59 protein-coding genes, 1 other RNA gene and 2 pseudogenes (2 of these 62 only partly in view) are annotated in these 56,122 nt (G+C 54.6%); 33 read left to right on the top strand and 29 right to left on the bottom strand.

Going from position 1 to position 56,122, the window contains the following annotated elements; genetic code table 11:
- The 3 genes in view from AC2FI7_RS04500 to fumC are tightly spaced (each overlapping or abutting the next) and all read right to left on the bottom strand, a layout consistent with a single transcriptional unit that may run on beyond the window.
- A protein-coding gene (locus tag AC2FI7_RS04500; RefSeq protein ID WP_010439936.1) for a ribbon-helix-helix domain-containing protein crosses the window boundary here: on the bottom strand, positions 1–137 show its 5' portion. Its footprint begins 85 nt before the window's first position; 137 of the gene's 222 nt are visible here — the first part of the coding sequence; the start codon lies at positions 135–137; the stop codon falls past the left edge of the window.
- Positions 134–310: a DUF4169 family protein gene (locus tag AC2FI7_RS04495; RefSeq protein WP_010439938.1), complete on the bottom strand. Its 177-nt coding sequence runs from the start codon at positions 308–310 to the stop codon at positions 134–136. The genes AC2FI7_RS04500 and AC2FI7_RS04495 overlap by 4 nt, the downstream gene beginning before the upstream one ends.
- A complete protein-coding gene (gene fumC, locus AC2FI7_RS04490) occupies positions 310–1,704 on the bottom strand; it encodes a class II fumarate hydratase (RefSeq protein WP_010439940.1) in 1,395 nt (464 codons plus the stop codon). Before fumC ends, AC2FI7_RS04495 begins: the two co-directional genes overlap by 1 nt.
- 207 nt (positions 1,705–1,911) lie before the next feature.
- Here fumC and AC2FI7_RS04485 point away from each other — a divergent pair, with 207 nt between their 5' ends.
- Positions 1,912–2,475: a hypothetical protein gene (locus AC2FI7_RS04485; protein ID WP_120981137.1), complete on the top strand. Its 564-nt coding sequence runs from the start codon at positions 1,912–1,914 to the stop codon at positions 2,473–2,475.
- A 28-nt stretch (positions 2,476–2,503) separates the two neighbouring features.
- Here the strand turns inward: AC2FI7_RS04485 and AC2FI7_RS04480 are convergent, their stop codons facing one another.
- The 7 genes from AC2FI7_RS04480 to AC2FI7_RS04450 form a co-directional block, all read right to left on the bottom strand.
- The gene (locus AC2FI7_RS04480; RefSeq protein WP_010439943.1) at positions 2,504–2,974 is read right to left on the bottom strand and encodes an SspB family protein; all 471 of its coding nucleotides are present in this window, start codon (positions 2,972–2,974) and stop codon (positions 2,504–2,506) included.
- Between the two features lie 76 nt (positions 2,975–3,050).
- Positions 3,051–4,301, bottom strand: a complete 1,251-nt coding sequence (gene chrA / locus AC2FI7_RS04475; RefSeq protein WP_010439945.1) for a chromate efflux transporter — start codon at positions 4,299–4,301, stop codon at positions 3,051–3,053.
- Positions 4,298–5,113, bottom strand: coding sequence for a chromate resistance protein ChrB domain-containing protein (locus AC2FI7_RS04470; protein WP_496815366.1), 816 nt, complete (start codon positions 5,111–5,113; stop codon positions 4,298–4,300). Before AC2FI7_RS04470 ends, chrA begins: the two co-directional genes overlap by 4 nt.
- 127 nt (positions 5,114–5,240) lie before the next feature.
- On the bottom strand, positions 5,241–5,675 hold the full coding sequence (locus AC2FI7_RS04465; RefSeq protein WP_010439948.1) for an ester cyclase: 435 nt from the start codon (positions 5,673–5,675) through the stop codon (positions 5,241–5,243).
- A gap of 99 nt (positions 5,676–5,774) precedes the next feature.
- Positions 5,775–6,122, bottom strand: a transfer-messenger RNA (tmRNA) gene (gene ssrA, locus AC2FI7_RS04460).
- 36 nt (positions 6,123–6,158) lie between these two features.
- Positions 6,159–6,521, bottom strand: coding sequence for a DUF4345 family protein (locus tag AC2FI7_RS04455; protein WP_010439950.1), 363 nt, complete (start codon positions 6,519–6,521; stop codon positions 6,159–6,161).
- Between the two features lie 48 nt (positions 6,522–6,569).
- Positions 6,570–7,301, bottom strand: a complete 732-nt coding sequence (locus AC2FI7_RS04450; protein WP_010439951.1) for a FadR/GntR family transcriptional regulator — start codon at positions 7,299–7,301, stop codon at positions 6,570–6,572.
- 89 nt (positions 7,302–7,390) lie between these two features.
- Here AC2FI7_RS04450 and AC2FI7_RS04445 point away from each other — a divergent pair, with 89 nt between their 5' ends.
- The 17 genes from AC2FI7_RS04445 to AC2FI7_RS04365 all read left to right on the top strand — a co-directional run bounded on the left by AC2FI7_RS04445 (position 7,391) and on the right by AC2FI7_RS04365 (position 23,501).
- Positions 7,391–8,182, top strand: coding sequence for a DUF2182 domain-containing protein (locus AC2FI7_RS04445; RefSeq protein ID WP_496815362.1), 792 nt, complete (start codon positions 7,391–7,393; stop codon positions 8,180–8,182).
- Positions 8,183–8,186: 4 nt separating this feature from the next.
- Entirely contained in the window at positions 8,187–8,891 is a 705-nt protein-coding gene (locus AC2FI7_RS04440) for a DUF1326 domain-containing protein (RefSeq protein ID WP_010439955.1), read from the top strand.
- Positions 8,891–9,397, top strand: coding sequence for a DinB family protein (locus AC2FI7_RS04435; protein WP_010439957.1), 507 nt, complete (start codon positions 8,891–8,893; stop codon positions 9,395–9,397). Before AC2FI7_RS04440 ends, AC2FI7_RS04435 begins: the two co-directional genes overlap by 1 nt.
- A 1-nt stretch (position 9,398) precedes the next feature.
- Positions 9,399–10,493 (top strand): dimethylsulfoniopropionate demethylase, encoded by a 1,095-nt coding sequence (locus AC2FI7_RS04430; protein ID WP_010439960.1) that lies wholly within the window; start codon positions 9,399–9,401, stop codon positions 10,491–10,493.
- A 49-nt stretch (positions 10,494–10,542) separates the two neighbouring features.
- Positions 10,543–11,538, top strand: coding sequence for an acryloyl-CoA reductase (gene acuI, locus AC2FI7_RS04425; protein WP_010439961.1), 996 nt, complete (start codon positions 10,543–10,545; stop codon positions 11,536–11,538).
- 186 nt (positions 11,539–11,724) lie between these two features.
- Positions 11,725–12,288, top strand: coding sequence for a ribosome recycling factor (frr, locus tag AC2FI7_RS04420; protein WP_170470041.1), 564 nt, complete (start codon positions 11,725–11,727; stop codon positions 12,286–12,288).
- Positions 12,289–12,297: 9 nt separating this feature from the next.
- Positions 12,298–13,029, top strand: a complete 732-nt coding sequence (uppS, locus tag AC2FI7_RS04415; RefSeq protein WP_010439966.1) for an undecaprenyl pyrophosphate synthase — start codon at positions 12,298–12,300, stop codon at positions 13,027–13,029.
- Positions 13,026–13,808 carry a phosphatidate cytidylyltransferase gene (locus tag AC2FI7_RS04410; RefSeq protein ID WP_010439968.1) on the top strand — a complete coding sequence of 261 codons (783 nt, stop codon included), beginning with the start codon at positions 13,026–13,028 and terminating at the stop codon, positions 13,806–13,808. The genes uppS and AC2FI7_RS04410 overlap by 4 nt, the downstream gene beginning before the upstream one ends.
- Complete coding sequence (gene dxr, locus AC2FI7_RS04405; RefSeq protein ID WP_010439971.1) at positions 13,808–14,980, top strand: 1-deoxy-D-xylulose-5-phosphate reductoisomerase; 1,173 nt, start codon at positions 13,808–13,810, stop codon at positions 14,978–14,980. The genes AC2FI7_RS04410 and dxr overlap by 1 nt, the downstream gene beginning before the upstream one ends.
- A 5-nt stretch (positions 14,981–14,985) precedes the next feature.
- On the top strand, positions 14,986–16,338 hold the full coding sequence (gene rseP / locus AC2FI7_RS04400) for an RIP metalloprotease RseP (RefSeq protein ID WP_010439973.1): 1,353 nt from the start codon (positions 14,986–14,988) through the stop codon (positions 16,336–16,338).
- A gap of 347 nt (positions 16,339–16,685) precedes the next feature.
- A complete protein-coding gene (gene bamA / locus AC2FI7_RS04395) occupies positions 16,686–19,046 on the top strand; it encodes an outer membrane protein assembly factor BamA (RefSeq protein ID WP_029621794.1) in 2,361 nt (786 codons plus the stop codon).
- Between the two features lie 6 nt (positions 19,047–19,052).
- Positions 19,053–19,637: an OmpH/Skp family outer membrane protein gene (locus tag AC2FI7_RS04390; protein ID WP_496833258.1), complete on the top strand. Its 585-nt coding sequence runs from the start codon at positions 19,053–19,055 to the stop codon at positions 19,635–19,637.
- Between the two features lie 72 nt (positions 19,638–19,709).
- The gene (fabZ, locus tag AC2FI7_RS04385) at positions 19,710–20,183 is read left to right on the top strand and encodes a 3-hydroxyacyl-ACP dehydratase FabZ (RefSeq protein ID WP_010439978.1); all 474 of its coding nucleotides are present in this window, start codon (positions 19,710–19,712) and stop codon (positions 20,181–20,183) included.
- A complete protein-coding gene (gene lpxA / locus AC2FI7_RS04380; RefSeq protein WP_010439980.1) occupies positions 20,180–20,965 on the top strand; it encodes an acyl-ACP--UDP-N-acetylglucosamine O-acyltransferase in 786 nt (261 codons plus the stop codon). Before fabZ ends, lpxA begins: the two co-directional genes overlap by 4 nt.
- Before the next feature lie 3 nt (positions 20,966–20,968).
- Positions 20,969–21,763, top strand: a complete 795-nt coding sequence (locus AC2FI7_RS04375) for an LpxI family protein (protein ID WP_010439982.1) — start codon at positions 20,969–20,971, stop codon at positions 21,761–21,763.
- The gene (lpxB, locus tag AC2FI7_RS04370; protein ID WP_010439985.1) at positions 21,763–22,920 is read left to right on the top strand and encodes a lipid-A-disaccharide synthase; all 1,158 of its coding nucleotides are present in this window, start codon (positions 21,763–21,765) and stop codon (positions 22,918–22,920) included. The genes AC2FI7_RS04375 and lpxB overlap by 1 nt, the downstream gene beginning before the upstream one ends.
- Positions 22,920–23,501, top strand: coding sequence for a cadmium resistance transporter (locus tag AC2FI7_RS04365; RefSeq protein WP_010439987.1), 582 nt, complete (start codon positions 22,920–22,922; stop codon positions 23,499–23,501). Before lpxB ends, AC2FI7_RS04365 begins: the two co-directional genes overlap by 1 nt.
- Here the strand turns inward: AC2FI7_RS04365 and mnmA are convergent.
- The gene (gene mnmA / locus AC2FI7_RS04360; RefSeq protein WP_010439994.1) at positions 23,498–24,643 is read right to left on the bottom strand and encodes a tRNA 2-thiouridine(34) synthase MnmA; all 1,146 of its coding nucleotides are present in this window, start codon (positions 24,641–24,643) and stop codon (positions 23,498–23,500) included. The genes AC2FI7_RS04365 and mnmA overlap by 4 nt on opposite strands.
- Positions 24,644–24,773: 130 nt before the next feature.
- On the opposite strand from mnmA, the gene sciP reads away from it, so the two are divergent.
- From sciP to AC2FI7_RS04335, 5 genes are all read left to right on the top strand, one after another.
- Positions 24,774–25,067 carry a CtrA inhibitor SciP gene (sciP, locus tag AC2FI7_RS04355; RefSeq protein ID WP_010439996.1) on the top strand — a complete coding sequence of 98 codons (294 nt, stop codon included), beginning with the start codon at positions 24,774–24,776 and terminating at the stop codon, positions 25,065–25,067.
- Positions 25,068–25,151: 84 nt separating this feature from the next.
- On the top strand, positions 25,152–25,868 hold the full coding sequence (gene ctrA / locus AC2FI7_RS04350) for a response regulator transcription factor CtrA (protein ID WP_010439997.1): 717 nt from the start codon (positions 25,152–25,154) through the stop codon (positions 25,866–25,868).
- A 125-nt stretch (positions 25,869–25,993) separates the two neighbouring features.
- Positions 25,994–28,246: an NAD-dependent DNA ligase LigA gene (ligA, locus tag AC2FI7_RS04345; protein ID WP_010439998.1), complete on the top strand. Its 2,253-nt coding sequence runs from the start codon at positions 25,994–25,996 to the stop codon at positions 28,244–28,246.
- Positions 28,243–30,333, top strand: coding sequence for an ATP-dependent DNA helicase RecG (gene recG, locus AC2FI7_RS04340; RefSeq protein ID WP_010439999.1), 2,091 nt, complete (start codon positions 28,243–28,245; stop codon positions 30,331–30,333). The genes ligA and recG overlap by 4 nt, the downstream gene beginning before the upstream one ends.
- Before the next feature lie 110 nt (positions 30,334–30,443).
- Entirely contained in the window at positions 30,444–30,566 is a 123-nt protein-coding gene (locus tag AC2FI7_RS04335) for a hypothetical protein (protein ID WP_010440002.1), read from the top strand.
- Between the two features lie 187 nt (positions 30,567–30,753).
- Here the strand turns inward: AC2FI7_RS04335 and AC2FI7_RS04330 are convergent, their stop codons facing one another.
- The gene (locus AC2FI7_RS04330; protein WP_010440003.1) at positions 30,754–31,392 is read right to left on the bottom strand and encodes a MarC family protein; all 639 of its coding nucleotides are present in this window, start codon (positions 31,390–31,392) and stop codon (positions 30,754–30,756) included.
- Between the two features lie 57 nt (positions 31,393–31,449).
- Positions 31,450–31,902 (bottom strand): iron-sulfur cluster assembly scaffold protein, encoded by a 453-nt coding sequence (locus AC2FI7_RS04325; protein WP_010440004.1) that lies wholly within the window; start codon positions 31,900–31,902, stop codon positions 31,450–31,452.
- A gap of 48 nt (positions 31,903–31,950) precedes the next feature.
- Between AC2FI7_RS04325 and hisI the strand changes: the two genes are divergently transcribed.
- Positions 31,951–32,340, top strand: coding sequence for a phosphoribosyl-AMP cyclohydrolase (hisI, locus tag AC2FI7_RS04320; protein WP_010440005.1), 390 nt, complete (start codon positions 31,951–31,953; stop codon positions 32,338–32,340).
- A 29-nt stretch (positions 32,341–32,369) separates the two neighbouring features.
- Here the strand turns inward: hisI and gluQRS are convergent, their stop codons facing one another.
- The 4 genes and pseudogenes from gluQRS to AC2FI7_RS04300 all read right to left on the bottom strand — a co-directional run.
- A complete protein-coding gene (gluQRS, locus tag AC2FI7_RS04315; RefSeq protein WP_010440007.1) occupies positions 32,370–33,215 on the bottom strand; it encodes a tRNA glutamyl-Q(34) synthetase GluQRS in 846 nt (281 codons plus the stop codon).
- Entirely contained in the window at positions 33,212–33,826 is a 615-nt protein-coding gene (locus AC2FI7_RS04310; RefSeq protein WP_010440009.1) for a class I SAM-dependent DNA methyltransferase, read from the bottom strand. The genes gluQRS and AC2FI7_RS04310 overlap by 4 nt, the downstream gene beginning before the upstream one ends.
- Before the next feature lie 38 nt (positions 33,827–33,864).
- Complete coding sequence (trmFO, locus tag AC2FI7_RS04305; protein WP_010440011.1) at positions 33,865–35,205, bottom strand: methylenetetrahydrofolate--tRNA-(uracil(54)-C(5))-methyltransferase (FADH(2)-oxidizing) TrmFO; 1,341 nt, start codon at positions 35,203–35,205, stop codon at positions 33,865–33,867.
- 251 nt (positions 35,206–35,456) lie between these two features.
- Positions 35,457–36,251: pseudogene (locus AC2FI7_RS04300) on the bottom strand (enoyl-CoA hydratase); the annotation flags it as partial.
- A 49-nt stretch (positions 36,252–36,300) separates the two neighbouring features.
- Here AC2FI7_RS04300 and AC2FI7_RS04295 point away from each other — a divergent pair.
- On the top strand, positions 36,301–36,744 hold the full coding sequence (locus AC2FI7_RS04295) for a PaaI family thioesterase (protein WP_010440015.1): 444 nt from the start codon (positions 36,301–36,303) through the stop codon (positions 36,742–36,744).
- A 59-nt stretch (positions 36,745–36,803) separates the two neighbouring features.
- Here the strand turns inward: AC2FI7_RS04295 and AC2FI7_RS04290 are convergent, their stop codons facing one another.
- On the bottom strand, positions 36,804–37,031 hold the full coding sequence (locus AC2FI7_RS04290) for a DUF1127 domain-containing protein (protein WP_010440019.1): 228 nt from the start codon (positions 37,029–37,031) through the stop codon (positions 36,804–36,806).
- A gap of 99 nt (positions 37,032–37,130) precedes the next feature.
- Here AC2FI7_RS04290 and AC2FI7_RS04285 point away from each other — a divergent pair, with 99 nt between their 5' ends.
- Positions 37,131–38,534: an aminotransferase-like domain-containing protein gene (locus tag AC2FI7_RS04285; RefSeq protein ID WP_010440021.1), complete on the top strand. Its 1,404-nt coding sequence runs from the start codon at positions 37,131–37,133 to the stop codon at positions 38,532–38,534.
- A 3-nt stretch (positions 38,535–38,537) separates the two neighbouring features.
- Here the strand turns inward: AC2FI7_RS04285 and AC2FI7_RS04280 are convergent, their stop codons facing one another.
- On the bottom strand, positions 38,538–38,903 hold the full coding sequence (locus tag AC2FI7_RS04280; RefSeq protein WP_010440025.1) for a nuclear transport factor 2 family protein: 366 nt from the start codon (positions 38,901–38,903) through the stop codon (positions 38,538–38,540).
- Positions 38,904–39,148: 245 nt separating this feature from the next.
- Here AC2FI7_RS04280 and rplM point away from each other — a divergent pair, with 245 nt between their 5' ends.
- Entirely contained in the window at positions 39,149–39,607 is a 459-nt protein-coding gene (gene rplM, locus AC2FI7_RS04275; protein WP_010440027.1) for a 50S ribosomal protein L13, read from the top strand.
- A 6-nt stretch (positions 39,608–39,613) separates the two neighbouring features.
- Complete coding sequence (rpsI, locus tag AC2FI7_RS04270; protein ID WP_010440030.1) at positions 39,614–40,099, top strand: 30S ribosomal protein S9; 486 nt, start codon at positions 39,614–39,616, stop codon at positions 40,097–40,099.
- A gap of 60 nt (positions 40,100–40,159) precedes the next feature.
- Here the strand turns inward: rpsI and AC2FI7_RS04265 are convergent, their stop codons facing one another.
- The 10 genes and pseudogenes from AC2FI7_RS04265 to AC2FI7_RS04220 all read right to left on the bottom strand — a co-directional run bounded on the left by AC2FI7_RS04265 (position 40,160) and on the right by AC2FI7_RS04220 (position 50,668).
- Positions 40,160–41,320: an ABC transporter substrate-binding protein gene (locus AC2FI7_RS04265; RefSeq protein ID WP_010440033.1), complete on the bottom strand. Its 1,161-nt coding sequence runs from the start codon at positions 41,318–41,320 to the stop codon at positions 40,160–40,162.
- 30 nt (positions 41,321–41,350) lie between these two features.
- Positions 41,351–43,237 carry an AMP-dependent synthetase/ligase gene (locus tag AC2FI7_RS04260; protein WP_496815346.1) on the bottom strand — a complete coding sequence of 629 codons (1,887 nt, stop codon included), beginning with the start codon at positions 43,235–43,237 and terminating at the stop codon, positions 41,351–41,353.
- 5 nt (positions 43,238–43,242) lie between these two features.
- Positions 43,243–44,016 (bottom strand): ABC transporter ATP-binding protein, encoded by a 774-nt coding sequence (locus AC2FI7_RS04255; protein ID WP_496815344.1) that lies wholly within the window; start codon positions 44,014–44,016, stop codon positions 43,243–43,245.
- Positions 44,013–44,777: an ABC transporter ATP-binding protein gene (locus AC2FI7_RS04250; RefSeq protein ID WP_010440040.1), complete on the bottom strand. Its 765-nt coding sequence runs from the start codon at positions 44,775–44,777 to the stop codon at positions 44,013–44,015. Before AC2FI7_RS04250 ends, AC2FI7_RS04255 begins: the two co-directional genes overlap by 4 nt.
- Positions 44,774–45,871 carry a branched-chain amino acid ABC transporter permease gene (locus tag AC2FI7_RS04245; RefSeq protein ID WP_010440042.1) on the bottom strand — a complete coding sequence of 366 codons (1,098 nt, stop codon included), beginning with the start codon at positions 45,869–45,871 and terminating at the stop codon, positions 44,774–44,776. The genes AC2FI7_RS04250 and AC2FI7_RS04245 overlap by 4 nt, the downstream gene beginning before the upstream one ends.
- Positions 45,872–45,876: 5 nt before the next feature.
- Positions 45,877–46,752: a branched-chain amino acid ABC transporter permease gene (locus AC2FI7_RS04240; RefSeq protein ID WP_010440044.1), complete on the bottom strand. Its 876-nt coding sequence runs from the start codon at positions 46,750–46,752 to the stop codon at positions 45,877–45,879.
- Positions 46,753–46,794: 42 nt separating this feature from the next.
- Entirely contained in the window at positions 46,795–47,823 is a 1,029-nt protein-coding gene (locus AC2FI7_RS04235; RefSeq protein WP_010440045.1) for an alcohol dehydrogenase catalytic domain-containing protein, read from the bottom strand.
- A gap of 211 nt (positions 47,824–48,034) precedes the next feature.
- A complete protein-coding gene (locus AC2FI7_RS04230; RefSeq protein WP_010440046.1) occupies positions 48,035–48,553 on the bottom strand; it encodes a hypothetical protein in 519 nt (172 codons plus the stop codon).
- Between the two features lie 231 nt (positions 48,554–48,784).
- Positions 48,785–49,540: pseudogene (locus AC2FI7_RS04225) on the bottom strand (IS5 family transposase).
- A 96-nt stretch (positions 49,541–49,636) separates the two neighbouring features.
- The gene (locus AC2FI7_RS04220) at positions 49,637–50,668 is read right to left on the bottom strand and encodes a LacI family DNA-binding transcriptional regulator (RefSeq protein WP_010440054.1); all 1,032 of its coding nucleotides are present in this window, start codon (positions 50,666–50,668) and stop codon (positions 49,637–49,639) included.
- Between the two features lie 113 nt (positions 50,669–50,781).
- On the opposite strand from AC2FI7_RS04220, the gene AC2FI7_RS04215 reads away from it, so the two are divergent.
- The 5 genes in view from AC2FI7_RS04215 to AC2FI7_RS04195 are tightly spaced (at most 59 nt apart) and all read left to right on the top strand, a layout consistent with a single transcriptional unit that may run on beyond the window.
- A complete protein-coding gene (locus AC2FI7_RS04215; protein WP_496815341.1) occupies positions 50,782–52,293 on the top strand; it encodes a tripartite tricarboxylate transporter permease in 1,512 nt (503 codons plus the stop codon).
- Positions 52,290–52,745, top strand: a complete 456-nt coding sequence (locus tag AC2FI7_RS04210; RefSeq protein WP_496815339.1) for a tripartite tricarboxylate transporter TctB family protein — start codon at positions 52,290–52,292, stop codon at positions 52,743–52,745. The genes AC2FI7_RS04215 and AC2FI7_RS04210 overlap by 4 nt, the downstream gene beginning before the upstream one ends.
- Before the next feature lie 41 nt (positions 52,746–52,786).
- Entirely contained in the window at positions 52,787–53,746 is a 960-nt protein-coding gene (locus AC2FI7_RS04205; protein ID WP_010440064.1) for a Bug family tripartite tricarboxylate transporter substrate binding protein, read from the top strand.
- 59 nt (positions 53,747–53,805) lie between these two features.
- Positions 53,806–55,227 (top strand): acylating sulfoacetaldehyde dehydrogenase, encoded by a 1,422-nt coding sequence (gene sauS / locus AC2FI7_RS04200; protein WP_010440065.1) that lies wholly within the window; start codon positions 53,806–53,808, stop codon positions 55,225–55,227.
- A protein-coding gene (locus tag AC2FI7_RS04195; RefSeq protein WP_496815337.1) for a class I adenylate-forming enzyme family protein crosses the window boundary here: on the top strand, positions 55,224–56,122 show its 5' portion. It continues 613 nt past the right edge of the window; only the first 899 of its 1,512 coding nucleotides appear in the window; it begins with the start codon at positions 55,224–55,226; its stop codon lies off the right edge, out of view. The genes sauS and AC2FI7_RS04195 overlap by 4 nt, the downstream gene beginning before the upstream one ends.

Raw genomic sequence — 56,122 nt, 5'->3', positions numbered from 1 at the left:
TTTGCCGCCAGGACATTGATTGGTATATCTTTTTTCCGCGCAATGTCACGGAATGCCTGCCAGAATTCATCCTCAAGCGAAACGGATGTTCGATGACCTTGCAAGGTCAGGGAGCGTTTGACAGGCCGCCCGCTCATTCGTCGACCTTGTGACCGTCGAGGTCGCGGCGCTGGCGCATTTGCTCCAGCTTTACCACAGCTTTCTCGGATTTGGTCTGTCCGTGTTTCGCAGCGTTTGCATCTGCACGGGCCTTCTTTTCGGCCCGCGCTTTCTCTTTTCGATACCGGTTCAGGTTGACCGGCTTGCCCATCAGTTCTTGGGCCCGATCATCTTCTCTGGGCGGACAACAGCATCGAAGGTTTCTTCGTCGACAAAGCCCAGCGCAATTGCTTCTTCCTTGAGAGTTGTGCCATTCTTGTGGGCCGTCTTTGCGACGGTTGTGGCGTTGTCATACCCAATGGTGGGGGCCAGAGCTGTCACCAGCATTAACGACTCTTTCATCAGTTTATCGATGCGCGGTTCATTGGCTTTGATGCCTATTAGCATCCGTTCGGTAAAGCTGTCGGTCGCATCACCCAACAGTTGGATGGATTGCAACAGGTTATACGACATCATCGGGTTATAGACATTCAGTTGGAAATGTCCTTGCGAGCCAGCAAACTTCATTGCTGCGTCATTGCCCATCACGTGCGCGGCCACTTGTGTCAACGCTTCGGCCTGGGTCGGATTGACTTTGCCAGGCATGATAGACGAGCCGGGTTCGTTCTCGGGCAGGATAAGTTCACCTAGGCCCGAGCGGGGTCCCGAACCTAACAGACGAATATCATTTGCGATTTTATAGCAGGATCCGGCGATCGTGGCCAAAGCACCGGACAGGAAGACCATGGCGTCATGAGCGGCCAACGCTTCGAATTTGTTCGGTGCAGTAACGAAGGGAAGGCCGGTGATTTCGGCCATATTCTTGGCGACAGCCTCGTCCCAACCGTCATGAGTATTCAATCCAGTACCAACGGCGGTGCCACCTTGTGCCAGTTCATAAATGCCGGGCATCGAGGCTTCGACCCGCGCAATCCCCTGACGAATCTGATGCGCGTAACCGCCGAATTCCTGTTCCAGTGTCAGTGGGGTGGCGTCCTGTGTGTGGGTGCGACCGATCTTGATGATCCCGGCGAACTCTCTCGCCTTGGCCTCCAGCGCAGACGCAAATTTCTCGAGCCCTGGCATCAGCACATCTCGTACACTCATTGCGGTGGCGATGTGCATAGCAGTAGGAAAGGTATCGTTCGAGGACTGACCCATGTTGCAATGATCGTTCGGATGTACTGGCTCTTTCGAGCCGATCACGCCACCCAAAATCTCGATCGCGCGGTTTGCAATGACCTCGTTCGAGTTCATGTTGGATTGAGTACCCGATCCGGTTTGCCAGACGACCAAGGGGAAGTTGTCATCAAACTTACCCTCGAATACTTCTCCTGCGGCCTGAATAATCGCGTCAGCGATCTTATCATCCAATTTGCCCGTCGCCTTGTTTTCCATTGCGCAGGCCTGCTTGATCACGCCCAGCGCCCGTACGATTGCAACGGGTTGCTTTTCCCAGCCAATTGGGAAGTTCATGATCGAGCGTTGTGTTTGTGCGCCCCAGTATTTGTCGGCGGGCACCTCGAGAGGGCCAAAGCTGTCGGATTCGGTACGGGTTTTAGACATCGGTCGCTCCGGTCTGGTATGCAGTCGTATGCCGTTTAACCGCAGCGGGGCTGAGGCGCAATCGGCCAGTTGAGCGCACCATAAACCTAGGCCGGACAAAGGTATAGACGAAGCGCCGCCCCAATTAATTTCTGTTAGCGAAAACAGTGCCATTGTGCGCAGACGGACTAAAGTTAGAATGTAGTTACATAGAGGACGGAGTCAGCCATGCGAGTATCATTTATGAACAGACCCCTGCATGCGGTTGCGTTGGCGTTTGCCGCATGTATCTGGCTGGCCGCATCTTTACAGCAAGCCAACGCGACCAACATTGAGCCTTTTGTCGGCGATTATACTGGATCTGCCGAAGTTGTTGACGCCGATGGTACTTCGACGCCTCGGGATATGAGTGTTTCAATCCATGAGATTAAAGGTGGTTTCAACGTAAGTTGGACCACCACGACCTACAAAGCAGATGGGCGCATCAAGGATGAGAAATATTCGGTTGATTTTCAAAGCTCGGATCGTGCGGATGTTTATTCTGCCGCGATGAAACGCAACGTGTTCGGGCACGAGGTGCCGCTTGACCCGATGAAAGGTGAACCATTTGTCTGGGGCAGGATTGAAGGCGACACTCTGACTGTATTTTCGTTGTTCATCGCAGAAAATGGGGGCTACGAGTTGCAACAGTTTGACCGGACCTTGGCAGATGGCGGTCTGGATTTGTCATTTTCGAGGTTCCGGGACGGAGTCAAATCACGCTCGGTCGAGACATTTTTGAAAAAGAAGTAAACCCCGCATAAAGCGGGGCTTTATCTGATCACTTGCGGAAGCTATCCAGCGAAACAACATCCGCATCATGGTGCTGTGGTTCCGGTTCTTCCGCTTCCAGTTCGATTGGGGCTTCATCCGCCACAAAGACTTCGTCGTCCTCATCCTCGGGGCTTTCAAAGCGCAAGCCAAACTCGACCGAAGGGTCAACGAAGGTTTTTATTGCCATATACGGTATGTACAGCGGCTCAGGCGCATCGCCGAAATTCAGGGTAATCGAAAATCCTTCTTCACCGACTTCGAGATTCTCGAACCAATGCTGCATGACGATCGTCATTTCACCGGGATACCGCTCTCTTAGCCAGTCAGCCAGTTCAACGCCTTCATATCGTGTATCAAAGGTGATGAAGAAATGATGTGCTCCGGGCAGGCCAGTCTTGGACACATCCGTCAGGACGGTCTTGATCAGGCCCCGCATGGCCGTGTGCATCAGATTCCCGTAGTCGATGTCTTGCGACATGTTTGATCCTCGAAAGTGGTTATTACCAGCATAGTTCATTCGGACGGAAACGAAAGGCCGTGCTGGGCTGTATTGATCACAAAAACTGCAACCCGATTCCGGCCAGAACCATAATTCCTAATGTGGTCGCTAAACCGGATTTCATACGGAAAATCAACAGGCCAGCTAACACCGTAAGAACAAGCGCCCTGATATCGAGCGTAGCAGGATCGGGCAGGGGGATTGACACAGGTCCCAATGACCAACCGGGGAGAGAGCCAAACAGAACATTCAACCCAAACCACACGGAGAGGTTGAGAATCACTCCGACAACCGCAGCTGTGATGCCGTGCATAGCGGCCCCAAGCCGAGGGCGTGCTGCAATTCTGTCCAGTTGTGGCGCTGCGAGGAAGATCCAGAGGAAGCAGGGGACAAATGTCGCCCATAAAGCGACAACTCCGGCCGCCAACGCAAGTGATGGCCCTCCGGCAACCTGTCCAGTCAGCATCGCTACAAATTGCGTCACAAGGATTAGAGGTCCCGGCGTGGTTTCGGCCAGGCCAAGCGCGTCGATCATCTGATCCGTGCTGATCCATTGGTATGTGTCCACAACGGTCTGGGTCATATAGGCCAGCACCGCATAAGCTCCTCCAAAGGTGACGACGGCAAGACGGGCAAAAAACCAACCCAAGTCGCTGAGCAGTTCCTGCCCTGACAATTGCAGCAAAAACAAAGGTCCCAGCCACAATATGAGCCAGAATACTGCCGTTTGAACGGGTTTGCCTAATGCTGGGCTTGCCTGGACGGCTGTAGGAGCCTGGTCATTGGATATTGCAAAGCCCCAAAGGGCCGCGCAGAAAATGATCAGAGGGAAGGGCAGGTTGAACAGAAATATTCCAAGAAACGCGAGCCCGGCGATCATCTGATGTTCGGTATCGGTCAACGCCTTTTTCGACAGATTACGCAAGGCTTGAAGAACGATGATAATGACGGTGGCCTTGATGCCCAAAAACCCCGCCTGAACCAGTGGCAATGTACCATACGCTGCATACAGCGCTACAAGTATTGCAATGACCAGCGCCCCGGGCAGGACAAACAAGCCACCTGCAATCAAGCCTCCGATCACACCACGCAATCGCCAACCCGCGTATGTTGCCAACTGCATGGCCTCGGGCCCCGGCAATAACATGCACAACGAAAGCGCACGTAGATAGGTTTGCTCGTCCAGCCAGGGGCGTTTCTCGACGAGTTCCTGATGCATCAGTGAAATCTGCGCCGCTGGCCCACCAAAGGACAAAAGCCCGATACGCCCGAAAACGCTGAACAACTCACGGTACGATGGTGTCATTTCCCGTGACCTGCTGGCCAGTCATGTGTTTCACCAGATCCATCCCGCGCCCATCGATAAAGCGCATCGTAGATATGCAGACCAGCCTCCAGTTGTTGCTGATCGTCCCGATATTGGCGCGACAGTCCGACCGATATTGCCAATAATCCAGCAGCTTCAGGGGCTAAATCGTGCTTGTTGGTGTCTGCAGCGCGTATGATGGTGGCCAATCGGTCCATTGGTTCTGAATGCAGGTTGAACAAGTCCAGCATGGTATCGAAAGTGCATTTCTCACCGTGATGGCTCCAGTCGACACCCTCAACGTCAAAGGGGGTGGCGCCGAAATGCACCGCCACTCCCTGTATTTCGGCAGTCGCCACAAAAAGGAAGCGCGCTTGAGCGTCCACAAACCTTCGGATTAACCAAGGGCACGCAATGCGATCAATCTTGGGGCGATGTCGTGTCACCCAAATCGTACCGCCCTGGGCAATCTCAGGCAGGGCCGAAACAGGCACGGAGGGTGCCCCAGGCAGATCGCGCCAGGCAAACATGCCGCCCTCAAGATATTCGGACATTACGCCTTCGGATTGCAGCCAAGAGACGACACCCTGGCTTAGTTTCTTGCCTTTTTGACAAATCACAACAGAAGAGCGCTCTCCGATCCATTCTCTGATTTTGTCAACATCTTTGAAAGAACGACGAATAGCGCTCGGAACAAGCACAGGGTCGTCCGCAAAATCCGCCTCGGTTCGTACGTCGATAAGGACAGGAGCCTTAGGCGTACCGATTAAGCGAAGCAGTTGTCGGGGTGTTATTGCATTGGGGGCAGCCATTGCATGTTTCCTTGTGGCTTTGGATACATGCGAACTTGGGCTGCCGCCTCACGGGGTGTTCGCAAGCTTACCCCTTAAACCTCTGCTATCGCGTGGACGCGGTAGGGGTCAAGCTTGCGGTTGTGGTTTAACCGACCCAGTCCAACCTTTGCCCTGTCATGCAAACCGGAAGCGTATCCTGCGGAAACTGCCCAAGCTGTTCAAAGAGTGAAATGAAATCGAACTGATTATACGCCTCGACCATTTTCTCCCCTTTGAATCGGGCCATGACTTGCCCAGTAACTTCTAATGGTGCGCCGTTGTCAGCCCGAAATGTGCGGACATGAAGAACTCCGGAAACCCAATCACCGTTTTCAATGATTTTGGGGAGGTCGACCTTGATTTCGCCCAGCACATGTCGGAAGGCCATGACCAGATCGCGAAAGTCATCAGCCCCAACCTGCATTTCAGGGATCAACCCCTCGGCCATCGTGTCTGGTGCAAAAAACTGATCGATTGCGTCGGTATTGCCCTGTTCCCAAACCTCAGAATACCACGCCCTAAGCCTGTCAGAATTCGTCATCTTAACCCTCCTGTCGCCTGGACAGAAATATGGGATAAACAAGTGAATAAATCCTGAATCTCTGATGAGCTATGAGCAATAAGCAGACATAACAGGGAAAATGCAGGTTTCTGTTGCCAGGTACCTGCGAACCCCGCCTTACGCGGCTAGGCGCAAGGGCTTAAGTTTCGGTCTTGCTACTGCTTACGCAGCAACTGCAACCGGAGCACGATTGTCGTTTGCAATTGTACTATTTTCGCCGGTAACGGTGGCAGACAGCCGAGACAAAGCTAACCCCTTTAGACGTTCGTCGATCCTGTTTCGGCCCCAAAGTCCCCAAACGAAGGATGATTGGTGGAGCCGCCGGGTACCGCCCCCGGGTCCGATCCGCTTATTACGAGCGCGTTTATGTCCATAGTCCCGAGGGACCTCTCTTATATAGGTGAGGTAACGATGGGATGCAAACTCGGAATGTGGGCTATGGGGTGGTTTTATTTCAATGAGTTAGGATGCTCTGTTCATGTTTGCCAGAATAAGCCAGATGGCGAGAACAAGTTCGATTCCACCAAAAATCAATGCTTTCGCCAAAGGTGGATGATCGAGAGCAACAGAAACGAATCTGCCAAGTGCTGCACCAGAATAGACTATCCCCAGCATCACATAAGCCATCGGATTGTTAAGCCACAGCACTGCAGCGCCGGTGACTACAAACAGCCCACCAACCGAGGCGCGCATTTCACTGAGACCCATGGTGCTTTTGGTCGGGACCAAATCCAATGCGTTAGCAGTATGCGCAGGCGCCAGGAAGCCAAATAACCCGAAAGCAATTGTCAGCAAAGCGGCAGCTACATTGAGGGCATTGATCATTTCCACCTCATGTTTCTATTCTAAACCTCTGATATTAAGCCATTTAGATCAGGCCGGTTTGCGTTTTTTCTGGGCAACATCTTGCGCCAGTTGCCGAGTATAGCTCTCAAGCTGAACCAGCGCCGCATCAACCTTTTCAGCGTCACGCGCCTCTAAGGCATTGGCGATGTTGGCGTGCAACGCGATGATTTCTTCCCGCGAACGAGCGGTGAAGGTGATCATGTTCATTAATGGCTGCATCGCCTCGACAGCGCTAGCCAGCTGGTAGGACAAGACCGGATTGCCAGCGCCATCGACCAGCGCTCGATGGAAGGCAACATCTGAGGCGCAGAATGCTTCGTCAGTCAGACCGGGCTGTGCCTGCCGAAAGATCTCGGCCCGCATTGTCGCAAGCTGATCTGCCGTTCGACGTTGCGCAGACAGGGACGCACAGGCTCGTTCCAACGCGTACCGTGCCTCGCACGCAGTGTCGAAACTGACCGCGTTCATCGACAGTAATAGCGTTGAGGTCGTAACCTGTTGAGAATAAGCACCTTCAAAGCTTAGTCGATTTACAAACGCGCCCCCTGTGGCCCCACGTTGCGTACGGATCAGAGATTGTGCCGCCAAGCGTTTCAAAGCTTCGCGAACAGTCGGGCGCGAGACATTGAATTGCTCGGCAAGTTCAGATTCGGAGGGCAAGCGTTCATCGACGATAAGCTGCCCCGATATGATGGCATCCCGGATCGCTTGGGCAATTTGAGCCGATAGATCGGCAGAGCTTTGGGGGTCAATTTTCATCGTCGCTTGCGTCAAAAGTAAATTTTTATTTGTCTGACATTTAAAAGTCTGACATTTGAAAAGCAAGAGAGTTGAGTCGGGAGAGGCAAGTGAGTCGCTCAGTTTTCCGCAGCGCGCTTTGGTTGGGCTTCTACATCGCGATCCTTTGGGCGTGGTGGATGATGGTCTCGATGAGCCGCGATATGGATTTGGACTGGATCGGGCGGCCCGGCCCGATGGGACAGGCCATGGCGGCGATGGACCCGCGCATGGATATGTATATGCCCATGGCCGAGTTTCGCCCGCTGTTCTCGATGTGGGCAATCATGATGGCGGCAATGATGCTGCCAACACTAGTCCCCACATTGCGCAGTTACGATGATCTGATCCGCAGCGCGAACGGCACGCGGGCAGGGTGGCTGGGCGTTCTATCCGGATACTTCATAGTTTGGGTGGGTTTTGCGGCGCTGATCGCTTGCCTGCAGTTGGCACTGCTATTCGGGGGTGCGGTTGATATGTTGGGCATCGCCAAATCGCCCTACTTGGCTGCAGGCCTGCTTGTCGCGGTGGGCGCTTTCCAATTCACCCGTGCAAAAGAGGTCTGCCATGGCGTTTGTCATGCGCCCATGACGTACTTTCTGGGACATTGGAAAACGGGTTTCTCAGGCGGCCTGCGCATGGGCTTAGGGTTGGGTGCATTTTGCGTTGGCTGTTGCTGGGGCTTCATGGCTCTGGGCTTTGTGGGCGGCGTCATGAGCCTGCTGTGGATGGGGCTGGCGACGCTGTTCATGGTTTTGGAAAAACTACCCCAAATCGGACACGCAATAACCCGGCCTATGGGGTTCATCTTAATAGCAGGCGGTCTGGCACTGCTCGTACATCACATTACTTACGGAGGATAGGTCTATGGCTAAAAACAGAAAACCGGATGCGGATAAGCTGCCGGTCAGTCAGAGAATTGACAGCCGGATGCCCAATCCCAAACGCCGCGAGATGAGCCCGACCGACTGGGCAGTCAAGGGTGAACTGATCCTGAACTGCTCCTGCGATGTGTTTTGTCCTTGCGTCGTTTCGCTAGGCGCACACCCTCCGACCGAAGGACATTGCCATGCGTGGATGGGTATCGTGATCGACGAAGGCCATTACGAAGGCGAAGACCTGTCCGGGCTGAATGTTGGGCTGCTGGTCGACATTCCGGGCCGCATGGGTGAAGGCCAATGGAAGGTCGCGGCCTATGTCGACGAACGCGCCAGTGGGAAGGCCTATAACGGGTTGCTGCAAATCTTCAGCGGGCAGGCAGGCGGCACTACCGGTCTATTCACCATGTTGGTTAGTGAAATCATCGGGGCAGAGCGTGCACCGGTTCAAATCGAGCGAGATGGGACAAAACGCCGGATTATGATCGGGCGCAAAATTCAGGGCGAGATCGAGATGCTGGCTGGTAAAGATCCTGAACATCCGGTGATGGTTTCAAACTCGAAATATTGGATGGGCCCGGACATCATCGTGGCCAGAGGAACGAAATCCAAGGTACGTGATTACGGTCGCGTCTGGGACTTTGGCGGGAAATCAGCCGAGATTTGCCCCATCGACTGGCACGGGCCAAAGTAATGATCACCGGTGCCTATGCCCGTGAGATGGCGCGTTATAGTCGATGGGAGAACAGTCAGTTAAAGGGTTTTCTTAAGGCTCTTCCCGACGAAGAACTGACGCGGAATCAGGGTGCCTTTTTTGGTTCAATCATGGGAACAGCCAATCATCTGCTTTGGGGGGACTGGATCTGGATCTCACGGTTCGACAAAGGCCCTGGACCAGGCGGTGGCATCCCAGAGAGCGTGTCAATCTGCGCTGGTTTGTCCGACTGGTTGTCGCTGCGGGATACCATTGACGATCGGATTACTAGGTGGAGCGAAACTCTGGGAGACGACGAACTTACGGGCCCGTTCTCATGGTATTCCGCTGCAAAAGAAGAAGAAGTAACAAAGCCTTATGCGCAATGCATCATTCACATGTTCAATCACCAGACGCATCATCGCGGACAATTGCACCAAATGCTGACCGAGGCAGGCTCTGATGCGCCCGTCAGCGATCTTGTCTTTCTGCCAGAGGATTTCTGACATGGCAGTCATTACACCGAACCGACGCGTGCGCAAAACCCCGTTTACTCCGGGTGTCGAAGCCGAAGGGGTAAAGGGATATACTGTCTATAATCACATGCTTCTGCCTACAGTCTTCGAAAGTGTCGAGGCTGATGCTGCGCATCTGAAAAAGCATGTGCAGGTATGGGATGTCTCGTGTGAGAGACAAGTTCTGATCAAAGGCCCGGATGCGCTGCGACTGATGAAAATGCTCAGCCCGCGCGATATGGACAAGATGCAGGCGGATCAGTGTTATTATGTGCCGATCGTTGACCAAAATGGCGGTATGCTGAATGACCCGGTGGCGATCAAACTGGCAGATGACCATTACTGGCTTTCCGTCGCTGATGGAGATCTTTGGCAATTTGCCCTAGGCATCGTGCTTGCCCTGGGGCTGGATGTCGAAGTTTCCGAACCAGACGTGTCTCCGCTAGCCGTTCAAGGCCCCAGGGCAGATGATTTGATGGCACGGGTATTTGGAGATGATGTCAGGGACATAAAATTCTTCCGATACAAGAGGTTGCCCTTCGAAGATACATCGTTTGTCATCGCCCGATCCGGCTGGTCGAAACAAGGTGGGTTCGAGATCTATGTCGAAGGAGCGGATTACGGAATGCCGCTTTGGGATGCGTTGTTCGCAAATGGGCGCGACCTAAATGTACGTGCGGGTTGCCCCAATGGAATTGAACGGATCGAGAGTGGCCTATTGAGTTTTGGGTCGGATATGCGACGCGAGAACACTCCTTATGAATGCGGTCTTGAGCGCTTTTGCAATTCTCCGCTGGATTACATCGGTAAGGCCGCTTTGGCGGATCAGGCAGAAAACGGGCCGCCCAGACAAATCCGTCCGCTGACTATCGAGGGCGAGATCGGCCCGTGCACCGAATCTTGGCCTTTGATGGCTGAGGGTCGTCAGGTGGGGCAAGTGGCCTCTGCTGCATATTCGCCCGAGTTTGAGGTGAACGTCGCCATAGGGATGGTGGACCGGTCGCATTGGGCACCCGACACGCGGATCGAGTTGATGACTGAACACGGTATGCGATGGGCCGTCGTACAAGAGAAATTCTGGCGCTGAGCCCTGTATCTGAGGACATGCCCATACGGGCTACTAAAGGAGTAAGGTTATGTTTAATTCACTCGTCGTTGAAAAAGATGAAGAAAGTGGCCTCGCAAGCGCCTCGGTAAAACAGATATCTCTGGATGATTTGCCGGATGGAGAAGTGACTGTTGCTGTCGAATATTCAACGGTTAACTACAAAGACGGGTTGTGTATGTCGCCAAAGGGTGGCGGCTTAGTGCGGAGTTATCCGCATATCCCGGGTATCGATTATGCGGGCACCGTCGAGCAATCCTCTGATGATCGCTATAAACCCGGTGACAAAGTCGTTTTGACGGGCTGGCGCGTGGGTGAGGCGCATTGGGGCGGGTATTCTCAGAAGGCCAATGCCCGTGCAGATTGGCTGGTTCCATTGCCGCAGGGTTTGGATACGCGACAGGCGATGGCAGTTGGCACCGCAGGATTTACGGCCATGTTAGCCGTCATGGCGTTGGAAGATCATGGAATGCAGCCGGGCCATGGCCCGGTGCTAGTCACGGGTGCCGCGGGCGGTGTTGGATCGGTCGCGACTGCCATTCTGGCTCATCTGGGATATGAAGTCGCAGCAGTAACCGGTCGCCCGGATACCGCTGACTACCTAAAGTCTTTGGGTGCAACCACAATTGTTCCGCGCGACGATTTGAACGAAACCACCAGGCGCCCGTTGGAAAGTGAAACCTGGTCGGGGTGTGTTGACGCAGTGGGTGGCGCCATGCTCGCCCGCGTATTGGGTCAGATGAAATATGGGGCATCAGTTGCTGCCGTTGGACTTGCCGGAGGTGCAGGTTTGCCTGCGACTGTGATCCCATTCCTACTGCGTGGCGTGAATCTGTTGGGTATCGACAGCGTCATGCAGCCCTATGACAACCGCGTTCGCGCTTGGCAGCGTATCGCTACCGATCTGCCCATGGATAAGCTTGAGGCCATGATTCACCCAGCAACACTGTCTGATCTGCCGCAATTGGGCGCGGATATTCTGCAGGGACAAGTCAAAGGTCGCGTCGTTGTCGATGTGAACACCTGATATTGATTGTACCAAGAAAAATCCGACCGAGTTCAGTGTTCGGTCGGTCCCTTGGTCGCGATTGGGGCCGGAATGCTGGAAACAGTTCTGGTCATTGCCACAATTCATCCGCATGATTGCTATACATCCCAATTGTGATGGCTTAAGACCCATCCAAACATCACCTGAAGACGGGGAGTGAGCAGCATGTCTGATGATTTCGTACTCGACACCGATGATCTGAAACGCCGTATGGACGGCGCAATGGCCAACCTCAGAACCGAATTCGCATCATTGCGGACCGGGCGCGCGTCGGCCTCGATGCTTGAGCCCGTGATGGTTGACGCGTATGGCTCGATGACTCCGATCAATCAGGTCGGCACCGTAAACGTCCCCGAACCACGCATGGTTACCGTAAATGTCTGGGACAAAGGTCTTGTGGGCAAAGTTGAAAAAGCAATTCGTGAAAGCGGGCTTGGCATCAATCCACAGTTGAATGGCACGATCATCATGCTGCCGATTCCCGAGTTGAACGAGGAACGCCGACGTGAATTGGGCAAGGTTGCAGGCCAATACGCCGAAAGCGCGCGTGTTTCGATCCGGAACGTGCGCCGCGACGGTATGGACCAGATCAAGAAAGCCAAAGCCGATGGCATGTCCGAGGATGATCAGAAATTCTGGGAGGTAGAAGTGCAGGAGCTGACCGACACGATGATCAAATCCGTCGATGAGGCACTTGAGACCAAGCAAGCCGAGATTATGCAGGTCTGAGACTCGGTCATGCCAAAGGATCCCGATAACGCTTTGCAAGCCGGTCCGCGCCATGTGGCCATTATCATGGACGGCAATGGTCGATGGGCTCAGGCACGGGGACGGCCTCGGTTGTTTGGCCATCACGCAGGCGCGCGGCGTGTTCGTGAGGTAGTCGAGGCCTGCCCAAGGCTCGGGATCAAATATCTGACGATCTTTGCGTTTTCGACAGAAAACTGGAAGCGTACGCAGGTGGAGGTTGCAGGCCTCATGAGCCTGTTCCGACGCTATATTGTCAAAGAAACCAATACGCTAAAGAACAATGGTATCCGGGTGCGATTTATCGGTGACCGCGTACGTTTGGATGCCAAACTTACCGAGCTGATGGATACGCTTGAACGTGAAACGCAGGATAATGATCTGGTCCATCTGACAGTCGCCTTGAACTATGGCGGTCGAGATGAGGTTGCTCGCGCAACCAAACGTTTGGCGCGTGACGTGGCCGAAGGTGTTTTGCGTCCCGAAGATGTGGACGAGGAAACTCTGCCCAAATATCTGGACACGCGGGTTCTGCCGGACCCTGATCTGGTAATCCGCACCAGTGGTGAAGCCCGAATTTCGAATTTCTTGCTCTGGCAATCTGCCTACTCAGAGTATGAATTCATAGATACATTGTGGCCCGACTTTACTGCTGCCGAGTTGGAACGTTTATGCCTGAACTATGGATCGCGTGAACGGCGATTTGGGGCGGTTCCGGCATGAGTGATGGCCGATGGTCTGATCTGACCGCTCGGGTTTTGTCAGCGTCAGTGTTGGTCGTCATAGCGGCCATCATGGTGTGGCTAGGCGGACTTTGGTTCGAGGCATTTATTGCCATTTCGTGCGGACTCATGACGTGGGAGCTGGTGCGGATTGTCGACCCTCAGCAACAAGGCGTCGCGATTCAGCTTGCGATATTGACCGGTGTCGCCGTTGTTCTGAGTTACCATTTGCCGCCGCTGTATAAAATTCCATTTTTGTTGGCACCTGCTTTGGTTGGCGCGGGTCAAATCAAGTGCGCGCGTGGTACCTATGCGCTTTTTGCGATCTGGATAGCAACTTCGGGGTTGGGCTTTATCTCGATACGCGAAAGCTTGGGGTTTGGATGGATGGTGTGGCTGATCCTTGTTGTCATAGCGACGGATGTTGCCGGGTATTTTGTGGGCAAAACGCTTGGTGGACCTAAGTTTTGGCCAAAGGTCAGCCCCAAGAAAACATGGTCTGGAACGATAGGGGGATGGGTCGCCGCAGGAATAGTTGGTACATTATTTGCGTTCTACGCGGGTTTTGGTTTGGCTTTCGTAGTTGTATCGGTTCTCGCCTCTATGGCGAGCCAGATCGGCGATATCGTCGAAAGCTCAACGAAACGCAGGTTTGGAGTTAAGGACAGTTCGAACTTGTTACCTGGTCATGGTGGCTTTCTGGACCGGTTCGACGGGATGATGGGGGCCTCGGTCTTTGTCCTGTTGGCAGGGTTGCTTTATGCACCCGGAGGCATGTAATGCGAAAGGTATCGATATTCGGCGCGACCGGATCGATCGGGCAGAACACGCTTGATCTGATTTCGAGGAATCCGAATGCCTATGATGTCGTCGCGCTGACCGGTGGCGGCAATATTTCGAAATTGGCGCAAGATGCGGTCCGTCTGGGCGCAGATGTTGCTGTCACCGCGTTTGATGACAGGTTGGATGACCTGCGTTCAGCCTTAGCCGGTAGCGGTATCAAAGCGGCTGCGGGGCAGGCGGCTTTGATCGAGGCAGGTGCGCGACCCGCGGATTGGGTCATGTCAGCGATTGTCGGCGCCGCGGGGCTTGCTCCGGGGATCGAAGCCCTTAGGCAAGGCGCGACGCTTGCGCTGGCGAACAAGGAAACGCTGGTATGTGCAGGACCTTTGGTGCTGGAGACTGCTCGGAACTACGGCGCAAGGCTACTTCCTGTCGATAGTGAACATTCGGCAGTCTTTCAGGCCCTTGTCGGCGAAGATATGACAAGCGTCGAGCGGATTATTATCACGGCAAGCGGTGGCGCATTTCGGGATTGGCCGCTGCGTGATCTGGCGAACGCAACTGTCGAACAAGCGTCAAGCCATCCGAATTGGAACATGGGGCAGCGAATTACAATCGACAGTGCTTCTATGTTCAATAAAGCATTGGAAGTCATAGAAACAAAAGAATACTTCGGCATTCAGCCCTCTGAAATCGAAGTTCTGGTGCACCCCGAATCTATTGTTCACGCGATGGTTGGGTATCGGGATGGTGCCTTGATGGCACACATGGGTGCACCCGATATGCGCCATGCCATCGGATACGCATTGCACTGGCCCGAGCGGCTCGATCTACCTGTCGCAAGGCTTGATCTGGCTCAACTGGGGCAATTGAGCTTTAGCGCTCCGGATGAGGCCCGGTATCCTGCGTTGCGTCTTGCACGCGAAGTGATGCAACGCGGCGGATTGACGGGTGCGATCTTCAATGCTGCTAAAGAGCGCGCGCTGGACCACTTTATCGCCCGTAGAATTCGGTTTCTGGATATGGCTGACGCAGTTTCGTCGGTTTTGGAGCGTTTTGAGGCGACAGATGGCCTTATTGATGCTCCGTTGACTCTTGATAATGTACAGCAAACGGACCATCTCGCACGTCAGTGGGTCGATGAAACCGTATTGGAACGAGCAGGATAATACCTTTGGACATACTCTCTTTGATCCCGCAATTCGGCAATCTTCTCTATACCATAGTAGCCTTTGTTATTGCGCTTTCAGTGATTGTCGCTGTGCATGAATACGGTCATTATATTGTCGGGCGCTGGTCGGGCATTCATGCAGAAGTGTTTTCGATCGGCTTCGGTCCGGTTCTGTGGAGCCGGTTAGATAAGCGTGGCACACGGTGGCAGGTCGCGTTGCTTCCATTTGGCGGATACGTCAAGTTTTTGGGGGATGCCAACGCTGCGTCTGGCAAAGACACGGATGCGATAAACGAGATCGCCGAACAGAGCCCGGAAGAATTGCGTCGAACGATGCATGGGGCTCCGCTGTGGGCGCGTACCGCTACTGTGGCGGCAGGGCCTATATTCAACTTCGCGATGTCGATCCTGGTTTTTGGATTTGTGTACTGGTCGCAAGGCGTATCACGAGAACCTTTGACAGTCGGTTCCTTGCAGCCGCTCCCCGGAGTCGAGCAGGGGTTGCTTGAAGGGGACGAAATTGTTGCGATTGCAGGCGTGCCGACACCGGATTTTGACAATGCAGGCAGTTGGTCGGATTTCGTTGATGCTCTGCCCGTACAGCCTGAACTGGACTATACTGTAATCCGGGACGGTGAGACCATCGATGTTTCTGCCCCGTGGCTGTTTCCAGCGTTGATCCAGCAGGTTACGCCACGCAGCGCTGCAATGGACATACAATTGCAGCAGGGCGATGTAATTACAGCGGTCGATGGCGACCCGATTTTCAATTTCGAACAATTGAAAGAACGTGTCGAAAGCTCGGACGGGCGCGTGTTGCTTCTGGACGTTTGGCGTAATGGAACCGAGCTTGAATTTGCGCTGGCCCCCAGACGTACTGACGAGCCGAAAGCAGATGGTGGTTTTGTGACCCATTGGCGGATCGGGATCGTTCGGGGGATGATGTTCGAACCTCAGACTGTTCCCGCCGGCATCTGGGATTCCGTAAAAACCGGTTTTGCCCAGACCGGACGCATTATCGAAGGGTCATTGTCCGGTATGTGGCACATGATCACGGGGGCAATCAGCACGTGCAATATATCCGGCCCGATCGGGATTGCGGAAACCTCTGGCGCGATGGCCAGTCAAGGTGCACAGAATTTCATCTTCTTTATCGCGGTACTTTCTACGGCGGTTGGGCTGCTGAATCTGTTCCCGATCCCAGCGCTTGATGGCGGACACTTGTTGTTTTACGCCTACGAAGCCGTCTCGGGCAAACCACCCAGTGACAATGCCCTGCGGATTTTGATGGGAATTGGAATAACGCTGATCCTTTCGTTGATGATTTTCTCTGTCAGCAATGACCTGTTCTGCTGAATAAGGCGTGACAGGCGTCATTTGGACGCAATATTGCCGCAATTGAAGCGTATCTTCATTGGTGTAATTCAATGAGCGGGCTTGAGAGCGATGACCGAAGCGTTGCAGAGATCTTACAAAAGCGTCAGCGTCCTTTTTCAGTTGAACTGGGATGTATTACTTAGCTTTGGCGTAACCGCCTTGGCATTGGCTGTAGGTGGATATCTCGTCGGTTTGTGATTCTTCAGACCAAGACTATGAAAATGCAACGGCCCACCGGGCCGTTTTTTTGTATTTGCTCTTTTGACATGGCTTCTCAATCCGGCTACTCAGCAACTACAGGCTGAGATTTCTGGGTAGTGATAAAAATGACTGATTGCAGGGGCACGAGCACATTCTGCGGCGCTCGAGGGCAGAAGACCAATATTTTGTGGCAGGCACTAACGCTCTTTTTTCTATTTGCTACACCGGGTTTGCTGGTATTACCGGATCCTGCTCAGGCGCAATCTTACACGATTAACCGCTTCGAGGTTGAAGGCAATCGACGGATCGAAACCTCGACAATCATCGCACGAACGGGAATCGAGCCGGGGCAAACTGTCAGTGCCGGACAGATAAATGATGCTTTTCAGCGTTTGCTTGACAGTGGTGTTTTTGAAACAGTCGAACTGACTCCTCGCGGAAACACACTGATTATTGCGGTTGAAGAGTACCCGACGATTAATCAGATCAGCATTGAGGGGAACCGTCGCGTCAAGGATGACGTACTGCTCGAGGCGATCTCATCCCAGACCCGCCGTGTCTTTACCCCGCAATTGGCAGAAGCCGACGCAGATTTGATCGCCGAGATCTATTCTGCGCAGGGCCGGGTGTCAGCAACGGTGATCCCACGCATCATCCGCCGAAATGACAATCGTGTGGATTTGGTTTTTGAGGTGGCCGAAGGCACCACCATCGAAGTTGAGCGCGTCAGCTTTGTTGGCAACCGTGCTTACTCGGACCGCCGCCTGCGTCGTGTGCTCGAGACCAAACAAGCAAATATTCTGCGGACTTTCCTACGGGGCGACACATTTATTGCTGATCGTATCGAATTCGATAAGCAGGTCATCCGCGATTTCTACCTTTCGCGCGGTTATATCGATTTCCGAGTAAACAGTGCCAATGTGGAATTCACGCGTGAACGGGATGCGTTTTTCCTGGTCATGAATATCACCGAAGGTCAGAGATTCGCCTTTGGTCAGATTTCAACTGTAAGCGAAATTCCTGGGGTCGATCCGGCACCCTATCAGGCAGCACTAAAGGTCAAGCCTGGTGTTATCTACTCGCCGACTTTGATTGAAAACTCGATTGCTCGACTTGAGCGTCTGGGTCTGAAACAGGGCGTCGATTTCTTGAGGGTTGAACCTCGGGTGACGCGCAACCCGCGTGATCTGACGCTGGATGTTCAGTTTGTCCTAACGCGCGGCCCGCGTATTTTTGTCGAACGCATCGACATCGAAGGCAATACCACAACACTTGACCGGGTGATCCGGCGGCAATTCGATACCGTGGAAGGTGACCCCTTCAATCCGCGAGAAATCCGTCAGAGCGCCGAACGTATTCGTGCGTTAGGCTTCTTCTCGACCGCTGATGTTGAAACCCGCGAGGGTACATCTCCAAGTCAGGTCATCGTTGATGTCGATGTTGAAGAACAACCGACCGGATCGCTTAGCCTGGGTGGTAGCTACTCGGTTTCGGACGGTTTCGGGATCGCCATTGGCCTGAACGAATCCAATTTCCTTGGCCGTGGCCAGAATCTTGGGATCACGCTATCGACGGCTCAAGATTCTGAGCAGTATACAATTAACTTTACCGAACCTTATCTGTTGGGGCGGAAATTACGCTTTGATCTTGGGGTAGGTCTCGCAAGCACCAACTCAAGCTTTGCGAGTTACGACACCAAAACCGTCTTTTTTAATCCTCAGGTCAGCTATGCCATCGGCGAACTTTCAGCGCTGCGTTTGCGTTACGGCTGGAACCAAAGCGAAATGACCCAGCAGAGCAACGAGACCAATGGAGCGGTCATCGCTTCTGAAATTGCTCAGGGCAAAAGAACCAGCAGTTCGATTGGTGTTTCTTATGTGTACGACAGTCGATTGGGTGGCTTGAATCCTAATGCAGGCGTCTTGTTTGAGCTTGGCGTAGATGCAGCTGGATTGGGCGGCGACAACGAGTATATCAAAACCACAGCCCGCGCGATCGCTCAGAAGCGCGTGCTCAACGAGGAGGTCGTGCTTCGGGCATCTCTGGAACTTGGCGCGCTCAACTGGACCGGGGATGATTTTAGCCGGACGATTGATCGATTTGTGCTTGGCCCGAACACGTTCCGTGGTTTCGAACCTGCCGGTCTTGGGCCGCGCGACCTTTCCAACGGTCAGGACGATGCCATCGGTGGTAACTATTATTGGGTTGCCCGGTTCGAGTCTGATTTCCCCTTGGGCTTGCCTGAAGAGCTCGGATTGCGGGGTGGTTTATTCTACGACGTAGGTAACCTTTACAACATCAACAACGTGGATACGTCGGGTGCCGATATCGTCGGAGCCAGCGGATCCATCCGCCATGTGGTAGGTGTCTCGGTTCTGTGGACAACGCCATTTGGTCCTCTGCGCTTCAACTTTTCACAAGCGCTGAAGAAAGAAGAGTTCGACAAGGAACAGAGCTTTGACCTGACCATTCAGGCACAGTTCTGAACTCAGATGTTGACCAAAGTCATGAACATTCTGCAGGGCCCGCTAAGGGCCCTGTGTGTTTGGGCGGTCTTGATGGCGCCAAGTCCATTGTTGGCGCAACAATTGGGCGTTCCGCAATCAGACGTACTTACCATTTCAAGTGAACGGCTGTTTGCTGATTCTCGGTTCGGTCAGCGCGTTTTTCGCGAGATTGAGGCCGAGAGCGCTCTGCTAGCGGATGAAAATGAGTTGATCGTGGCACAGCTCAGCAAAGAAGAGAAAGACCTGACGGACAAGCGCTCTGAAATGTCCGCCAGTGAATTTCGACCTTTGGCCGAGGCTTTCGATGAGAAAGTCCAGTCGCATCGAGATAGCCAACGCGCCAAACTGGATGCTTTGGCGCGGCATGGAGAAGAGGCACGCAATCAGTTCTTAGAGATGGCGCAACCTGTATTGATCGAACTTCTACGCGAATATGGGGCGTCGATCGTCATTGAGCGTTCAAATGTTGTTCTCAGCTCGGATGCGTCGGATATTACCGATACCGCAATTGCCCGGATTGACGCGGCAATTGGCGACGGGTCTGCACTTGAAGACGCTAATGACAAATAGGCTGGCTTGCCCTTAAGTACGCGTATTGCTAACCACGCTTGAAAGAGACATCCAAAACAGGACATCCGCACCATGACCACGGAAACCCAGAGCGCCGACATTCAGCTGATTCAGCGTATATTGCCGCATCGCTATCCGTTTTTGCTGGTCGACAAGGTCGTGGATATTGACGGCTATCAATCTGCAGTTGGCATCAAGAATGTCACTATGAACGAGCCGCATTTTCAGGGTCATTTTCCCGGCACACCGATCATGCCTGGTGTGACTATTGTCGAGGCGATGGCGCAGACTGCAGGTGTCATGCTGGGTGTTGGCATGGACGTGATCGACAGTGAATTACTGATCTATTTCATGAACATCGACAAATGCAAATTCCGTCGCAAAGTTGTGCCCGGTGACGTGCTTGAAATGCATGTAGAGACGGTGCGTGGCAAGAAAGGTGGCAAGATCTTCAAGTTCAGCGGCCGTGCGACCGTTGAAGGTGAGGTCGCCGCTGAAGCCGAATTTTCGGCTTATGTCGACTGGGATATGGAAAAAACAACATGAGCGGCATTCATCCCAGCGCCATTATCGAAGACGGTGCGCAGATCGGGCAGGGCTGTACGATTGGTCCGTTCTGCCATATCGGGCCGTCCGTCCGTCTAGGCGATCGGGTTGAGCTTAAATCCCATGTGGTCGTCACCGGCGATACTTCAATTGGTGACGACACAGTGATCTTCAGCTTTGCCGTTGTCGGCGAAATCCCACAAGACAAAAAGTTTGGCGGTGAAGATACACGGCTTGAAATCGGTGAACGCAATCGCATTCGCGAGCACGTCACCATCAATACCGGCACGGATGGCGGCGGTGGCGTCACGCGGATTGGCGATGACTGCCTGCTGATGGCTGGAGTCCACGTTGCGCATGATGTGCAGATCGGTAACCGGGTCATTTTGGTAAACCACGCAGGCGCAGCAGGTCATTGCATAATCGAGGATGACGTCATCGTTGGCGGTATCTCGGGGCTGCATCAGTTCGTGCGCGTTGGTCGCGGGGCCATCATCGGTGCGCTGACTATGGTTCCGAACGACGTGATTCCATATGGTCTGGTTCAGGCACCACGCGGTGAGCTTGATGGATTGAATCTGGTCGGGTTGAAACGGCGCGGTGTCACGCGCGAGGATATCTCGGCGCTGCGCGCGGCATTCAAAGAGTTGTCGGAAGGTGATGGCACCTTCATGGATCGCGCCAATCGATTGGGCGAGGAGGCCGACAACGAATATGTGCGCCAGATTGTCGAGTTTGTGACGGGGCAAACGGACCGTTCCTTCCTGACGCCGAGGAAATAAGACATGTTGGCGCTGATCGCGGGAACTGGGGCATTGCCGGACGAGGTGGTCGCATGTTTGCCGAACCGACCTTTGATTTGCGCGCTGGAAGGGTTTGAACCTGAAAGGCTGAATGTTGACGTGGTCTTTCCGCTTGAGGAATTGGGCAGTTTTATCGCCGATCTGAAAGCGCGTGGCGTGATCGAGATTTGCATGGCCGGGGCTGTGCGCCGGCCCACCGTAAATCCTGCGCGCATTGATGCTGCGACGATGCCATTGGTCCCGATCTTACAAAAGGCCATTATGGCCGGTGATGACGGTGCCCTGCGCGCAGTTATCGGGATTTTTGAAGATTCTGAATTGACGGTCCGTGCCGCGCACGAGATCGCACCTGAATTGCTACCGCCGCTCGGCGCGCTGACTGAGGCACACCCCTCGGATACCGATCACGCAGATGCTGACCGAGCGGCAGGTATCCTGCGCAGCATGGGGACTGCAGATGTCGGTCAGGCTTGTGTAGTGCTGAAAGGGCAGGCGCTGGCAATTGAGGGCATCTACGGTACTGCTTGGATGTTGCAGTCGCTGACCCAACGCCCTGACGCGGGTGGAGGTATTCTGTACAAAGGCCTCAAACCCGATCAGGACCGGCGCGCGGATATGCCTGCTATCGGACCCGACACCGTATCGGGCGCGGTTGCGGCGGGCTTGTCAGGTATTGTCATCGAAAAGGGCGGTGTCATTGTCCTGCAACGGGACCGAGTGATTGAAGAGTGCAATCGCCTCGGTCTATTTCTTTACGTTCGCGAGCGCACCGTCTGATGCGCGTATTCCTGGTCGCCGGTGAACCGTCGGGCGACCGATTGGGCGCCGCTTTGATGGAGGGACTTATAACCCTTTCGCCGGAGGTGCGGTTTGATGGGGTCGGTGGTCCACTGATGCAGGCGCAGGGACTGAATAGCCGCTTTCCCATGTCCGAACTCAGCGTCATGGGGTTGGTCGAGGTTCTTCCCAAGTTCTTTCACTTGAAGCGCCGGATCGCCGAGACCGCTCAGGCGGTTCTGGACACGCAGCCGGATGTGTTGATCACCATCGACAGTCCGGATTTCTCGCTGCGAGTCGCTAAACTGGTGAAGGCGTCCAGCAGTATTCGAACCGTCCACTACGTTGCACCCAGCGTTTGGGCCTGGAGGCCCGGGCGCGCCGACAAAATGGCGAAGGTGATCGACCATGTTCTGGCGCTGCTGCCGTTTGAACCGCCCTATATGGAGCGGGCAGGGATGGAGTGTGATTTTGTCGGTCACCCCGTCGTCAACGAGCCGATTGCGTCTGAACAAGATATCAAGAAATTCCGTGTGGATCATGACCTGGGCGACGCTCCTATTGTGCTCGCATTACCTGGTTCTCGGCGGGGAGAGGTCGAACGGTTAGCCCCGATATTTGGCGCTGCTCTGCAAGAATTCCTGGCAGATCCACCCAGTACCCGTGTCGTCGTGCCTACTGTCGCGCATATGGTTGATGTGGTTGCCGAACAAGTTTGGGATTGGCCGGGAAATCCGATTGTTGTCGATCCACGAAAGTTGCCGTCGGACGAAGCACAGGCGCAGAAGAGGGCGGCCTTTGCGTCAGCCGATCTGGCATTGGCGGCATCAGGCACCGTGTCATTGGAGCTGGCTGCACAGGCAACGCCGATGGTGATCGCATATAATCTGAATTGGCTGACCACATTGATCGCGAAGCGCATGGTCAAGCTCGATACGGTGACGCTTGTCAATCTGGTCTCGGACACGCGTGCTGTACCTGAATGTCTGTTGGACGACTGCCAGCCGCTAAAGATCGCGGCAGCACTGGAAGAGGTTGCAGCTACGCCGGACGCCCAACATGAGGCTATGGCGATAACGATGGAGCGCCTTGGGCGGGGTGGAGAGGCGCCGGGTCTGCGCGCGGCAAAAGCCGTTTTGGACAGAATGAACACGTGATGCTGGATCACGTGATCTTTGCCGCCTCTGCCTACATGGCACAGGTTCTGACCAACCTCGACAACCTCGCAGCGCTTGTTGCGCTGATGATGGTTTCCGGTCCGCGACGGACCGTTGCGGGGTTCCTGCTTGCGCAGATATTAATCATCGCCGCCGCCTTGTTGCTGGCTTTGGGTGTCGATGACGTGGTGCCACACTGGGCCGGCTATCTGGGTGTGATCCCGCTTGGCCTCGGCGTGATTGGGGTTATCCGGCAGTTTCGGGGATCAGAGATCGAGGAGGCTCCGCAAGTATCCTCAGGTGCCTCAACCGTTGTAACGATGTTGCTGTTCATAAGCCTCTCAATGGATACATTCGCTGTGCTCGCACCGCTTTTGGCAGACTCGGCCCCAAGCTACCGCATCGCAGGTGTTACAGGTGCGGTTGCTGCGGCCCTGACGCTAACCATGCTTGGTCTGCTAGGCGCGCGATCTCCGATCATGACCGGCGGGTTTGCGCGGCGACTTGAGAAACTGGTTCCTTACGTAATGATCTGTGCCGGTATCTATATCCTCAGCAATTCCTGGACCGACGCGATTTAATAACCGCGCCAGATCCAGCCGCCGCCAAAGATGCGGCTTCCACCAGTTTCGTAAAACACACACGCCTGACCCGGAGAGATACCTTCTTCGGGCGTAAACAGCTCAACCTCGGCCGTCGTGTCGGACAGAGGCCGAATGATCGCCTCACGCGGCGGGCGGGTCGAGCGGACCTTGACCGACACATGCCATTCGTCTCGCGACGTAAAGGGTTCGTCTCCAAGCCAATTGATTTCACGCACCGGAACTGTCCGTGTAGCCAACATCTCTTTGGGGCCGACGACAACCTGCTTTTTGTCGACGTCCAGCTTTACCACATACAACGGCTCGCTTAGGCCACCGATGCCAAGCCCGCGGCGCTGACCGATTGTATAGTGAATCACTCCATCATGCTGTGCCAGAACACGGCCATCGGCATGTACGATTTCACCCGGCTCTGCAGCACCTGGGCGCAACTTTTCGATTACGCTGGCGTAGTTGCCGTTCGGTACAAAGCAGATGTCCTGGCTGTCAGGCTTGTCCGCAACAGCCAACCCGTATTGCGCGGCCATCTCGCGTGTGGCGTCCTTGGAGGGCAAATGCCCCAAAGGAAAGCGCAGGAAATCCAACTGCTCGGGCGTTGTCGAGAAAAGGAAATAGGACTGATCGCGGTTGGCATCCTCAGCACTATGCAACTCGGCCCCATTGGTTCCCATCTTGCGCTGGATATAATGACCGGTGGCCATACAGTCGGCCTCTAGGTCCTTGGCGGTTTCCAGCAGGTCCTTGAACTTCACCCGCTCATTGCAGCGGATGCAGGGCACCGGAGTCGCTCCTGCCAGATAGCTGTCAGCGAATTCGTCGATTACAGCATCTTTGAAGATGTTCTCATAATCCAGAACATAATGAGGGAAGCCGCGCTCTTCGGCCACGCGGCGCGCGTCGTGGATATCGATCCCAGCACAACACGCGCCTTTCTTGGCAAGCGCCGCGCCGTGGTCGTAAAGCTGCAGCGTAACCCCTACAACGTCATAGCCCTGATCAGCCAGATAGGCCGCGACAACAGAGCTGTCCACGCCGCCAGACATAGCCACAACCACCCGCGTTTCCGAGGGCGGTTTGGCAAAGCCAAGCGAGTTTAGCGGGGTCTCGGTATCGAGGGCCATTGGCGGTTCCAGTCCGGGTTAAGAAAGACCGGCAGAATATAGGAAAATTCTACACACTCTCAAGGGGCGGTTTCACACCGTTTTAAGTAGGTTGGATGCAGCTTTGTCGCAGCAGAAGAAGGTGGAACAGATGTATTTGCACAAAGTTGAAGGTCCAAGATCGGTCACCTTGCCGGATGGAAGCGTGCTAACACGCGCCGATCTACCCCCGGCAGACACGCGGCGATGGGTGGCTTCGCGCAAAGTAATTGTCGTGCGTGGAGTGCTTTACGGGCTGATTTCCCTGTCTGAAGCAAAGAAACGCTATGGCATCAGCGATGAGGAATTCAATTCCTGGGTGTCAGCCGTAGCTGAGCACGGAATCGATGCGCTGAAGGTGACTGCATTAAAAAAATATCGACAACCTAAGGGTGAAGATGAATAAATGATTCAACGGTAACGTCAGATTAACCATTCTTATTCAGGCTCAGATCAGTTGAAGAATTTGACCTAATTGGAGCAGTGAAAAATGCGCATACTTCTTGTCGAGGATGATCCAACCACGTCCAAGAGCATTGAATTGATGCTGACGCACGCAAATCTCAACGTATATGCGACGGACCTTGGTGAAGAAGGAATCGATCTGGCCAAGCTGTATGATTATGACCTCATTCTGCTTGACCTGAATTTGCCTGATATGAACGGCCACGAAGTGCTGCGACAATTGCGGATCGCACGCGTGGAAACACCGATCCTGATCCTGTCGGGCGCGGACGACACCGAAAGCAAGATCAAAGGCTTCGGGTTTGGTGCAGACGATTACCTGACCAAACCCTTCCATCGCGAAGAACTGGTGGCACGTATTCACGCGATCATCCGGCGTTCCAAGGGGCATTCCCAGTCCGTGATCCACACAGGGCAGGTGGCCGTCAATCTGGATGCCAAGACCGTTGAGGTCGAAGGAAAGACCGTGCACCTGACGGGCAAAGAATATCAGATGCTTGAGCTTCTAAGCCTGCGTAAAGGTACAACTCTGACCAAAGAGATGTTCCTAAATCATCTCTACGGTGGCATGGATGAGCCAGAATTGAAAATTATCGATGTGTTCATCTGCAAGTTACGAAAGAAGCTCAGCAATGCCACTGGTGGTGAGAATTATGTCGAAACAGTCTGGGGTCGCGGTTATGTTCTGCGTGATCCACAATCCAGCAATATGGGTGAAGCCCGCCTTGCCGTTGGCGCCTGATTTGATCTGACCGCTACCGTCGATGGTCCAGGACGGTAATTTCACTCGCGTCTCAGCACAACACTGGACCTGATCATGGCCTCGTCCTATCACTGGATTCTAATATGACGTGACAGGGCGGGGCCATGAGCGATACCACTGCAATCGCAGAATTGACGGAAGACGAAGCACGTGCAGAACTGGCTCGGCTTGCCAAGGAGTTGCAGAGGGCTAACCAGCTTTATCACACTGAAGATGCTCCGGAAATTTCAGACGCCGATTATGATGCCCTCAAACGTCGTAATGCAGATATTGAGGCACGCTTTCCGGAACTAAAACGTTCAGACAGCCCTACGGATCAAGTAGGGGCGCAAGTTTCAGATGGGTTTTCCAAAGTCACGCATGCAGTGCGGATGATGTCACTTGGCAATGCCTTTGACGATGAGGATGTTGCCGATTTTGACCGCTCAATCCGCAAGTATCTCGGGTTAGGGGAAGACGCACCGCTTGAATATACAGCCGAGCCAAAGATCGATGGCCTCTCGTTATCCTTGAGGTATGAACACGGCGAGCTGATTCAGGCGGCGACCCGAGGGGATGGTGAGACCGGGGAAAACGTGACCGCCAATGCGCGCACGGTGTCGGATATACCGCCTCGAATTGAAGGTGCTCCAGATATATTCGAGGTTCGCGGCGAGGTTTACATGTCTCATCATGATTTCGAAGCGCTGAACGCCCGGCAAATTGAAACAGGTGGAAAGACTTTCGCAAATCCGCGTAACGCAGCAGCTGGTTCGCTGCGCCAACTGGACTCGGAAATAACTCGGTCACGTCCACTAAAGTTTTTTGCCTATGCCTGGGGCGAACTGTCGAAACCTCTGGCTGAAACGCAAATGGCGGCAATCGAACGACTCAAAGCATTGGGCTTCCAAATCAACGCGCTTACGCGTCTCTGTTCCACGACAGGTCAGATGCTGGATCATTACCGCGCGATCGAAGAACAACGTGCGATTTTGGGATATGACATCGACGGGGTGGTCTACAAAGTTGATGATCTGAGTCTGCAATCCCGGTTGGGATTCCGCTCGACAACGCCCCGCTGGGCGATCGCGCATAAATTTCCGGCCGAACTGGCCTGGACCCGGCTTGAAGCGATCGACATTCAGGTGGGTCGGACCGGAGCGCTTAGCCCGGTTGCACGTTTGCATCCTGTGACTGTCGGTGGGGTCGTTGTGTCGAACGCGACGCTGCACAATGAGGACTATATCGCGGGGCGGGACGCCAAAGGCGGGGTTATCCGCGATGGCAAAGACATACGCATCGGCGATTGGGTGCAGGTTTATCGGGCAGGGGATGTGATCCCAAAGATTTCGGATGTTGATCTGTCAAAACGGCCGGATGATGCGAAACCTTATTCCTTTCCAACGACATGCCCGGAATGTGACAGTGAGGCGATCCGCGAAGAAGGTGATGCAGTACGCCGATGCACCGGGGGTTTAATTTGCCCCGCGCAGGCGGTGGAGAAACTTAAACATTTCGTGTCGCGCAAAGCCTTCGATATCGAAGGGCTCGGTGCCAAACAGATCGAGATGTTCCACAACGACCCCGTTCTGCCTATCAACACACCTGCCGATATCTTCACCTTGAAAGAACGAGACGCTGAAAATCTTGCCCGTTTGAAAAACCGCGACGGTTGGGGAGAGACCTCGGCCAGCAATCTGTTCGCCGCGATTGATGACAAACGAACCATTCCCTTCGCTCGATTGTTGTTTGCACTCGGAATTCGCCATGTGGGCGAAGTCGGCGCCCGGGATTTGGCCCTGTTCTATCGTGATTGGGATCAAATGACCGCGTCAATCGATACGGCGCGACCCGCAGCACTTGCGCAGCGTGCCGCTGACGAAGCGGAAGATGCAGAGAGGATCACAGCTATAGAAGAAGGTCGGCGCGCTAGAGTCAAAGAGGCGCGGGATGCAATGGTTGCAAGCCTAAATGTACCAGTGGACGCTGCCAGCGCTTGGACGGATTTGATTGCTATTGACGGCATTGGAACCACGCTGGGGCTGTCGTTGTCTGACGCCTTTGCCAACCTGGACGAACGCAAGGCGATTGATGAACTGCGCAATCACTTAACCATTGTTCCGCCGGATGCGCCTGCATCGGACAGCCCGGTTGCAGGAAAAACGGTCGTCTTTACAGGAACGCTTGAAAAGATGACGCGCGCCGAGGCCAAGGCGCGCGCCGAGGCGTTGGGTGCCAAGGTGTCGGGTTCAGTCAGCCAAAAAACCGATTTGTTGGTGGCGGGTCCGGGTGCTGGGTCGAAGGCAAAGAAAGCGGCCGATTTGGGTATCGAAACCTTGGATGAAGACGGCTGGCTTCAACTGATCGGCGATCTATGAGCGGCAGGCCAGAGCAACTCTTTCCGCTGTTCGCAGGGCTTGAAACGCTGGATGGTGTGGGACCGAAAACAGCGCAACTTTTCGGCCAATTAGACATCGAGTCGCCGCGAGATGTCTTGTTTTCATTGCCTTATGCGGTGATCGACCGGCGCCGACGCGATACCATACAAGGGGCCGATCTTCCGACCACATTGACGGTAGAGGTCACGATCGGAACCCACCGGCCTCCGCGTAACAAAGGTGGTGCATACCGCATTCATGTCGAGGACAGCCAAGCGGATTTTCAACTAGTGTTCTTTCACGCGCGCGGGGATTATCTGAAGAAACTGTTGCCGCAGGGTGCGCGCCGCGTGGTTTCGGGAAAGCTGGAACTGTTTGATGGAATGGCCCAGATGGTACACCCCGATCACATGGTTGCGCCAGAAAACGCAGGTGAATTACCAGAGTTTGAACCGGTTTATCATCTGACCCAGGGCGTTACGCAGAAAACAGCGTACAAGGCGGCGCAAAGTGCACTCAAGCGGGTGCCTGCTCTGGCTGAATGGGCAGACCCAGCTCAGGTGGCTCAGCAAAACTGGCCTGACTGGTCGGCTGCAATTCGTGCTGCTCATCATCCGCATGGAGCGGATGACGTAGCCCCTTTTGCACCCGCAAGGGAGCGTCTGGCCTATGATGAATTGCTCGCCCATCAGCTGACTTTGGCTCTGGCACGACAGCGTGAGCGGAAGGCGCGTGGCATCGTCAGCCTTGGGACAGGGGCGCTACAATCCATGGTGCTTGTAAGCTTGCCGTATCGACCAACCGATGCTCAATCCCGTGCGGTCGAAGAAATTTCGGCGGATATGGCCTCGGGTTCCCGCATGAATCGATTGCTGCAAGGCGATGTCGGCGCGGGAAAGACGCTTGTGGCGTTCATGGCGCTTTTGATCGCGGTCGAAGCAGGCGGGCAGGGGGTGATGATGGCTCCCACCGAGATCCTTGCCCGACAACATCTTGAAGGACTGCGACCCTTAGCCGAAGAGGCCGGAGTTGTGCTGGAAATCCTGACCGGGCGCGACAAAGGGGCCGAACGTCGGGCGAAGTTGGCCGCACTGAAACAAGGTGACATTCAAATACTGGTCGGCACCCATGCGGTATTTCAGGACGATGTCGAGTTTAAAGCCCTAAGGCTGGCCATCGTCGATGAACAACACCGTTTTGGTGTCCGCCAGCGGATGGAATTGTCCGAAAAAGGTCAACGCGCGGATGTTCTGGTGATGACCGCTACGCCCATCCCGCGCAGTTTGGCGTTGGCGCAGTATGGTGACATGGATGTCTCGGTTCTTGATGAAAAGCCACCTGGCCGAAAGCCAATCAAGACCGCGATCGTCAGCACGCAGCGAATGGAAGAGGTTGTGGCCCACCTGCGCGGCGCGATTGATGCGGGCAAACAATGCTATTGGGTATGTCCACTAGTCGATGAATCCGAAGTCTCAGACCTGACCGCCGCCGAGGAGCGTTTCAAGCGGCTGCGTGCGATTTTGGGTGAAATAGTTGTCGGCCTCGTGCATGGCCAAATGCCACCCGCTGAAAAAGATGCTGCAATGGCGGCGTTTCAGACTGGCCAAACCAAGGTTCTTGTCGCGACCACGGTGATTGAAGTTGGGGTCAATGTTCCCAATGCCACAATCATGGTGATTGAACGGGCAGAGATTTTCGGATTGGCGCAATTGCACCAGTTGCGGGGGCGGGTTGGACGCGGAGAGGATGCTTCGACCTGTTTGCTGATGTATCAACCGCCACTTAGCGAAGGTGGCCGCAAGCGTCTGGAAGTTCTGCGTGAAACCGAGGACGGGTTCCGCATTGCTGAGACCGATTTGCAGATGCGCGGCGCGGGTGACTTGATCGGTACAGCGCAATCTGGCTTGCCCAAGTTCAGGATTGCCGATCTCGAACGCCAGGCCGGATTGATGGCTGTGGCGCAATCAGATGCGCGCGCGTTGCTCTCTTCAGATCCCAAGTTGACATCAGACCGAGGCCAGGCTGCGCGTGTTCTTCTGTGGCTCATGAAACAGGACAGGGCAATCCGTTTGATATCAGTGGGTTAGATTGTAAATCCCATAAAGTTCACAAATGTTCTCAAAAAGTTCTTTACCGACTCGTCAAAATATGAGAACAAAAGGTCAACAAATGATTAAACCTGACCGGAGGTGAGACCATGCTGAGCCAGATCAAGACTGCCTTTACCCGTTCGCAATCCACGATCTTACAGGATGCGGCAGGCGCGGTTTCTCTGGTTGTGATGCTGGTGGTTGCCCTTCACCTGCCAAGCGGGTTCTAAGCCTTTCTGCCTGCGATCTCGTGCCGATCATACCGCGCTTGTTTCCCCGTCATGATCAAGGGTGACCTGCCTGTCCCATTTCCCTTGAAGGGGCCAGCCTCGGCCCCGTGCGGTAATCCGGACCCTACATGAGAAACGCATGACTTGCCGCCGCCCTTTCCGCCCGGAAGGTGCGGCGGTTCTTTTTTCAAAGCTGACCAGTTTTGATAATCTCAATCGTCGCCGACAGGACAGAATTGACCGCGACTGAGGCCAGTATCATCCCCATTACGCGGCTGATGATGGCTGCACCAGAATGTCCGATTAACCGGATGATCGGTTCTGCCAATAGCATCAGCACAAACGCGATGGCGATCACGGCTAGCATAACCAATGCAGTGATACTTTGATCAGCGACGCTGTATCGGTTGTTGTCGGTTAAAACAACGATAGCGAGCATCGCGCCAGGGGAGGCGAGGGATGGTACGGCCAGCGGGAAAATGGCTGGATTGGTCTTATGCATTTTATCGTCCAGGTCCTCTTCGGCCTGACGTTGTTCAACCTCTTGCTTGCTTTCGCCAAAGATCATGGTCAACGCGAAGAGAAACAGGATTATCCCACCGGCAACCTGAAACGAGTTCAGGCCGATGTCCAATGCCTCGATCACAAGTTGTCCGAAGATGAGAAAGAACATTAGTATTCCCGCGCTCACCAATGCCGCCAATAGGGCGGTCTTGCGACGGGCCCCAGCGGCTATACCGGCAGTGACGGCGATAAAGACGGGGATCGTGCCGATCGGGTCGATTACAACCCAAAGCGTCACGAAATGTTCCAGCAAGTTGTTCACGTTAACCCCCAAATCAATTAGGGGCACACTATACGGCTTTGATTGGAAAAGCCACGATCAGGCGCAGTTGGCTTGTTCTACCTGCTCCATCGCTTCCGCGGTTGCGTCCAGTGCCAACAGGATCGAAGCATGTCGATTCTTATAGTCCCGTGCGGGCATTAAAACCTCGAGCCCGTCAAATGGAGCGTCGGGGGCCGGGCCGTCTTTCTTCAACATTGCCGAAAGCTGATCGCGCGCGGTTTCTACCTGAGCCCGTGTCGCACCGATCACCGCGCTGCCGACAACCGAAGCCGAAGCCTGGCCCAAAGCACAAGCCTTAACATCCTGCCCGAAGTTGGTAATCCGCCCATCCTCGACATTGACGTCAACAGTTACTGTCGAGCCGCATAAAGGTGCACGTTTTTTCACTGTTGCATCGGGATTTTCCAAGCGGTCCAGATGCGGAATATCCGCCGCCAGCGCCAGAATGCGTCCGGAATAGAGCTTGATTAGATCGGTTTCGCCGCTCATGGCTTTCCCTCGTTTTCTATTCCCCATACATAATGGCGAGATTCTGGGATGCAAAAGGTTTTTGCGATGGCTGACACAGTCTTGTTCAACCCGTCGACACTGAAATTCAACGAGGCTGGTTTGATCCCTGCGATTGCGCAGGATGAAGAAACCGGTGAGGTTCTTATGATGGCATGGATGAACGCCCAGTCCATCGAGCGTACGCTGGATACTGGGCGTGTCACCTATTGGTCGCGATCGCGACAGGCGTTCTGGGTCAAAGGCGAAAGTTCGGGCCATGCGCAGGAGTTGGTGGATTTTCGCGTCGATTGTGACCGGGATTGCCTTCTGATCGTAGTGAAACAAACCGGTCCGGCCTGTCACACAAATCGGCGGAGTTGCTTCTATACAGCGGTTCGCGATGGCACCGAAGTCGAGCTTATGTCACCGATGGAATGAAGCGTTTGGCGATCGGGTTGATTCTAAGATTAAAGCCCGACCATCGTTCTGATTTCGGCCGGTGTAATACCTTGATCGCGATATAGAGAAATCGCGCGCGCATCATCGCGTTTTGCAAGCCGTTTGCCCGCTTCATCTCGGATTAGACGGTGGTGGTGATATACCGGCGTTGGCAGCCCAAGCAAGCCCTGTAGCAAGACGTGTATCTGCGTAGCGTCGAACAGATCTTCACCTCGGACCACATGCGTTATGTCCTGATCTGCGTCGTCAACGACTACGGACAAATGATAAGAACTGCCCATATTGCGCCGAACGAGGATGATATCGCCGACTGCGTTGAGAAGCGTATCGGCACAAAGTGAGTGTGTTCCCGCATGTTTCGCTCCGGTTTCACGAAAAGTGCGAAGCTCTGACGCCTCTAGTGCTTTTTCCATATTGAGGCGAAGAACATCCTCGGAGGCCGAATCCTGCAGGAGCCGCTGACGGCATGTACCCGGATAGATGCGCCCATCTGGTCCAAACTGGGGCGCTCCTTCCTGTGGGGCCCCAGCCGCGGCCTCGATATCGGCACGCTTACATTGGCAAGGGTAGACCAACTTCAGATCGATCAAGGTTTCGAGCGCGCGTCGATATTTTTGAATTCGATCTGATTGGCGCATCACCGGCTGAGGCCATGTCAGGCCAAGCCAGTGCAGATCGTCATAGATTTGGTTTTCCCAATGAAGGCGAGAACGCGACTGATCTACATCTTCGATCCGCAAGTGGAATTCTCCACCTGCAGCCTGCGCTTGATCATGGGCCAGAAGTGCAGAATATGCATGGCCCAGATGCAATAGACCTGTCGGAGAAGGCGCAAAGCGCGTTATGAATCTCACGCTTTTTCAACAACGTAGACGTTAGATTTCATGTCCATTCCGGGGAGGTGAGGGCCATATTCACGAAATAACAACCGTGCGTGCCCCATGTCCAGCCAATCGTTGAGACGCGCGGTATAGGCGTGATCGGCCAAGGTATGGTCATTGAAAGAAAAGGCCAGATACCCACCGCGTGGTAACGCATTCATAAGAAGATCAAAGGTTTCAGGCGGAGCCGCGCCGGCTCCAATAACCCCTATAGATGTGATGGCAGAGTAAGCACCCGCCTCAATCGGTTCGGGGTTGGTGACGTCAAAGCCTATCAGATTGCGATAGACACCCTTGGCCGCTGCCCCTTTCAGCATATTCGGCGATGGGTCCATGCCGTCGATCACGTGGAAACCGGCCTTGCTCAGCGCAACACCTGAAAGCCCTGTGCCACAGCCATAGTCCAGAACCGGCACCTCGGCATCTGAGATAAATGACCACAATGCTGCGGCAACACGATCCGGGGTGACGTAGCCATGCTCATCGACTTCATCATCATACGAAGCCGCCCAATTCTGATAGTGTTCCTGCGTTTCCTGGGCAGAGTTCAGATTGTATGTGTTTTTCAAAAACTTGTCGCTCATACCTCACATGTTAGGCGCAGGGTAGGCGTGCCGTCCAGTCAACACTGGTTTAACCAGTCTCTCCAGACAGCTTTTGCCCGGTCTGTATACGCCTTGTAGCGATCTTTACGGCCCCGACGACCACCTTTCAGACCATCGACAGGGCGGAACAATCCGAAATTCACGTTCATGGGCTGGAACGTTTTGGCCTCAGCACCGCCGGTAATATGGTGGATCAACGCGCCCATCGCGCTGTCATGAGGCACTTCGGGCAAGGTCTTGCCCAAAATCTCGGCGGCACCAAGACGACCAGCCAGCAAGCCCATCGCGGCACTTTCAACATAGCCTTCAACCCCGGTGATCTGGCCCGCAAATCGAATATTGGGCCGGGATTTCAGCCGCATCTGCGCATCTAGCAATGTCGGGGAATTGATGAAGGTATTACGATGAATGCCACCCAACCGCGCAAAGCTGGCGTTTTCCAGCCCTGGGATTTTACGAAAAACATCCGTTTGTGCGCCGTATTTCATCTTGGTCTGAAAACCAACGATGTTGAATAAGGTGCCCAATGCATTGTCACGCCGCAATTGAACAACAGCGTGTGGCTTTACATCCGGTTGGTGCGGATTGGTCAGACCAACGGGTTTCATCGGACCGTGACGCAAGGTTTCACGGCCGCGCTCGGCCATTACTTCGATCGGCAGGCAGCCGTCGAAATAACCAGCGGTTTCGCCCTCGTGGAACTCGGTCTTGTCAGCCGCCAGCAGCGCATCAATGAAGGCTTCGTACTGTTCACGATCCATCGGACAATTGAGATAGGCCGTCCGTTCTTCTTCGGTCTCGCCCTTGTCATAACGCGACTGCATCCATGCTTTGCTCATATCAATGCTGTCAGCGTAGACGATAGGCGCTATGGCGTCGAAAAAGGCTAGTGCTTCGGCACCTGTCTCTGACCGTATGGCCTCACTCAAACCGGGTGAGGTCAGCGGGCCTGTGGCGAATATCCAGTGGCCCTCACTGGGCAGGCTGATGACCTCCTCGTCAGTGACTGATACGTGTGAATGTGCCTTCAACTTGGCGGTCACAGATTCAGCAAAAGGATCACGGTCAACCGCCAGGGCACCACCTGCTGGTAGGCGGTGGCTATCAGCCGTGGTCATAATCAACCCGTTTGCTGCGCGCATTTCCCAATGCAGCAATCCGACAGCGTTCTGTTCATCATCATCCGAGCGGAAAGAGTTCGAACATACCATCTCGGCCAGATTGCCGGTCTGGTGCGCAAAGGTGCCTACTTTGGGTCGCATTTCGTGGATCACAACATCCACGCCCATTTCCGCCGCCTGCCAGGCGGCCTCGGACCCGGCCATGCCGCCGCCCACGATGTGCAACTTATCTGTCATGCGCTGCCAAATAGGGCACTGCAACGTCATACGCAATGCGCAGATATCAGCAACTTTAAACGGAGAAGTTTTTGGGGTCGCCGCTGCGGGAATGTCTGCGCCGGTGAGAGAAACCAGCTGGAGGGACCTTCCGCCCACGGCGACCCAAAAGCATATTCAGGCCTTGGCCTTGTCCCAGCATTGCCACAGTGTCGCCCTTTTGAAAAGTGAAAAAATGCGAACAGTGCTGAAAAATGTATGAAATAACAGCGTCACTGATGCCAATTGGGCGGACGTTTCTCTATAAATGCGCTTATGCCTTCCTCGGTATTCCGGTCCATCATATTCTGTGCCATTACTTCGGCAGTATACGCGTAGGCCTGGTCAACGGGCATGTTAACTTGTTGATAAAAAGCTGTTTTACCGATTTTCACCGCACTGCTAAGCTTTGCCGCCAACTTCTCAGCAAGCGTATCAGTTTCTTCCGCCAGCAGGTTTTCAGGGACAACCCGGTTGACCAGACCAAGCTCGGCTGCGCGCTCGGCTGAAATAAAATCACCGGTCGTCAGCATCTCAAACGCCTGTTTACGCGGAATATTCCGGCTGAGTGCCACCATCGGGGTCGAGCAAAACAGGCCGATATTAACGCCATTTACGCCAAACCGTGTACCCTCGGCCGCAATTGCCATGTCACAGGTTGCTACCAACTGACAGCCTGCCGCCGTAGCGATTCCGTGCGTCTGGGCAATAACAGGCTGGGGCAGGGACTGGATAGACAGCATCATCTTTGCGCAGCGGTCGAACAGATCCTGAAAGTAGGAAAGCCCTCGGTCGCTGGCCTGTCGTCCTTGCGTCATCTGTTTCAGATCGTGCCCGGCACAAAACGCTTTTCCCGCCCCTGAAAGAATAACGACACGAATCGAATTATCATTACGCAGTGCATCGAGCTCGGCCTGCAACGCGGCGAGCATTTCGTCACTCAGTGCATTCAAACGCTCAGGCGCATTCATCTTGAGCCGCGCAATAGCTCCTGTGTCGTTACGTTCCAGAATTGCCATCTTGCCCTCCCGCTGGCGTTCGGGCCAACTCTAGGCGGGCAGAGCCATGAGGGGAAGCATGTCGTTAGCACTGAGCAAACAAGATTTGACAGAGTATCTGGAAGAAGTATTTCCACAGGTCCACAGCGATTTTGTTGTGGAAGAACTGACCGAGACGTCAATCACGATGCGACTAAGGGTCGAGGACCGACATCTGCGCCCTGGCGGCACCGTATCCGGGCCGTCCATGTTCGGGCTGGCAGATGTTAGCGTTTATGCGATGGTTTTGGCGCGAAAGGGTCGGCAATCGCTGGCGGTAACTACAAACAGTTCGCTGGATTTCCTTCGCAAGCCGGAAGGTGGCACCGACTTAATTGCCGAATGCAAGTTGCTGAAATTAGGTCGAACATTGGCAGTAGGGGATGTGCTGATGTACTCGGACGGCTCGGACAAACCGGTCGCACGGGCGAGTATGACGTATTCCATTCCTCCAGAAGGTTCAGCCGCCGCCGCGTTTGGATAAAAAAGGGCCGGGGACAAACCCCGGCCAGGAAGAGGTCCCTTAGATGGGACTGGGGATAATTATTTCATCCAGAAGTAGCGGCTTACTTCTTCATCAGCGCGATGGCGGGTCAGTCCTACATCGCGAAGCAGCCTGTCATCCAGCTTGCCTAAATTGACGCGGCTTCGGCGGCGTTGCTCCCACTGTGTGACAATCGCCGCAAACCGCACGGCCAGCGCGGCGATCAGCGGCAGCCGAGGGCTGTCGTTCAGCAGCAAGAGGGCGGGGTTGTGCATTGCGCGTGTCATCTTGGGTATCCTTTCTAATTGTATTGACACAAAGCTAAGATGTTCGGTACAGTGCGTTGATACATTCAACATTGTATCGAAATCAAAGGAAGAATTGTAATGGATACAATTTGGCCAGAGGCGTTACCGAAATCCAAAGGTCCGAAATACACTCTGGTTGCCGACACGATCCGAAAAGCGATAGATAACAAGACACTGGAGGTTGGAAAGAAGCTGCCTCCGGTGCGGGAACTGGCGTATCGATTAAAGATCACACCAGGCACTGTCGCGCGTGCCTATACGATCCTGACCGATGAAGGTTTGCTACAAGCCGAGGTCGGGCGTGGTACATTTGTCGCCCCACCGCGATCGCCCATTTTGGATGATGTCTGGTCGCGGCAGTTGCACCTGAGGGACGATAAATATGAGTCCAACGTTAGCCTGTTCAGCCCACGCCTGCCAGATGTAGGGCAGGTGACCTTAATCCGCGAATGCCTTGAAAAGGTTGCGAAAGGCGATCCGCGGATGTTCATGAACTATCCGACCCGCGATGCTTATCTACCGGTGCGCCAAGTTGTGGCTGACTGGTTATCGGATCTTCCACTTGGCTCATTGAATGCTGATGACATTGTACTGACGCATGGCGGACAAAGTGGTATTTGTGTTGTTTTTCAAACCGTTCTGAGGGATCCCAGACCCGTCGTACTGGTCGAGGATCTATCGTATGCCGGTTTCCGGCGTGCCGGTGAATTGATGCGCGCCGAGATTGTCGGGGTAAAAATGGACAAATGGGGAATAAGCCCCGAAGCGCTGGATCACATCCTCAGGCAAACCAAGGCGCAGGCGATTTGCGTCTCACCCGAGGTGCAGAACCCCACGGGCGGGCATTCTCCGCTGGAGCGACGCAAAGAAGTTGTTGAGATCGCGCGTAAGTATGAATTGCAAATCATCGAAGATGATTGCTATCGCATGGGTGAGGCACGCGCGCCTAGCTATCGTGCGTTGGCACCTGAGCGGGGCTGGCATGTCTCTTCAATTTCCAAAACGCTGACGCCGGCACTGCGCGTTGGATTCGCGATTGCCCCACGGGAGCGAAGCGTAGATTTGCGCCGATCTGCCGAGTACGGGTACTTTGGGTTGGCCCAACCCTTAGCCGAATTGACGCGGCTATTGTTGGGGCACCCAGAGGCGAGGCAACTGGCACGAGATGTTCGCTCCAAGATGGGAGAATATGTGCGGGTCGCAGTAAACGCCTTGGGCGGCTTTGACCTCAATTGGGATTCAGAGATTCCCTTTGTGTGGCTACATCTGCCTTCGGGTTGGCGCTCTGCTGCATTCAGTCGCGCAGCTGAACGTGAAGGTATTCAATTGCGATCCGCCGACGAATTCGCGCTTAGGGACGGCAGGGCACCGAATGCTGTCCGAATTGCAGTGAACGGGCATGTCTCGTTAGCTAAATTTGAAGATGCAATGCTGCGTCTGCGCGCGTTGTTGGATAACCCACCCGAACAAATAAGCGTCTAAGCCTTAGTTCAACGGGGCAGGGTCGCCAAAAAAACCGGCCAGATGCCCGATCTTGCCGTCGGCATCGAGGCGGATGAAATCATGCCCCGCAACCATGATCGAACCATCGGGTGAAACCATATGCCAAGTGAAGTGGACGACGTCATGATGTGAGGTGGGGGCGCTTGTCAGTTCAACGCGGCCTTGCGTATCTTTCAGGACTTCTCCGATATGTGCGGATAACTTATCTCTTCCAGTTACCGCAGCGGTAGGATCGACATAGCGGCCATTGCCAGCAAAACATTGATCAAGCAGTTCCAGTCGTCTATTCGGGTTCGTTTCCTGCCAGGCCGCACCATAAGCGGCAATTACATTGTTTAGTTCTTGCATGGTAGCCTCCGGGGACAGGTTGGTTTTAATGAGTGGGTTACAGTTGCGCGCCTAATAGATTTAGATAGGTTGGCGGATAAATCATTGGGGTAAAATAATACCTATTTTGTAAACATCTGTTATCGCATAATTTATTCTACCTTGCGTGTATTGACCTGCATCACGAGTAGGTCTAAACCCCATCCATCGAATTCGGGCCGCTCCGCCACGGGGCGGTCTTTCACATCAAACAGGACTATCCTGCCATGAAAACCTTTTCTGCAACACCTGCAGACATCGACAAGAAATGGATCCTGATCGACGCAGAAGGCGTTGTTCTGGGCCGTCTTGCCTCGATCGTCGCCATGCGCCTGCGTGGCAAGCACAAAGCGTCGTTCACCCCGAACATGGACATGGGCGACAACGTCATCGTGATCAACGCTGACAAAATCCAGATGACCGGCAAGAAGCGCGAAGAGAACTTCTACTGGCACACTGGCCACCCGGGCGGCATCAAGTCGCGCACCAAGCAGCAGATCCTCGAAGGTGCACACCCCGAGCGCGTCGTGACCCAAGCGGTCAAGCGCATGCTGCCGGGCAACCGTCTGGCACGCCAGCAGATGACCAATCTGCGCGTTTACGCCGGTGCCGAGCATCCTCATGAGGCGCAAGCGCCCGAAGTTCTGGATGTTGCATCCATGAACAAGAAAAACACCCGGAGCTAATGACCGATGGCTGATCAGATCAATACTCTCGAAGAGCTGAGCGCCGTCGCAGGCGTTGAAACCGTGGCCGAAGAAGTCATCGTGCGTGAACCCGTACGTGACGAACTGGGCCGCTCCTATGCCACCGGCAAGCGTAAAGACGCCGTTGCCCGCGTTTGGATCAAGCCGGGTTCCGGCAAGGTCACCGTGAACGGCAAGGATCAGGACAAGTATTTTGCGCGTCCCGTTCTGCAGCTGATCCTGCGCCAGCCGTTCCAGGTTGCTGGTGTTGAAGGTGAGTTCGATGTTGTTGCAACCGTCAAAGGCGGTGGCCTGACGGGGCAGGCCGGTGCGGTCAAGCACGGCATCTCGAAAGCGCTGCAACTGTACGATCCGAACCTGCGTGGCGCTCTGAAAGCTGCTGGCTTCCTGACCCGCGACAGCCGCGTTGTGGAACGTAAGAAATACGGTAAGCGCAAAGCGCGTCGTTCGTTCCAGTTCTCGAAGCGTTAATCGCTACGGATACCGAATTGGAAAGGGCTCGCAACTGCGAGCCCTTTTTCTTTGGTGGGTTTATTCTTCGTAAACCAGTTTCCACGCACCATTTTCGACGACGCTGACAAAGACAGTATCAGCACCCTGATGGTCATCCGGCCCATAGGTGATCTGGTTGCCGACCAGCTCATCCATGTAATCCAGCGATTCCATTGCGGCGATGAAACTTTCGTGGGTCAGATCAGGCCCTGCGGCCTCAAGCGCTTTGACCATCATCTCGGCTGCTGAATAGCCAAGCATTGAGAAACCGACCGGATCCTCGCCTGTTGCCTCTTTGTATTCTGCGATAAACGCTGCCGGGGCAGGTTCTTCCGCGCGCGCCCAGAGGTCCAACCAGGACGCGGCTGCATAGAAACCATCCGTGACGCCTCCGGGTACCTGTGCCACCACGGTCAAGAAGCTGGCCGAGGTGCCGAGGAACTTCATGTCGGTCAGACCCATTTTCTTGGCCGTTCCAACAACGGTGATTGCCTGACGTACGCCGAGGGCCATGGTGACGATATCGCAACCTTCTTCCTTGAGCTTGCTCAAGGACCCCACGAAGTCCGTCTCGTCCGGCTTATGGGTGGTCTCTGCGCCGAAAGTGATGCCAGCTTCTTCAGCCCCAGCTTTGCTGCCTTCCAGGATTTCCTCGCCGAAATCGGTGGGTAGATACATTGTGCAGACGGTTTGCGATCCGAATTCACCGTTTAGATATTTCACTCCAATCCGCGCCTGGTCGTAATAGGTCGAGAACGACGTGAACTTGTTCTTCATCGGCTCTTGCAGCATCTGCCGCGCGGCGGTCAGAGGAGCGACGTTGGGAATACCTTTCGGGTCCAGCAGCTTGAACCCGGCGACGTTCATCGGCGTACCCAGCGATTGCAGCATGGCAAACACCTTATCGCGGTTCAGAAGCTTGTTATAACCCTGCATCGCGCGTGGCATCTGGTAGCCATTATCCTCGACCACAAAGCGAATCTGACGCCCGTGAACGCCGCCCTCAGCGTTGACCCGATCAAAGACCACATTCGCGCCCTTCGTGGCCGGTACTCCCACGGCAGCGAAGATGCCACTGAGGTCGTTAACAGAGCCGATGACGATCTCATCATCGCTCACACCTTGGGTTTGCGCCCAGCCTATTGTGGCGCATGCAGTTAATGCCGTGGCTGCAGCAAACCCTTTAATCAGTTGTTTCATATTTCTCCTCCCTGTTGGGTCGTCCCTTAACTAATTGTACATATCTTCAATGAGATGTGCGTGTTTCTTTTCCACAAGACCACGCTTGAGTTTCATCGTCGCAGTCAGCTCATCATCCTCTGCGGTCAGCAACACATCGATCAAACGAAAATCCTTGATCTGTTCGACCCGTGCAAACTCTTTGTTTACGGCTTTGATCTCTGCACCAATTAGTTCGGTGACTTCCGATGCCGCACAGAGGGATGCAAAATTCGAGAAGGGGATCTTACGCTCTTGCGCGAATTTCTCGACATTCTCCTGATCGATCATGATTAGCGCAGTTAAATACTTACGCCTGTCCCCGATGATTACCGCGTCCGAGATGTACTGGCTGAACTTCAATCCACTCTCGATCTCGGCGGGCGTGATGTTCTTGCCGCCCGCAGTGATGATGATGTCCTTGAGGCGACCTGTGATGGTGACAAAGCCATCCTCGTCGATATGCCCCATATCCCCGGTGCGCAGCCAGCCGTCGCAAGTGAAGCTTTCAGCCGTTTTGGCATTGTTGCGCCAGTAGCCCTGAAAAATGTTCAGACCTTTAACCTGAATTTCCCCATCATCCGAAATACGCATGTCGTTGCCGGGCACTGGCATTCCAATGGTGCCGATCTTGTTGACCCCAAGCGTGTTCAACGCCGCTATGCCGGCAGTCTCGGTCATCCCGAACCCTTCGACAATTGGTACGCCGATGGCCCAATACCATCTAAGCAGATCAGGAGAGATCGGCGCTGCACCAGAACCACCCCGACGAAGCCGGTCTAGGCCCAGCATCCGGCGCAGGTTGCGCAGTACTAGCCGATCCCAGAACCAGAACCGCATTGCGACCAGCGAGGGCACGGGCTTGCCCGTAAGGATGTAATCAGCCCGCGCCGTGCCCGCCTTGAGCGCCTGCACAAAGGCGAAACGCCCGGTCGGCGTGGCTTCTTTTGCCATGAACATGACCTGCGAGTAGATTTTCTCCCACACTCGTGGAACGGCGGTAAAGGTGGCGGGAGAGACTTCTTGCAGGTTGGCGAATACCGTTTCGGGGCTTTCGGCGAAATTCACTGTGCTTTTCATCGCCAGTGGGTAATAGATCGACACATCGCGCTCGAGGATATGACAGAGCGGCAGAAAACACAGTTGTTCGTCGGTCGACTGAGACGGCAGGGAATGGGCGCCAGCTTCGATCGCCGCCATGATGTTTTCATGGCTTAGCATGGCGCCCTTAGGATTGCCGGTGGTGCCCGATGTATAGATGAGCAAGGCAGTGTCTTGTGGCGAGGCCGCAGCGATCTCAGCCTCGAATGCGCCAGGTTCTTCGGCCTCAGCCTGCCGCCCCAGAGAGTACAAGTCCCCAATCATCATGCAACGCGGATGGTCGAGATCGTGCAGGCCTTCGTCTTCAAGGATAATGACCTTGAGCAAATCTGGAAGTTGCTCTTCTACCTCGAGGAACTTGTCCAACTGCTCTTCGTCTTCAACGATCAGAAACCGGCTGCCACTGTCGTTGATCAGATATTTCAGCTGAGCAGCTGAATCCGTGGTGTAGACGCCAGAGGCGATCCCTCCGACGCATTGGATGCCCATATCGAACCATGCCCATTCCTTACGGTCTTCGGACAGGATTGACACAACTTCGCCACGTTGCAGGCCCAACTTGCGCAGGGCCAGCCCGATCCATCTGGCGTGCTGCCAGTAGTCGGCCCATGAATAGGATTTCCAGATGCCGAAATCCTTTTCACGATGCGCTGTGCGTGATCCCGACTCGGCACAACGTTTTTGGAACAGCTCGCAAATCGTCACGCAACCATCGACCCACAGCGGGCGCTGCCCGGGCGTCGCGTTGAACTGCACGCCGTTGATCGTGATCTGAGGGGGCAGGGGGTTCGCGTCCATCCGGCTCACCTCCACGTCTTCTTGCGTTTCCAACGGCGGTTCTCCCGCGCGCCTTCTTCCTGAACGCCCAAATAGAAGTTCTGGATGTCTTCGGATTGCAGCAATACATCGGCGGCACCATCCATGACGATCCGCCCGATCTCCATAACATAGCCATGATGGGCAAGTTCCAAGGCGGCATTGGCGTTCTGTTCAACCAGCATCATCGTCATTTTCTGCTCGTCATTGAGGCGCTTGAGGATGCCAAAAATCTCTTGCACCAACAACGGTGACAGGCCCAGCGAGGGCTCGTCCAGCAGCATGATACGGGGGTTGGCCATCAAACCGCGCCCGATTGCCAGCATCTGCTGTTGCCCGCCAGACAAGGTGCCGGCCTCTTGACCCCGGCGTTCTTTCAGAACGGGAAAGTAGGAAAAGACCAGATCGCGATCGTGATCGATCTGACCTTTGTCTGACAGGGTATACGCGCCAAGGCTCAGGTTCTCATCGACGGTCAGAAGCGGAAAAACCTCACGTCCTTCAGGCACATGTACGATGCCTTTTTGAACAACCTTGTAAGGTTCGGAGCCTTGTATTTGCTGGCCGTCAAATGTGATCGTGCCTTTTTCGGGGTCCATCACGCCCGAGACGGTTTTCATTAGTGTCGTCTTGCCTGCACCATTCGCGCCAAGGATCGAGACGATCTGCCCTGGATGCACGTCCAGCGATACACCGCGAATGGCCATGATCGGGCCATAGAAGCTTTCGATATTGCGGATTCTGAGAATTGGCTCATTCATGAGGCTTTCCCCAGATAAGCCTCGACCACGGCTGGATGCGATTGAACCTCAGCAGGGGTTCCTAGCGCAAGTTTCGCTCCGTCAGCCATCGCCAGCACCCGGTCGGAAACGCCCGAGACCAGTCCCATGTCATGTTCCACCATCAGCACGGTGATCCCCATCTGCCGTCGGATATCATCGATCCACCAGCGCATATCGGAGGTCTCTTCAACCGACAGGCCCGAGGCGGGTTCGTCCAGTAGCAGGAGTTTTGGATCGGTGGCCAGCGCGCGTGCGACCTCGACCACCTTGCGTACACCGTAGGGTAGGCCCGAGATCATCTTGTCGCGGAAAGCCTGAAGGTCGAGGAAGTCGATGATCTCTTCTACCATTTCACGGTTTTCAATCTCTTGCTTGCGCGCAGCGGGCGTAAACAGAATTTCCGAGAACAGATTGGTTTTGCGGTGCCGGTGGCGCCCGACCAGAAGGTTCTGTAGAACGGTCGCGTGTTCGAACAGTTCAATGTTCTGGAATGTACGTGCCACACCATAGGCTGCTACGGCCGAAGGTTTCACGCGCAGCAAGTCGTGCCCATCGAACCGGATCGCCCCCGCATAAGGATCGTAAAATCGTGAGATCAGATTGAAGACTGTAGATTTGCCAGCCCCGTTCGGACCAACGATGGCAAAAACCTCGCCCTCCTGAACACCAAATGACAGATTATCGACTGCGGTCAGACCGCCGAATTTCAGGGTGACGCTTTCAAACTCCAGCAAGCTCATCTCAGACGCTCCGTCTTGAGATACGATTTTTGCCGTTTGAACATGTCCTTGCGGTAGAAGGGGAACAGCTCGAACCAAGTGCGGATTTTCAACCATCGGCCATAGAGGCCCATTGGTTCGAACAGGATGAAGGCGATCAGGATCATGCCGAAGATGCCAAACTCCAAACCCGGAATGGCAACGGTGTTTCCGCCAAATATGGCCGCTGCATATTCCTTCGAGATCGACAGGAACTGCGGCAGGAAACCGATCACGATTGCACCCAGAAACGCGCCATGGATAGAACCCAATCCGCCGATCACGATCATCATCAGCAATTGGATCGAAATAACGACGCTGAAAGTCTCGTTGTTGAACGCTCCCGCAAACATTCCCATCAGTGCGCCTGCCAACCCAGTGACTGCACAGGAGAGGGCAAATGAGATCGTCTTGGTGCGCGCGATATCCACGCCCATCGCCTGCGCTGAGACCTCAGAATCTCGTACGGCGATGAAGCTGCGGCCCAAGGGCGCGCGCAATAGGTTGATATAGCCCAGTGTCACGACAACGGCGACGGCCAGCACCAGCCAGAAGAACGGGGCCGGGGTAGCCCAACGATCGACCAGATGTCCAAAGATCTCGACACCACCCAGATATTTACCCGCGACACCTCCGGTGATGGGTTCGGCCAGAACGATGATGTCGTCCATGAGCACAGACAGGGCCAAAGTAAAAATCGCAAGATAGATGCCGTGCAGGCGCAGGGCAGGGATGGCAACCGTTGCACCAACGATACCGGTCAACAGGCCCGCCACAGGGAAAGCCAGTAGAAAAGGTACGCCCGCTTCTATGAGCACAACATTTGCATAGCATCCGACGGCCAGAAAGGCGGCGTGGCCGAGGCTGGCTTGTCCAGTATGACCTGTCAGGATCATCAGGCCGAGCCCGGCTATTGCCCAGATCAGCACATTGGTCAGCTCACCCAGATAGAAATCATCCAGCCACCAGGGCGCAGCGGTAACGATCGCCAAAAGGATAAGATAGAGGCTGAGTTGATAGCCATCCTTCCAGGGGCGGATGTCTTGCATATAGTCGGTTTTGAACACGATCCGCATGGTGCTCAGACCTTCTTGACCCGCACCTGGCTGAACAGCCCGTGCGGTCGAAAGATCAGTACCGCCAGCAAGAGCGCATATGGTGCGATCTGGCTGTATCCGGCGGCGACATAGCGGCTGGCAAAGGGTTCGATCACTCCGACAATCAGCCCTCCGGCCAATGCACCCGGAAGGCTGCCGAACCCTCCGATAACTGCGGCCGCAAAGGCTTTGATTCCCAGCAATCCGGTCGTGGGATCAACCGAGCCTTTGGCGGCGAACAATATTCCGGCGATTCCGGCAACGACACCTGCCAAGGCCCAGATAAACCCCTGAACGCGCTTGACCGGGATACCCATATAATAGGCTGCCAACTGGTTCTGAGACGCACCCTGCATGGCAAGCCCCAACTTGGTCTTGCTGAAAAACACATAAAGGCCCCAGGTGAGTAGGATAGTGACGACGATAACGGCTACATCTTCCATGCCTAGAACCAGTCCACCAAACCGGATTTCCTTCCCGGCCAGAGGATTCTGCAGCGTTTGTGGCTCGTGCCCCCAGATCAGACCGGCGGCAAACCGGATCACAAAGCCCAAAGCGATGGTCAGGATCACGACCGCGGTCTGACTTTCACCAAACAGGCGACGGATGATCAGCCGATCAATCAAATATCCCAACGCCCCCATAATCATCAATGAGATTGGCAGCGCTAGCCAGAAGGGCAGACCCATATATTCAGTATTCGTAAGGCCGATAGTTACAAACGCACCCAGCATCATGAAATCGCCCTGCGCGAAATTCACCGCCTCGGTCGCTTTGTAAATCAGAACAAAGCCCAGAGCGATCAGGCCGTAAACGCAGCCATTCGCCAGCCCGCTGATCAGCAGCTGTGCGTTATCCAATCTCACCCTCCCTCAGCCGGTTATGTCCGGCGCTTTGTTCTACTATGGCGTGATAATTACCTTGCCGTCACTCTTTTTTAGAGCGTCTGCCAGATTTGGCAGCACTTCACGCAACGAAAGCCTTGCGGAAACATCTGTGTGCCAGCGTCCGTCCGCAAATCGCGCCTGTACTTCGCCAACAACGCGCATTTGATCAGCCGGGGGAGTGTCCATCATCCAGCGGGTCAGCCAAAACCCTTCGATCCGTTTGCTCATAAAGATCAACTGTCCCATCTGGGTCAGCTTTGGCAATTCAGAGCTGAGCTTGCCGTAACACACCCAGCGCGCGCCATTGGGCATGGCACAAAACACTTGCTCGGACAGTTGGTCCGCAACGGCATCAAGGAACACACGAGGTTTTAGGGTTTTGCTGATAGTCGCGAACTGCGTGGCTGCATCAGCGCCACCAGTCACCACCACCTCTGCAGCGCCGAGGGCCTTTAGCGGGTCAATCGTCTCAGCTCGTCGCACCAACGCGATTGGTTTCAACCCAAGGTCCCGCCCAAGGCTGCACATCAATTTTCCGAGTTGGCTGGTTGCTGCGGAAACTACAAAGGCCTCACCTGCATTCTTCGCGATATCCACCATCGCCATAGCTGTCAGAGGGTTAACAATCTGCGCAGCACCGTCTTCGTCTGAGATATCGGGCCGCAAAGGGATGCACATCTGAGCTTGTGTAACGACATATTCGGCCCATGCACCTGAGCCTGCTGCAACAAACGCCACCCGCTGATCCTGCAGGGCCTCGGCGCCGGCTCCTGTGGCTACAACGTCTCCACATCCTTCGAAACCCGCAGCAGCACCTTTGACCCGAGGCTGACCGTATTCGCCTTTGATAAAATGGATATCAGATGGGTTAACCGAGGCAGTTCGCAATCTGATCAACACCTGACCCGGCCCGGGAACGGGCAAGGGCAGATCAGCTTCGGCCAACCAATCCGATGCCTTTTCCAAAGTGGGTCCGGTGGCAGTACCCGAATAGCCGTCATGTGTTTGAACAATGGCAATCATGGAGTCGGGCAGAGCGGTCATTTTGCAATCCTTTTGGAAAGGAAGTTCAACACAATGTGGAAACTACTTCAACGTAACACTTTGACAAACATCTAAAATTGTATTTCCCAGTGTTGCAGAACCAAGCATTCGTGGGTTTGTTGTATTACTTTGCACGATCGCAACACTAGGGAAATCAAAGTGCCCAAGCTTAGCTGAACCAGCCCCAACCGGGCTGGTTCAAAGTGCCGCGCTACTGCGTCAGCAAGTTGCGCAGGTCTTGTATCTTGGCGACGATCAGCTCGGGCGATGCTTTAATATCGTCGAGAATCGTAAGAGCTTTGGATTTAATATCCTCAGTTAGAGTGCTGTCCTGGATCGATGTGACCATGGCGTCATAGTCAAAATTCTGTGCAGTCAGCATTCCCTCTTGAACCCAGGAATTAAACAGCTCTTGCCCCTGCGCCGTGAGCGCAGCAACTTGCTCTCCGGCGTCGGAAGCTGCATCGCTGGCTTGTTCTGCGACAGATGACGCCGCTTCACTTGCCTGATCTGCAACCGAAGATGCGGCCTCAGACGCTTGCTCGGTCGCCGCTTCAACCGCATCGCTCGCAGCCTCTTGAATGGCTGTGGCTGCCTCGCCAACAGCGTCGGATGCGTCCTCGGCAGCCGATTGAAGCTGTTCGGCCGGTGTTGGTTCAGGTTTTGTGGCGAAATAGTATGCCCCTCCGCCAATGACGGCGATGGCAACAATTAACAATAGACGCGACATAGGGGGTCTCCTTCAAATAATGTGTCGCCGACATGGGATGAATTTACCCTAGCGCCAAGGGGAAAACCCGTGAATCTGCAGCACATTCCGGGTTTGAGCTACACTGTGCTGATAGGCATGGTATGCGGTGGCAACATCATGCCGTATTTAGTCGATTGATCAGATAAAAACATGTTTCGGAAGTTTGTGGTGGAAACTCAAGCGGCCAACTAGGCTCAGGACTCACGGCCATTAGATAACGAGTGCGGCGAGCGCGATTGCGGACAGGAAGACCTTCGGGCATCTGTCGCATCCTGTTGCAACTCGACGCCAGTCCTTCAGCCCGCCGAACAAGATCTCGATCCGGTTACGTCGTTTGTATCGTCGCTTGTCGTATCGAACTGCCGTCTCGCGTTGCTTTCGACCGGGGGTACAGGCGCGTATCCCTTTGTCTTTCAATGCTTCCCTGAACCAATCAGCGTCATAGCCTCGATCACCCAGCAGCCAATCGACCTTTGGTATTCTGGAAACGAGAGTTCGAGCGCCGATGTAATGAACTGACCTGACCGGCGGTTATGAAGAAGTTCGACGGTCATCCAGTGCTGTCACAGATCGCGTGAAGCTAGGTGTTCATCCCGCCCTTTGTCCGCCCGACCAGACGGCTACGTCCCCCTTTTTCACCGCAAGGCTCGACGCCGCGCGATGGGCTTTGAGGTAGGTTGCATCGATCATGACTGTATTCTTTTCACCGTGATCTGCGGCCAAACCAATCAACATTTCAGCAAAGATACCCTTATCGCTCCATCGCTTCCAACGATTGTACAATGTCTTGTACGGCCCGTATTCTTTGGGTGCGTCACTCCATCTTAACCTATTGCGATTGATGAATATAATCCCGCTCAGCACACGCTTATCGTCAACCCGGGGCTTGCCATGGGACTTCGGAAAGAAAGGTGCAAGCCGCTCCATCTGCGCGTCGCTCAACCAGAATAGATCAGATTTGTTCACCGCTCGTTTTTCGACCCGTGAATCACGCAGCCAAACGGATTTCAATGGCTCCTGAGCCTAACAATTTCAGTTGGCGAAATAATCTGTCCAAGTAGGTTAATATACTGACACCGGGCTTGTCGTTCCTCTAACGACACACTCGAGTTCGCAACAGATTTTAAAAGGTTCTGGATGTTCTGACGTAATGTAGTCGGTGAACCTCTCGCCAGCGAGTTTGCCGATATTTTCTGCCGGGATACGAATGGTTGTGAGGCCCGGCTCAACATCCGCTGATCCTTTGAAGTCTCCGATGCCGATGATCGAGAGATCGTCTGGAACCTTCACCCCCAGGCTCTGGGCCGCAAACAAAGCGCCCTGTGCAATGACGTCATTTCCGCAAAGCAGCGCCGTAGGACGAGAGTGCTTTGTCAAGAGGGTCAGGGCTGCTTGCTTGGCTTGCGACACACTATACGGGGCTTCGGACTCATGCTCACTCGGAACGGAAATACCCATTTCGTTAAGCGCAGCATGCACGGCAGATATCCGATGTTGTGCACGGTCATTACCATTGATTTGAGGAAAGATCAGCCCAATGTCACGGTGCCCCAAGGCCAGTAGATGTTCAGTCGCAAGACGCCCGGCCAGCCGATTGTCGGCCCCGACACACGGAAGGATGGAATCTTGTGAAAAATTCCAAATAGCGAGCGCGGGTATTTTCTGCTGTTCGATCAGTCGGGCGGTAGCGTCGGAATGTTCCAATCCAACCAGCGCTACTCCGTCGACACGATGTTCAAGAAACTTGCGGACCATCGCGTATTCCCGATCGAGGTCATATCCATGCGACGCCAGCAAAAGGCTGAAGCCGCCTTTGTCGATTGAGTCCGAGAAGGCCTGAATGACTTCGGAAAAAATGGCGTGGTTGATCGTAGGGACCACCAGGCCGATGGTGCCGGAACGTTTGCCATGCATCGTCTGCGCGGCACGGTTTCGGATATACCCCAACCTTTGCACCGCCCGATTGATCTTTTTCCGAGTCGCAGGGCTGACCAAATTCGGGTGATTGAACGTGCGGGACACTGTTGACGGTGACACTTTTGCGGCCTTTGCGACCGCTACAATATCTACCTTACCATTTTGTAAATTAGACATAATATTCTCCCGTTTGGTCGAATTTATGAAAACATTTGCAATACTATTTTCATCGCCTACCCTGATTTGTCAACAAAAGTAAAAACATGAACCGATGGGTTGGGAGGCCCTGAATGGACTTCATTTATTACTTCGGAGACGTATTCACGCCGCTGTCGTTTATGCTGCTTTTGGGCGGCACGATTGGCGGCTTGATTCTGGGTGCGACGCCGGGTCTGTCTCCGACAATGGCGGTTGCCCTGCTGATCCCGTTCACCTTCCAGCTTGAGGCGGCGCAGGGGCTGATCCTGCTGGGAGCTGCCTATACGTCGACCGTTGCCGGAGGGGCGGTCAGTGCGATCCTGCTGAAGATTCCCGGCGCACCTGCCAATATTGCGACCACTCTGGATGGCCACACAATGGCGAAACAGGGTCAAGGGGCACGCGCCTTGCAGCTGTCCTTTCTGGCCTCGGCCGTCGGGGGCATCTTTGGTGTGCTGCTGCTGATCTTCCTGACCCCGGTTCTGGCGCAATGGGCGCTTGCCTTTGGCCCGTCGCACCTGTTCTGGCTTGCCATTCTGGGGGTGACTGTGATCGGGACGCTGGATTCCGCCTCGGTGGTCAAGGGTCTGTTGTCCGGCTGTATCGGGTTGTGGCTGGCCACAATCGGGTTTGATGACATCATGGGCGCGCAGCGCTTCATCTTTCACCCTGCTTTGGGCGGCGGGATCAATATCATCGCCGCGCTGATTGGCCTGTTTGCGATACCGCAGGTGCTGACAATGTTCGCAAAGGGTCGCCACAACACCGGTGCCGAAGTCATTGAGGTGCAACGGCATTCTATCCTCGAAGCCTTCCGCGAACTCTTTAGCCGCACACGCGCGTTGAGCATCGGAACGCTGACCGGTTCGATCATCGGCCTGATCCCCGGCGTCGGAGGGCAGATCGCCGGGCTCGTCGCTTATGACCAGACCAAAAAGTTCTCGTCTGAAAAAGACAAGTTCGGCACAGGACATTCCGAAGGCGTAATCGCCGCAGAGTCTGCCAATAACGCGATGGTGGGTCCGTCTCTGGTGCCGCTGCTGACCCTGTCGATCCCAGGTAGCCCAACGGCTGCCGTTCTGCTGGGCGGATTGCTGATCCATGGGATTTTCCCAGGTTCCGACCTCTTCGACAACCATCCAGATGTGGCATGGACATTCATCAACTCGATGCTGATTGGACAGGTTCTGATGTGCATCTTTGGCCTCTATGTCGCCGGTCTCGCAGCGCGTGTAGCCCAAGTCCCGCAGTCGGTTATGGCAGCTATCGTTCTGGCACTGTCGGTCTTCGGGGCCTATTCGGTGCAGGGTTCGATGGGCGATGTTTATGTCATGGCCTGTCTTGGTATCGGCATGTTCTTCCTGGAGCGCTTTGGTTTTTCAGCCGCACCACTGGTGTTGGGGTTAATCCTTGGGCCAATCGCCGAAGCCAACTTCATTCAAGGCGGGATGATCGCTGACGCAACTGTCGGCAAGGCCTCGTATTTCCTGACCGGTGGACTGAACCTGTTGTTGATTACAGTGGTGCTGGCCTCAATCGCTTACTCGGTCTGGATGGAACTGCTCCACCGTCGCTACACCACGAAAGAGGAGGCGCAGGCATGAACCGCTCGCAACACGTATTCGGGTCGGGTCTGGTCTTTGCCGTGGGTCTATGGGTGACCTGGGTCAGCTATACCCAGCAACCGGCTGAGGCATTCCTGTTCCCGCGTCTAATCGCATCAGTTTTCGTGGTGCTGGCCGGATGGACATTTGGCAAAGCGGTAATGGGCTTGTCCAAGGTCGGAAATGGCGTAACACGCACGATGTTCCTGAACATGCTGCCGGGTTTGATCATTACACTGATCTACGTGTTCTGGGCGGCCAAGTCGCTGGGCTTCTACACAGCGACGGCCATCGCATTTTTCGTTCTGCTGTCGATTTATGATCCAGCCCCGCATTCCGAAACCAAATCCTGGGTTAAGCGCGGCGTCATCACGGCAGTCTTTTTGGCGGTGATGTACGGGCTCTTCGCCATGCTTCTGAACGTCTACACACCAAAGGAAATTCTGTTCTAACCGCGCAGGGCGCGGAGAACTAAATTAGGGAGGAAACGCAAATGAAACGAATGATAGCAGGGGCCGCATTGGCCTTCATGAGCCTAACAGGAGCCGCAGTGGCAGAGGATTACCCCGAACGGCCGATCATGATGATGGTCAGCTACGGCGCGGGAGGCGCGACCGACTTTCAGGCGCGCATTGTCACCATGACATCCGGTAATGAAGACGCGCTGGGAATGCCCATTGCGATTATCAACAAACCCGGGGCAGGTGGTCGTGTGGGTTGGAATTGGTTTGCCACGCAGGCTGACCCGGATGGCTACACACTCGCGGCCTATAACGTTCCACATTTTATCGCTCAGTCGATCAAAGGTGGGGTGGAATATTCGACCGACAGCTTTGAACCCATCGCGAATTGGGGCGCTGATCCGGCTGTATTCGTCGTTGGGGCCGACAGTGAGTTCAACTCGATGGAGGATGTTGTCACCTTTGCCAAGGAAAACCCCGGCAAACTGACCGTTTCCGGCGCGGGCCTATTTGTGGGTCACCACATTGCAGCTTTGCAGATCGACAAGGCCGCTGGAACCAAGATGGCCTACATCCCGACCAAAGGCGGCGGGGCCGCAGCCATGAAAGCCGTGATCGCAGGTGAAGTCATGGGAGGTATCAACAACCTGTCAGATGCGTTCCGAGCGCAAGAAGCGGGCAACGTCAAAATACTGGGTGTCGCCGATCTTGAGCGTAACGCATTCCTGCCCGACGTGCCGACAATGATGGAACAGGGGTTGGACGTCGACAACTCGTCGGTCAATTTCCGAGGCGTGATGGTGCCCAAAGGCACTCCACCCGAGGTTATCGAGAAACTCTCGGCAACAGTGCCCGAGATGTTCGCCAATTCCCGCGTTGCCAAAAAGATGGAGGCCGGCGGTTCACCTATGCACATCATGACACGTGACGAAGTGATCGAGATGTGGGCGCAGCGTCAGCAGACACTGAACGAGTTGCTGGCCGGCCTCTAATCCGGACGGACGCAGCGGGGCGGAGCTGTTCCGCCCCGAACAACATATCGAGGACCAAAATGAACGCTCAGGACGGGATTTCGCCGGAAATAGCCGAAGTAGATCGTATCGTTGCTCAGGCGCGCAAGGCGCAGAGGGATTTCGAAGCTGGTGGAAGTCAGTTGCTTTACGACAAAGCGGCACTGGCAGCGGGATGGGCCATCATGGAACCAACGCGCAATCGGACGCTGGCGGAAACTGCGGTTGAAACCACCGGTCTGGGCAACGTGCCGGACAAAATCACCAAGAACCACCGGAAGACACTCGGCCTGCTGCGCGACATTGCCGACGTGAAAACCCACGGCATCATCAGTGACGACCCGAAAACAGGTATTACCGAAATTGCGCGCCCAATCGGCGTGATCGGCGCGGTTGTACCCTCGACCAACCCTGCCGCAACGCCCGCGAACAACATCATCAATGCGCTCAAAGGCGGTAATTCTATCGTGGTGGCTCCGTCGCCCAAAGGCGTGGCGTCCTGCGAAATGTTGGTTGATTACATCCATTCCGAATTCGACAAGCTGGGGCTGGACCGCAATTTGGTTCAGATGATCCCCGCGCCCGGATCCAAGGCCAAGACACAACGGTTGATGGAAACTGTTGATCGCGTGATTTGCACTGGCAGCCAGAACAATGTCCAACGTGCGCAATCCTGTGGCACGCCAGCCGTTGCGGTTGGCGCTGGCAATGTGATTGTAATTGTGGACGAGACCGCTGATTTGCAGACAGCGGCAGCTAAAATCACGGCATCAAAATGTTTCGACAACGCGACGTCTTGTTCTTCTGAGAACGCGCTGGTCGTAGTGGACGCAGTCTATGACGCGTTCGTAACCGCAATGGCTGCCGAGGGCGGCGCTTTGGTGCCGTCCTCTGAGGCAAGTGATATCGTGGCGCGACTTTGGCCTGATGGCCATCTCAACCGTTCAGTCATAGCCCAGGACTCCGAAAAAATGCTCGAAGCCTTGGGGATGGCGGGCAAAGTACCTGAGGGAACTAGATATCTGGCGGTGGAGACTGACGGAATCGGCCCGGATCATCCTTTGTCAGGCGAAAAGCTCAGTCGGGTCCTGGCTCTCTATCGTGCGGCAGATTTTGAGGCGGCCAAAGCCATAGCGTCTCGCATTTTGGCACATCAGGGGGCCGGGCATTCGGTTGGCATACATACTGGCGACGACAAGCGTGCGATTGGGCTGGGTCAAGATTTGCCAACCTGTCGGGTCATCGTAAATCAGCCGCATACCTTTGCCACCGGCGGCAGTTTCACCAATGGAATGCCTTTTTCCCTTTCGATGGGCTGCGGTAGCTGGGGCGGTAACTCCATCGATACCAACCTGCATTGGCGGCATTTCGTCCAGACTACCAAGATTGTTCGGGAATCATCCCCGCGTGAACCCGAACTGGAAGAGATCTTCGGTGACTACTGGTCGGAGGCCGGACAATGATGGATCCGCCCAAGGGAACTGTTCGTGACTGGTTAGACTACAGGGCAAGCCAGGGAGGAACCGGTTTTGTTTTCCCGGATGGAGCACCGGAGCTGAGTTGGAGTGAGTTGCGCGAAACGGCCCACCGCATCGCGGTCATGTTAACCGAATTGGGTGTGGCAAAAGGCGAGAGTGTTGCGATCCTCTATCCCAATTGCCGTGAAGCATTGGAGGTTCTTTTCGGCGTTCTCTACGGTGGGTTCCGGGCTACAATGATTAACCTTGTCGCTGGCGATAGCGCTGTAGCCTATGCCTTGGAGCACAGTGGTGCGAGCTATGGTTTCGTGCATCCAGATCAAACAGCATTGTTTGAGCGGACAGCCGATCCTTCCAGGATCATCTCGTTACAAGCTGCTGATGCTGTCGATACTGGCTGCAACCTGCACAGTATCTCAGCCGATAGCCATGCGCTGTTAATGTACACCTCGGGAACGACGGGGCGTCCAAAGGGCGTGGTTCACACACATTCCAGCCTGCTGGCAGGCGGCTGGACGACTATGGTCGCTCATGAGTTATCCGAGGCCGATCGCGGGTTTTGCGTTTTACCGATTTATCATATCAACGGGCTGTGCGTTACAGTTATGGGAACGCTTGTCTCAGGCGGGTCTTTGGCTATGTGCGAACGATTTTCGGCCAGCCGGTTCTGGGACAATTTGGGTAAGGCTGAAGCGACTTGGTTTTCGGTTGTACCAACCATCATTTCTCACTTGCTGCATTCGGATACAAAACCAGATACGCCTACTCGCCAACGCGTGCGTTTCGGTCGTTCTGCGTCGTCAGCGTTGGCACCGGACGTGCAGCGGGCCTTTGAAGACCGGTTCGAAATCCCCATCGTGGAAACTATGGGTCTCACGGA

Source organism: Ruegeria sp. YTSA064 (genome assembly GCF_059610325.1).
This window is presented reverse-complemented; position numbering and strand designations above follow the sequence as displayed.

Coding starts and splice junctions, on each gene's coding strand:
- rplM (WP_010440027.1), top strand. CDS start 39,149: ATGAAAACCTTTTCTGCAACACCTGCAGACATCGACAAGAAATGGATC.
- AC2FI7_RS04485 (WP_120981137.1), top strand. CDS start 1,912: ATGCGAGTATCATTTATGAACAGACCCCTGCATGCGGTTGCGTTGGCG.
- AC2FI7_RS04390 (WP_496833258.1), top strand. CDS start 19,053: ATGTTGACCAAAGTCATGAACATTCTGCAGGGCCCGCTAAGGGCCCTG.
- AC2FI7_RS04285 (WP_010440021.1), top strand. CDS start 37,131: ATGGATACAATTTGGCCAGAGGCGTTACCGAAATCCAAAGGTCCGAAA.
- fumC (WP_010439940.1), bottom strand. CDS start 1,704: ATGTCTAAAACCCGTACCGAATCCGACAGCTTTGGCCCTCTCGAGGTG.
- bamA (WP_029621794.1), top strand. CDS start 16,686: ATGACTGATTGCAGGGGCACGAGCACATTCTGCGGCGCTCGAGGGCAG.
- trmFO (WP_010440011.1), bottom strand. CDS start 35,205: ATGACAGATAAGTTGCACATCGTGGGCGGCGGCATGGCCGGGTCCGAG.
- AC2FI7_RS04455 (WP_010439950.1), bottom strand. CDS start 6,521: ATGATCAATGCCCTCAATGTAGCTGCCGCTTTGCTGACAATTGCTTTC.
- AC2FI7_RS04495 (WP_010439938.1), bottom strand. CDS start 310: ATGGGCAAGCCGGTCAACCTGAACCGGTATCGAAAAGAGAAAGCGCGG.
- AC2FI7_RS04450 (WP_010439951.1), bottom strand. CDS start 7,301: ATGAAAATTGACCCCCAAAGCTCTGCCGATCTATCGGCTCAAATTGCC.
- AC2FI7_RS04250 (WP_010440040.1), bottom strand. CDS start 44,777: ATGAGCTTGCTGGAGTTTGAAAGCGTCACCCTGAAATTCGGCGGTCTG.
- AC2FI7_RS04435 (WP_010439957.1), top strand. CDS start 8,891: ATGATCACCGGTGCCTATGCCCGTGAGATGGCGCGTTATAGTCGATGG.
- recG (WP_010439999.1), top strand. CDS start 28,243: ATGAGCGGCAGGCCAGAGCAACTCTTTCCGCTGTTCGCAGGGCTTGAA.
- AC2FI7_RS04235 (WP_010440045.1), bottom strand. CDS start 47,823: ATGACCGCTCTGCCCGACTCCATGATTGCCATTGTTCAAACACATGAC.
- hisI (WP_010440005.1), top strand. CDS start 31,951: ATGCAAAAGGTTTTTGCGATGGCTGACACAGTCTTGTTCAACCCGTCG.
- AC2FI7_RS04310 (WP_010440009.1), bottom strand. CDS start 33,826: ATGAGCGACAAGTTTTTGAAAAACACATACAATCTGAACTCTGCCCAG.
- AC2FI7_RS04210 (WP_496815339.1), top strand. CDS start 52,290: ATGAACCGCTCGCAACACGTATTCGGGTCGGGTCTGGTCTTTGCCGTG.
- sauS (WP_010440065.1), top strand. CDS start 53,806: ATGAACGCTCAGGACGGGATTTCGCCGGAAATAGCCGAAGTAGATCGT.
- uppS (WP_010439966.1), top strand. CDS start 12,298: ATGCCAAAGGATCCCGATAACGCTTTGCAAGCCGGTCCGCGCCATGTG.
- AC2FI7_RS04220 (WP_010440054.1), bottom strand. CDS start 50,668: ATGTCTAATTTACAAAATGGTAAGGTAGATATTGTAGCGGTCGCAAAG.
- lpxA (WP_010439980.1), top strand. CDS start 20,180: ATGAGCGGCATTCATCCCAGCGCCATTATCGAAGACGGTGCGCAGATC.
- ctrA (WP_010439997.1), top strand. CDS start 25,152: ATGCGCATACTTCTTGTCGAGGATGATCCAACCACGTCCAAGAGCATT.
- dxr (WP_010439971.1), top strand. CDS start 13,808: ATGCGAAAGGTATCGATATTCGGCGCGACCGGATCGATCGGGCAGAAC.
- acuI (WP_010439961.1), top strand. CDS start 10,543: ATGTTTAATTCACTCGTCGTTGAAAAAGATGAAGAAAGTGGCCTCGCA.
- ligA (WP_010439998.1), top strand. CDS start 25,994: ATGAGCGATACCACTGCAATCGCAGAATTGACGGAAGACGAAGCACGT.
- AC2FI7_RS04295 (WP_010440015.1), top strand. CDS start 36,301: ATGTCGTTAGCACTGAGCAAACAAGATTTGACAGAGTATCTGGAAGAA.
- AC2FI7_RS04335 (WP_010440002.1), top strand. CDS start 30,444: ATGCTGAGCCAGATCAAGACTGCCTTTACCCGTTCGCAATCCACGATC.
- frr (WP_170470041.1), top strand. CDS start 11,725: ATGTCTGATGATTTCGTACTCGACACCGATGATCTGAAACGCCGTATG.
- AC2FI7_RS04365 (WP_010439987.1), top strand. CDS start 22,920: ATGCTGGATCACGTGATCTTTGCCGCCTCTGCCTACATGGCACAGGTT.
- rpsI (WP_010440030.1), top strand. CDS start 39,614: ATGGCTGATCAGATCAATACTCTCGAAGAGCTGAGCGCCGTCGCAGGC.
- AC2FI7_RS04430 (WP_010439960.1), top strand. CDS start 9,399: ATGGCAGTCATTACACCGAACCGACGCGTGCGCAAAACCCCGTTTACT.
- AC2FI7_RS04470 (WP_496815366.1), bottom strand. CDS start 5,113: ATGGCTGCCCCCAATGCAATAACACCCCGACAACTGCTTCGCTTAATC.
- AC2FI7_RS04260 (WP_496815346.1), bottom strand. CDS start 43,237: ATGGACGCGAACCCCCTGCCCCCTCAGATCACGATCAACGGCGTGCAG.
- AC2FI7_RS04440 (WP_010439955.1), top strand. CDS start 8,187: ATGGCTAAAAACAGAAAACCGGATGCGGATAAGCTGCCGGTCAGTCAG.
- AC2FI7_RS04265 (WP_010440033.1), bottom strand. CDS start 41,320: ATGAAACAACTGATTAAAGGGTTTGCTGCAGCCACGGCATTAACTGCA.
- AC2FI7_RS04280 (WP_010440025.1), bottom strand. CDS start 38,903: ATGCAAGAACTAAACAATGTAATTGCCGCTTATGGTGCGGCCTGGCAG.
- chrA (WP_010439945.1), bottom strand. CDS start 4,301: ATGACACCATCGTACCGTGAGTTGTTCAGCGTTTTCGGGCGTATCGGG.
- AC2FI7_RS04255 (WP_496815344.1), bottom strand. CDS start 44,016: ATGAATGAGCCAATTCTCAGAATCCGCAATATCGAAAGCTTCTATGGC.
- fabZ (WP_010439978.1), top strand. CDS start 19,710: ATGACCACGGAAACCCAGAGCGCCGACATTCAGCTGATTCAGCGTATA.
- AC2FI7_RS04480 (WP_010439943.1), bottom strand. CDS start 2,974: ATGTCGCAAGACATCGACTACGGGAATCTGATGCACACGGCCATGCGG.
- AC2FI7_RS04230 (WP_010440046.1), bottom strand. CDS start 48,553: ATGTCGCGTCTATTGTTAATTGTTGCCATCGCCGTCATTGGCGGAGGG.
- AC2FI7_RS04325 (WP_010440004.1), bottom strand. CDS start 31,902: ATGAGCGGCGAAACCGATCTAATCAAGCTCTATTCCGGACGCATTCTG.
- lpxB (WP_010439985.1), top strand. CDS start 21,763: ATGCGCGTATTCCTGGTCGCCGGTGAACCGTCGGGCGACCGATTGGGC.
- AC2FI7_RS04375 (WP_010439982.1), top strand. CDS start 20,969: ATGTTGGCGCTGATCGCGGGAACTGGGGCATTGCCGGACGAGGTGGTC.
- mnmA (WP_010439994.1), bottom strand. CDS start 24,643: ATGGCCCTCGATACCGAGACCCCGCTAAACTCGCTTGGCTTTGCCAAA.
- AC2FI7_RS04205 (WP_010440064.1), top strand. CDS start 52,787: ATGAAACGAATGATAGCAGGGGCCGCATTGGCCTTCATGAGCCTAACA.
- AC2FI7_RS04245 (WP_010440042.1), bottom strand. CDS start 45,871: ATGCGGATCGTGTTCAAAACCGACTATATGCAAGACATCCGCCCCTGG.
- AC2FI7_RS04215 (WP_496815341.1), top strand. CDS start 50,782: ATGGACTTCATTTATTACTTCGGAGACGTATTCACGCCGCTGTCGTTT.
- AC2FI7_RS04410 (WP_010439968.1), top strand. CDS start 13,026: ATGAGTGATGGCCGATGGTCTGATCTGACCGCTCGGGTTTTGTCAGCG.
- AC2FI7_RS04290 (WP_010440019.1), bottom strand. CDS start 37,031: ATGACACGCGCAATGCACAACCCCGCCCTCTTGCTGCTGAACGACAGC.
- sciP (WP_010439996.1), top strand. CDS start 24,774: ATGTATTTGCACAAAGTTGAAGGTCCAAGATCGGTCACCTTGCCGGAT.
- AC2FI7_RS04465 (WP_010439948.1), bottom strand. CDS start 5,675: ATGACGAATTCTGACAGGCTTAGGGCGTGGTATTCTGAGGTTTGGGAA.